Genomic DNA, 54,064 nt, shown 5'->3' with positions numbered 1-54,064 from the left:
GCGGCGCGAGTACAACGAAGAAAGACCGAAGGCGGCCCTCAGCGGGATGACGCCAGCGGCCTATGCACAACACCTGGCAAACACAGATACGATCAAACCCGGACTCTAAACCCGACCGCTACTGAAAGCGGGGGGACGTCGTTGCCATCTGACAAGGAGTAAGGCTTGTCGCCCGGATTGGCTCGGCGGGCCAAGCTCTGTCAGATAGCGAGGCGGGGCATGGCTTGAGACCTACTTGGGTACAAACGATGCAGATTGTACCCAAAAATGTACCCATAGCTCTTGGATGCCCCTGGACGACATTGGACAGCCCTGGACGAAAAGGGCAAAAAAAACCCCGCAAATCGCGGGGTTATTTGAAATTCCGAACAACTCTGGACGGTTCAGAATTTAGTGTTGGTGCCCAAGGGGGGACTCGAACCCCCACGACTTGCGTCGCTACCACCTCAAGGTAGTGCGTCTACCAATTCCGCCACCTGGGCAGGTGTGTTGCCTTTACTTCGACGAGCCCGCCGGGGCGGGAACATCCGACTTCGCGGGTGCGGCGGCAGCCGGCACGTCGCTGTTCGCCTTGGCCGGGGCCTGCGGCACGTCGGTGCCGGCGGGCGCCGCGGGCTGCGCATTTTGGGCGTGCGCGGGCTTGTTGGCAAGACCGGACATCACGCCCAGATCCGACTGCGCGCTTTGCGGCGCACCGTTGCGGCTCAGGTAGATACCCATGCCGAGGCTGAGCAGGAAGAACAGCGTCGCCAGCGCCGCCGTGGCGCGGGTGAGGAAGCTCGCCGAGCCGCGCGCGCCGAACACCGTCGCCGATGCACCGCCGCCGAAACCCGAGCCGGCGTCGGCGCCGGCGCCGCGCTGCATCAGGATCAGCACGATCATCGCCGCGGCGATCAGGATGTAAAACACGCTGAAGATGACAAACATGTTCTTAGGAGTCCGTAGGGCTTCAATGCGCCGCGGCGCAGATGCCGAGGAAATCGCCAGCGGTGAGCGAGGCACCACCGATCAGGCCCCCATCCACGTCCGGCTGCGCGAACAATGCCGCGGCATTCGCCGCCTTGACGCTGCCGCCGTAAAGCAGCCGGGTCAGACGGGCGATCATAGCATCTTCGGTTTCCAGTTGGCTACGAATGAACGCGTGCGCCTGCTGCGCCTGCTCGGGCGTGGCGGTGTGTCCGGTGCCGATCGCCCACACCGGTTCATAGGCCACGACAGCCGTGTAGAAGGGCGCGATGCCCGAGCGGGCGAGTACGGCGCCGAGCTGGCGGGCCAGCACCGTTTCGGTCTGCCCGGCCTGGCGCTCTTCCAGCGTCTCGCCAATGCACAGGATGGGCGTGAGCCCCGCGGCGCAGACGGCAGCGAACTTGCGCGCCACCAGTTCGTCGCTCTCGCGGTGGTACTGGCGGCGTTCGGAGTGGCCGACGAGAACCCATTGCGCACCCACGTCCGCCAGCATGGCCGCGGAAACTTCACCGGTATAGGCGCCCTGCCCCTCGTGCTCGCTGACGTCCTGGCCGCCGAAGCCGATGCCGCTGTTACCGGCGCGCGTGGCCAGTTCGGCCAGGTAGGGGAACGGCGGAAACACCAGCACGTCGGCATGCTGCGGACGCTGCGCGGCGATGCCGTCGACCAGGGCGGCGGCCATCGAGCGGCTGCCGTGCATCTTCCAGTTGCCGGCGACGAGTTTCCTGCGCATGCGAAGCCATCCGGTGAAAAGCCGCAAGGATAGCGATCGCCCCGCAGGGCGGCAAACGCGTGCTGGCCGGTAGGCGGACACTCGGCCATGATGGAACGGTTTCCCACCAGGACACCTGCCCGATGCCCGCCGAACGTCCATTGAGCCTGATCACCGGCGCCTCGGCTGGCATCGGCGCTGCCTTTGCGCAGGAGCTGGCCGTGCACGGCCACGACCTGGTGCTGGTGGCGCGGCGGGCCGAGCGCCTGCACGCCCTGGCCGACCGGCTGCGCGGCCAGTATGGCGCCTCCGTCCACGTGATGCCGGCCGACCTGGCCGATCCCGGCGCGCCGCAGCGACTGGCCGAGACACTGCAGCGCGAGGGCCTGGCCGTGGACTGGCTGGTCAACAACGCTGGCTACGGCGTGCCCGGCACCTTCGAGGCCAGCGACTGGTCCATGCATGCCGATTTCCTGCAGGTGATGCTCCACGCGCCGACTGAACTGGCATGGCGACTGCTGCCCGGCATGCGCAAGCGCGGCTATGGCCGCATCGTCAACGTGGCTTCGCTGGCAGGCCATGTGCCGGGTTCGGCCGGACACACGCTGTATGCGGCGAGCAAGGCCTACCTGATCAAGTTCTCCCAGTCGCTGGCGCTGGAGAACCGGCACCTGGGCGTGCACGTCTGTGCGCTCTGCCCGGGTTTCACCTGGTCCGAATTCCACGACGTCACCGGCACGCGCGCGCTGGTCGGGAAGCTGCCCCGCTTCATGTGGCAGGACGCCGGCGCGGTGGTTCGCGAGGGCATCGACGCCGTCGAGCGGGGCACCGTGGTGCAGGTGACCGGCCGGGTGAACCGCACGATCAAGGCGCTGGCCAAGCTGATGCCGGACCGCCTGGCGCTGTGGCTGACGGCGCGCGAGTCCAGGCGCTACCGCCAGCTCGATTGACACCGGCGATCACACCGCCTGCGCTACCGGCTCCGTCCGTCCGCGCTAGAACGCCCCGAGCCTGTCCCGGCCCAGATACGCCCGCTTTCCTGCCGCAAGCCCAAAGCCCAACGCCTTCGCCGCGGACGTGCGCGTGCCGCACCGGTTCATGCGGCGGCTGCTCTACAGGCCCATATCGTCCACAGCGCAAGCGCGTGCCGGGGATTGGAAGACATGGCCGGCAAGCGGATGACGGCCGTGTTCCGGATGGCGTAGGTGCTCCGGGCCACGACGGAAATCGCCTCACCCTTCGCGTGTACAGGTCAGTGTGTCGCCGACCGCGAATCCCTTGCCGTCGCGGTTGATCTCCCAGTCGACCCGATAGTGCTGCCCGTCCAGCCTGACATAGACGAAGCGCTGGGCCGGAACCACCTCGGTTGCCGAGTTCCACGCCAACCTGTCGTGTTGCCAGCCGGCCGACGCGAAACGGCGGGTGCCGCCGAAATTGTCCAGGGCCACCGCCTCGTAGCGTCCGCCCTTGGCGTCGTAGCCCCACGCTTCGAGGGCGCGGTAGCTGGCCGGAGCCATGTCCTCGTGGTGCTTGACCAGCGCGGCGCCCTGCAGGTCCCCGGCGTAACGCATACGCGAGGCGATGTGCCTGCCGCTGGCCGGGAACACGCCTTCGCAGCGCCAACTGCCCTGGAAGTAATCCAGGGCGCGCATGGGTGGCGACTCGACGGCGCCGGCCGATGTCGCAGCGAGCAAAAACAACAGGGGGAAGTAGCGCATGGCGTTGCCTGTTCATGGGAGCCCAGGCAACGCTAGGTGGCGAAGCGATCCGGCGCATCGTTCGGAAGTCATGCGCCTCAAGACATGCCGGGTCCGTCCCTTTTCGAGGAAGCGGGAGGAGGCGCTTCAGATCAACTTGATCTCGCGCAGCCGCTGCATCAGATACTCGTGCGAGGTGAGCGAGGTGTCGTAACGACTGGGGTTGTCCGCAGTGACGCACTCGGGCAGCGGATCGAGGACGACGTCGGGATTGGGATGCAGGAAGAACGGCACCGAGTAGCGGGGCTTGCGCGCGTTCTCGTTCTGCGGGTTGACCACGCGATGCGAGGTGGACGGGTACAGGTGGTTGGTCAGCCGCTGCAGCATGTCGCCGATGTTCACCACGATGGCGTCGCCCTCGGTGGTGATCGGCAGCCACTGGCCCTCGCTCAGCACTTCCAGGCCCTCGGCGCTGGCGCCGACCAGCAGGGTGATGAAGTTGATGTCTTCGTGGGCTCCCGCACGCACGTTCGGAATGCTCTCCTCGATGATCGGCGGGTAGTGGATCGGGCGCAGGATCGAATTGCCCTGCTCGGTCTTGTCATCGAAATAGTTCTCCGGCAAGCCGATGTGCAGCGCCAGCGCACGCAGCACGCGGGTGCCGAGCTGGTCCAGTGCCTCGTACAGGCCGTAGCCACAGGACTTGAACTGCGGCACTTCCTCCGGCCACAGGTTGGGCGGCATGACGTCGGCGAATTTCGAATCGCGCGGGATCTCGCGGCCGACGTGCCAGAACTCCTTGAGATCCGGATAGCGGCTGTCCTTGGCCGTTTCCACTTTGAACGGGGTATAGCCTCGCGCGCCGCCGGAGCCGGGCACGTGGTACTTCATCTTGGTTTCGGTCGGCAGAGCGAAGAACTGCTCGAAGGCCTGGTAGGCGCCGTCGATCAGCTCGCGCGGGATGCCGTGCCCGCTGATGCAGCAGAAACCGAACTGGCGGTAGGCGGCGCCGAGTTCGGAGACGAAAGCGTCGCGGTCGGAGTCATAGCGGCGGATGTCGAGCGTGGGGACTTGCTTCATGGATTTTCCGTCATGTGCACCTGCGCGGCGGATTTTACGGCGTCGGCCAGCCAGCCGGCCAACTGCTGCACCTCGCCCGCATCGGCGCCCTCGATGGTGACGCGCACCAACGGCTCGGTGCCCGACGCCCGCAACACCACCCGTCCCCGCCCCTGCAGCGTGCGCTCCACTTCCGTCAGTGCGTGGCGCACGGTGTTGCTGGCCAGCGCCTCGCGGGCGCCCTGGGCGCGCACATTGACCATCACCTGCGGCAGCTTCTGCAGGCCGCGGCGGGCCAGCGCCAGGTCCTGGCCGGAGGCGGACAGCGTTTCCAGCACCGCCAGCGCGGCGATGATGCCGTCGCCGGTGGTGGCGCGGTCCAGGCACAGGATATGGCCGGAGGTCTCGCCGCCGAGCATGCCGCCGTGGGCCTTGAGCTGCTGCATCACGTAGCGGTCGCCCACGTTGGCGCGGATCAGCGGCACCTCCAGTTCGGCCAGCGCCTGCTCCAGGCCGTAGTTGCTCATCAGCGTGCCGACCACCGGACCGCGCAGGCAGCCGCGAGCGAACAGGCTGCGTGCGAGCACGTAGAGGATATCGTCGCCGTCGGCGATGGTGCCGTTGCGGTCGACCAGGATCACCCGGTCGCCGTCGCCGTCGAAGGCGATGCCGATATCGGCGCTCTGCGCCAGCACCGCCTGCTGCAGCGTCTGCGGATGGGTCGAGCCCACGTCGCGGTTGATGTTGAAGCCATCGGGCGTGTTGCCGATCGCGGTGACGTCCGCGCCGAGCTCGGCGAACACCTTCGGAGCCACCTGGTAGGTCGCGCCGTGCGCGCAATCCAGCACGATCTTGGTGCCGCGCAGCGTGAACTCCTCCGGCACCGTCGCCTTGCAGTATTCGGCGTAGCGCGCCACCGCGTCGGCCACGCGGGTGGCCTTGCCGAGCTGCTCCGAGGGTACGGTGGCGAAAGCGGCGTCGATTTCCTCCTCGATCGCCTGCTCGATTTCGTCGGAAAGCTTCTCGCCGAGCGCGGAAAAGAACTTGATGCCGTTGTCGTGGTGGGGATTGTGCGAGGCGCTGATCACGATGCCGGCGGCGGCGCGCATCGAGCGCGTCAGGAACGCCACGGCGGGCGTCGGCATCGGTCCGAGCAGACCTACGTCCACGCCGGCAGCGACCAGGCCAGCCTCCAGCGCCGACTCGAACATGTAGCCGGAGACACGGGTGTCCTTGCCGATCAGCACCAATGGCTTGCGCTGCGTGTCGCGCGCCAGCACGGCGCCCGCGGCACGGCCCAGCCGCAACATGAAGTCGGCGCTGATCGGCCATTGCCCGACCAGGCCGCGGATGCCGTCGGTACCGAAGTATTTGCGTGTGCTCATCATCGTTCCTTGTGGTGACGCCGCGGGGCGGACGACACCTTAAGTAGCTCAGTCTTCGTCGGGCCAGCGTGGAGCCGGTGGCCGCGCGTCGCGGCGCGGCAGGGTGTCGCCTTCGCGCACCGCACGCCAGACGGCGAGCGCGTCGACAGTCGCGGCGACGTCGTGGACACGCACCATGCGCGCGCCTCGCTGTACGGCGATCAACGCCGCCGCCGCCGAGCCGACCGCGCGCGCCGCGCCGGCCGGCCGGCCGGTCAAGGCGCCGATCATCGATTTGCGCGACAGGCCCACGTAGGCGCCCACGCCCAGGTCGGCGAAGCGCTCCAGCGCACGCAGCAGCGCCAGGTTGTGCTCCAGCGTCTTGCCGAAGCCGAAGCCGGGGTCGACCAGTACGCGCCGCCGGTCGATGCCGGCCAGTTCGCAGGCGAACAGGCGGTCGGTGAGGAATCGGTGCACCTCGCCCACCACGTCGTCGTAGCGCGGATCGTCCTGCATGCCGCGCGGTTCGCCCTGCATGTGCATCAGGCACACCGGCACGCGCAATTCGGCCGCCGCGTCGAGCGCGCCCTCGCGGCGCAGCGCGTACACGTCGTTGATCATGCCGGCGCCGGCAGCCACCGCGGCGCGCATGACTTCGGGCTTGGAGGTATCGATCGCGATCGGCAGCGTGATGCGCGCGGCCAGCTGCTCGATGACGGGGATGACGCGCCGCAGCTCCTCCTCCACCGAGACGTCGGCCGCGCCCGGGCGGGTCGACTCGCCGCCCACGTCGAGCATGTCGGCGCCCTGCTCCGCCATCGCCAGGCCGTGCGCCACGGCGGCGTCGGTATCGGCGAAGGCACCGCCGTCGGAGAACGAATCGGGCGTAACGTTGAGGATGCCGACCACGCGCGGGCGGTCGAGCGCCAGCGGACGGCCGGCGCAATCGAGCACGGTGGCAAAGGGATCGGCGAACATAGGCCAGTCAGTCCTGCCCGCCCAGCGCACCCATGTGCAGGCGGTAATAACGCAGCTCGTCGATCGAATCGCGGATGTCCGACAGCGCCGTGTGCGCCGACTCCTTGCTCAGGCCCCGCGCGACGGCCGGCGCCCAGCGCCGGGCCAGTTCCTTGAGCGTGGAGACGTCCAGGTTGCGGTAGTGGAAATGGCGCTCCAGCCGCGGCATCTGCCGGTGCAGGAAGCGCCGGTCCTGGCAGATCGAGTTGCCGCACATGGGCGACTTGCCGGGCGGCGTCCAGTCCTTGAGAAATTCCAGCGTGGCCTGCTCGGCCTGGGCATGGTCGGTGGTCGATTCGAGCACCTGCTGCCACAGGCCCGACTTGCGATGCTGGTTGCGGTTCCAGCTGTCCATCGATTCCAGCCGGTCGACCTCGTGGCGGATCGCGAACACGGGGCCTTCGGCCAGCACGTTCAAGTCCTTGTCGGTCACGATCGTGGCGATCTCGAGGATCGAATCGTTGTCCGTATCCAGGCCGGTCATCTCCAGATCGATCCAGATCAGGTTGTCTTCGTTCGAATGGCTCATGCATCCTCCTTGGAGCGCGCAGTCTAGCGCAGCCCGGCCTGGCGCCATGCGATCATCGGGCGATGCAGACCTTCCTGTGGCACGACTACGAGACCTTCGGTGCCGATACCCGCCGCGACCGTCCGTCGCAATTCGCCGGCATCCGCACCAGCGCCGACCTTACGATCGTCGGCGAGCCGGTGATGTTCTTCGCCCGTCCGCCGCGGGACATGGCGCCGGACCCGGATGCCTGCCTGATCACCGGCATCACGCCGCAGCAGGCCGAGCGCGAGGGCGTCGGCGAAGCGGAGTTCGCCGCCCGCGTCCACGAGCAGCTCGCGCAGGCGGGCACCTGCGGCGTGGGCTACAACTCGTTGCGCTTCGACGACGAGTTCACCCGTCAACTGCTTTATCGGAATTTCTACGATCCGTACGCGCGCGAGTGGGAGAACGGCAACTCGCGCTGGGACCTGATCGACCTGGTGCGCATGTGCGAGGCGCTGCGGCCCGAGGGCATCGTCTGGCCGACCCGCGAGGACGGCACGCCCAGCTTCAGGCTCGAGCACCTGGCCGCCGCCAACCACCTGAAGCAGGAACGCGCGCACGACGCGCTGTCGGACGTGTACGCGCTGATCGACCTGGCGCGGCTGATCCGCGTGCGCCAGCCCCGGCTGTGGGACTGGCATTTCGAGCTGCGCCGCAAGCAGAAGGTGTTCGGCCTGCTCGACGTGGCCGGCATGACGCCGCTGGTGCACGTCTCTTCGCGCTACCCGGCCAGCCGCCATTGCCTGGCGGTGATCGCGCCGCTGGCGCCACACCCCTCCCGGCCGGGCGAAGTGATCGTCTACGACCTGGACAGCGACCCCGCTCTGTGGCTGGAGCTGGACGAGGACGACATCGCCGATCGCATCTTCACCGCGCGCGCCGACCTGCCCGAGGGCATCGAGCGCATCCCGCTGCGCACCGTGCGCGCCAACCGTGCACCGGCGCTGGCGCCACTGTCGGTGCTGAGGGACGTCGACCATGGCCGGCTCAAGCTGGACCTGGAGCGCTGCCTGCGTCACCACGCCCTGCTGCGCGCCGCCGAGGGCCTGGTCGACAAGCTGCGCCGCGTGTTCGCCCGCGCCGCCGATCTGGCGCCGCCGGACGACCCGGAGCTGGCGCTCTACGGCGGCTTCCTGCCCGATGCGGACAAGCGCCTGCTGGCCCAGGTGCGCGCCACGCCACCCGGCCAGCTGGGCCAGCAGAGTTTCCCGTTCCGCGACCCGCGTTACGCCGAACTGCTGTTCCGCTACCGCGCCCGCAACTGGCCCGACACCCTGGACGCGGACGAGCGCGCCCGCTGGGAAGCCTTCAGGATCTCGCGCCTGACCCGCCCCACCCCGCTCACGGCGCGCACGCTGGATGAGTACTTCGCGCGCATCGCCCTGCTGCGCCAGGAACGGCCCGAGCAAACCGCGCTGCTCGATTCGCTGGAGGCCTGGGGCCGCGAACTGGCGCCCCTGCCCGCGCTGGCCCTGGGCTGACGCAAGGATAGGGGCGCGATTCCGCAATCACCGATAATGGGCGCATGTCCGACATCTACTTCACCCCCGCCACCTTTCGCTTCCTGCGCGCGCTCGGCCGCAACAACAGCCGCGAATGGTTCAGTGCGCACAAGGCCGACTACGAGCGCCACGTGCGCGAGCCCTTCCTCGCGCTGATCGCCGACATGGGCGCGCCGCTCGCCGGGATCAGCGCGCACTACCGCGCCGATGCGCGCAGGAACGGCAGTTCGCTGTTCCGCATCCACCGCGACACGCGCTTCTCCAACAACAAGCTGCCCTACAAGACCTGGCAGGGCTCGCGCTTCTTCCACGCGCGGCGGCACGAGATCCCGGCGCCTTCGTTCTATCTGCACATCGAGCCGGGCGACTGCTTCGCCGGCGGCGGCATGTGGCACCCGGAGTCGGGTACGCTGAAGAACATCCGCGCCTTCCTCGCGGACAACCCGGGCGCATGGAAGCGCGCCACCCAGGGCAAGGCCTTCCGTGAGCGGCTGAGCTTCTGGGGCGAATCGCTGAGCCGTCCGCCGCGCGGTTTCGACCCGGAACACGAGCTGATCGAAGACCTCAAGCGCAAGGACTTCGCCGCCGGCGAGAACTTCGACGAGGCCTTGGCCTGCTCGTCCGAATTGCTGCCGTGGGTGGTCGAAAGCTTCCGGCGCGTGGCGCCGATGGTCGACTACCTGTGTGCCGCGCAGGAGCTGGAGTTCTAGCGTCGCCTAGCGGGCCGCCCGCTGGCGCCTGAGCAGCACCAGCGCCACCGCCATGCCGAGCACGGCGGTGGCCGCCACGTAGTGCGCCGGCGCGAGCACCCCGAACCGCTGCACCAGGAGCCCGATCAACGGCGGCGTCAATCCGCCGAACAGCGCATAGGCGACGTTGTACGACGCCGACAGTCCCGAGAAGCGCACCGCCGGCGGGAACGCCAGCACCATCAGCACCGGAACCACGCTGGTCACGCCCACCGCGAAGCCGGCCAGCGCATACAGCGCCACGAAATGCGCGCCGCCGGCGGCGAGATCGAAGTACAGCGCGTAGTCGGCCAGCAGCAGCGCGGCCGCGCCGAACAGCAGTGCCCGTGCCGGCCCGATGCGGTCGGACAGCGCGCCGTAGCACAGGCAGCCGAGCGCCAGCGCGAGGGAGGCCACGTTGTTGCCCAGGAAGGCCCGCGCCGGCGCCACATGGAACACCGTCTGCACCAGCGAGGGCGTCATCAGGATCAGCACCACGATCGCCGCGGTGAGCATCCAGGTCACCAGCATCGACAGCACGACCGCGGGCCGGTGGCTTGCCGCCACCCGCGCCAGCGGCAGGCCGGCGACCAACTCGCGCCGCGCGTGCATCGCCTCGAACACCGGCGTTTCGCTGAGCCAGCGTCGCAGCCACACGGCGAAAAAGCCGAACACGCCCCCGACCAGGAACGGCAGCCGCCAGCCGTAGTCCAGCAAGGCCGCCGGCGACAGCGAACGGTTGATCCCCGCCGCCACCAGCGAGCCGAGCACGATGCCCACGGTCAGCCCCGAAGTGAGGCTCGCGCAGGCGAAACCGATGCGCCGCGGCGGCACATGCTCTGCCACGAACACCCACGCCCCCGGCACCTCGCCACCCACCGCGACGCCCTGCACGACCCGCAGCAGCAATAGCAGCAGCGGCGCCAGCATGCCGACCTGCGCATACACCGGCAGCAGGCCGATGCCCAGCGTCGGCACGGCCATCAGGAACACGCTCAGGGTGAACATGCGCTTGCGCCCGAGCGTGTCGCCATAGTGCGCCATCACGATGCCGCCCAGCGGACGGGCCAGGTAGCCGGCGGCGAAGATGCCGTAGACCTTGAGCTGCGCCAGCCACGGCACGCTGTCCGGCGGGAAGAACAACCGGCTCAACGGCACCGCGAAGAACACGAAGACGACGAAGTCGTAGAACTCCAGCGCGCCGCCCAGCGCAGCCAGCGCCAGGGTGCGCGCGTCAGCCCGGCCCAGCGGGCGGCCGGCGTCCAGGGGAAGGGTCGTGGCGTCCATCTGCCGAGGCCGCCTTCAGTACCGCTTGTTCTTGAACAGCATGCTCACGCCCACGGCGATCACCACCAGCGGCCACCAGGTGGCCAGCAACTGCCCCAGGTGCAGGTCGAAGCCGAAATTGCGCAACAGGAACAGCAGGCCGATCACGATCAGGAGAATGCCGGGCACGTTCGGGCGCATGGGTTGCTTCTCGTGACGGAAGGCGGCCACTGTGCGCAGGCGCGGACCCGGCGTCAATGCCGGCTCAGGCCTCGGCGAAGGGAAACGCCAGGACGTCGGCGATGGCGTCGGTGCCAGCCAAGCACATCAGCAACCGTTCGATGCCGAGCGCGACGCCGGCGCAGGCCGGCATCGCATCCAGCACGGCCAGCAGCCGCTCGTCGATCGGCACCTCGCGCAGGCCACGGACGCGGCGCATTGCGTTGTCGCGTTCGAAGCGGGAGCGCTGCTCGGCCGCGTCGTTGAGTTCGTGGTAACCGTTGGCCACTTCGTAAGGCCCCAGGTAGAGCTCGAAGCGCTCGGCCACGGGTGGTTCGTCGTGGCGGATGCGGGCAAGCGCGCACTGGCTGGCCGGGTGATCGCGGATCACCGTGATGCGGTCGCGTGGAAAGGCCGGTTGCAGGCGGTGCGTGATCAAGAGGTCCAGCCAGTCGTCGCGGGTGAGCCCCTGCGGATCGATGTTGGACTGCGCCAGCGGCTGTTGCAGCGCGTCCAGCGGCGCGCTCAGCGGGTCCAGTCCAAGCCGGTCCAGGAACAGCTCCCGGTAACTCAAGGCCTGCACCTCAGCCCGGCGGCCGACGATGCCGAGCGCCGCCTGCACCAGGTCCACGACCTCGTCCGCCAGCCGCCGATGGTCCCAGCCGACCCGGTACCACTCGAGCATAGTGAACTCGGGATTGTGCCGCCCGCCCGCCTCGCCGTTGCGGAATACCCGGCCCAGTTCGTAGCAGTCGCCCACGCCGGCGGCGAGCAGGCGCTTGAGCGGGAACTCCGGCGAGGTGCGCATCCAGCGTTCGCGCGCCCCCGCGTCGACGTGGCCGCTGAAGGTGGTGGTGAAGCTTTCGATATTCGGATCGGTGTTGCCGGCGGCGGAGAGGATGGGGGTTTCCACTTCCAGCACGTGGCGATCGGCGAAGAAGTTGCGGACCAGGCGATACAGGTGGGCGCGCAGGTGCAGGGCGGAAGTCAGGGCCTCCCCCTCTCCCCGACCCTCTCCCCCGGCGTCGCCGGGGGAGAGGGAGCAGGATCGTTGAGGCACCAAGGGTGGGAAAAGAGAGCTGGAGGGCTGAGGCGCCACTGAGGAGAGGGAGTTGGAGGGTTGAGGCACTGCTGCGCGCGAAGAGGGAAAGCTGGGGGCGGCGAGCTCTTGGCCCCCTCTCCCCCGGCGACGCCGGGGGAGAGGGTTGGGGAGAGGGGGAGGCCTTTCGCCCAGGGTCTGGACAATCGCCTCCAACACGTCATCCGTCCGCAACAACACCTCATCGTTCCAAAAGCGCAGCACCTTGAAGCCGGCTTGCTCGAGCATGCGCGTACGACGGGCGTCATACGCCTGCTTTTCGCCATGCTGCCCGCCATCGAGCTCCACGATCAGCCCGTGCTCCACGCAGCAGAAATCGGCGTAGTAACCGGCGACCGGGTGTTGACGGCGGAACTTGGCGCCGAGTTGGGCGGCGCGCAGGCAAGACCAGAGTTTGGCTTCGGCGTCGGTCTGTGCCCTGCGTAGTTGTTTGGCGCGGTCCATCGCGTCTTCTCCCTGGTTTAAAGGCTTCCCCCTCTCCCCAGCCCTCTCCCCCGGCTGCGCCGGGGGAGAGGGAGCTAGGGCGTGCTGGCTCGTGGTGCTCTCTCTCCCGGCCCGGCCGGGGGAGAGGGCTGGGGAGAGGGGGAGGCCTTGGCTTCTCACCCGCCATGCTCCGCCAGCAAGGTGAGCAGCTGCGCCTCGTCCCAGACCGGCACGCCCAGCTCCTGCGCCTTGTCCAGCTTGGAGCCGGCCGCTTCGCCCGCCACCACGAACGAGGTTTTCTTGGAGACCGAACCGGCCACCTTGGCACCGAGCGCCTCCAGCCGCTGCTTGGCCTCGTCGCGGCTCAGCGTCGGCAGCGTGCCGGTGAGTACCACCGTCTGGCCCTCCAGAGGTGCACCGCCCGCATCGGCCTGCGGCACGGCGGCGAGCAGCCGCTCGACGGCCGCTTCGGCCTCGCGCAGCGGCGCAAGCTGGGCCTCGTCGGCCAGGAAGGCTTCGAGGTGGGTGGCCGCCGCCTGCGGCAGGCCGGCGGTGATCCAGTGCGCGGGGCCGGCGGCGAGCAGGCGCTCCAGCGTCGGAAAGTGCTCGACCAGCTGACGCGTGCGCTTGGGGCCGAGATCGCGCACCTTGGCGTGGTCCAGCAGCGCGGCCAGGCCCAGTCTCTCGCGCAGGCGCGGCGAAGGCGGCGTCTCGTCGCTGAAAGTGATGCCGGCGGCCAGCAGCGCGTCGACCACGCGCTGGTTGCCTTCCTGCGCGAAGAAGCCCGCGATCGAAGAAGCGACCTCCTCGCCGATGTCCGGCAGCACGCGCAGCACGGCCGCAGGCATGCTGCGCACCAGGTCAAGGCTGCCCAGCCAGGTGGCCAGCGTCTTGGCGGTGCTCTCCCCGATGTGCATGATGCCCAGCGCAAACAGGAAGCGCGGCAAGGTGGTGCGGCGGCTGGCGTCGATCCCGGCGACCAGGTTCTCGGCCCACTTGGTTGCGATCTTGCCGGCCTTGACCGTTTCGGGCGTGGTGCCCTCGCGTTCGTCGATCGCCTGCTTCATCGCCACGAAGCGCTCGACGGTCAGAGCGTAGATGTCGGCCGGCGTGCGCACGTAGTCCAGCTCGACCAGCGCGTCGACGAAGCGGGTGCCGAGGCCCTCGATGTCCATCGCGCGGCGCGAGGCGAAGTGGATCAGCGCCTCCTTGCGCTGCGCCGGGCATACCAGACCGCCGCTGCAGCGCCAGGCGGCCTCGCCCTCCTCGCGCATCAGCGCCGAGCCGCAGACCGGACATCGCGCCGGCATGCGCCAGGGCCGCGTGCCGGCCGGACGGAATTCGGCCTGCACGCGTGCCACTTCGGGAATCACGTCGCCGGCGCGGCGCACGATCACCGTGTCGCCTACGCGCACGTCCAGCCGCGCGATCTGGTCGGCATTGTGCAGCGTGGCGTTGGTGACGGTGACGCCGGCCACCTGCACGGGCTTGAGCCGCGCCACCGGCGTGGCCGCGCCGGTGCGGCCGATCTGGATCTCGATCGCCTCGACCTGCGTGCTCTGCTCCTGCGCGGGGAACTTGTGCGCGATGGCCCAGCGCGGCGCGCGCGAGACGAAACCCATCTCGCGCTGGCCGGCGTAGTCATCGAGTTTGTAGACCACGCCGTCGATGTCGTAGGGCAAGGCATTGCGCCGGTCGCCGATGCGCGTGTAGTAGGCGATCAGCCCTTCGAAGCCGCGTGCGACGTCGGCCTCCGGCGAGATCGGGAAGCCCCATTCGCGCAGCTTCGCCAGCGTCTGCGAATGCGTAGGCGGCAGCTCTCCGCCCTCGACCACGCCGACCGCATAGGCGAAGAAGCTCAGCCGGCGCCGTGCGGTCACCGCCGGGTCGAGCTGGCGCAGCGAACCGGCGGCGCCATTGCGCGGGTTGGCGAGCGGCTTCTCGCCGTGTGTGCGGGCGTAGTCGTTGAAGGCCTCGAAATCCCTGCGCAGCATGATCACCTCGCCGCGCACTTCGAGCACGCCGGGCCAGCCGCTGCCGCGCAACCTGAGCGGGATCGCGCGCACCGTGCGCAGGTTGGCGGTGACGTCCTCGCCCGTCTCGCCATCGCCGCGCGTGGCGCCTTGCACGAACACGCCCTGCTCGTAGCGCAGGCTGATCGCCAGGCCATCGAGCTTGGGTTCGACCGAGAAGGTCGGCTCGCGCCGGTCCAGCGCCTGCTCGATGCGTCGCTCGAATTCGGCGATCTCGCGGAAGCGCTCGCGTTCGCTGTCGCCTTCCTGCTCGAAGGCGTTGGCCAGCGACAGCATGGGCAGCGCGTGCCGCACCTCGGCGAAGCCGCCATGCGCGCGCGCGCCGACACGGCGCGTCGGCGAGTCGGCGCCGGCCAGTTCCGGGTAGGCGTCCTCCAGGGCTTCCAGTTCGCGCATCAGGCGGTCGTACTCGGCATCGGTGATGTCCGGGTCGTCGAGCACGTGGTAGCGGTAGTTGGCCTGCTCGATGCGCTCGCGCAGTTCGGCGGCGCGGGTCTGCCATGCGGAAGTTTTTGGGTGCATGGCCGGAAGTTTAGCGACACGCCCATCACGCCGGCATGTGGACGCTAAGGGAACCGAAAGGCCGCCGAGCTAGCGTGCCGTGAGGCGGGCGGCGGGGGCTCGTTCCGTGGGAGGTGTGCCATGCGCGCTTTGCGATTGTTCCTTTGCCTGCTCACCCTGGCTGTTTCAGGCACCGCCACAGCCGGGGGCGGTCCATTCGGTATCGACCATCGCCTGCACTACGACAACAGCGGCATCTGGAAGCGTGGCAACCAGACCGCGTTGATGTACGGCACGATCGTCACGGTCGGCGTGGGTGCGCTGGCGTTCGGCGACCAGGACAAGCTGGGCGATACCTTCTGGCGCTCGGTCGATGCCATGGTGGTCACCGGCGTCAGTACCGAGGCGCTCAAGTACACCTTCCGCCGGGAGCGACCCTCGCAGACCGACGACCCCAACCGCTTCTTCAAGGGCCACTCCCAGAGCTTCCCCAGCGGCGAAGTCGCGGCCATCTCGGCCGCGGTCACTCCCTTCATCGCCAACTATGGCCAGGATCACCCGGCCGTCTATGCGCTGGCCCTGCTGCCGGCCTATGACGCAGTGGCGCGCATGAAGGTGCGCGGCCACTGGCAAAGCGACGTGCTGGTAGGCGCTGCGATCGGCACCGGCATCGGCATCTGGGCCTCGCGCCGCGACTCGCCGCTGATCGTGGGCTGGTTACCGGGCGGCTTCAGCGTGGGTTTCGTGCACCACTTTAAGCCCTGAACGACAAGGCGATCGACCTCAGCGGTGCAGGTCGCCCGCCGCTTCGGGCTGGTAGGCGATATCGAGCACACGCAGCCGGCGCGGCTGGCCGCCGGGCATCGGCCAGTCGATCTCCTGGCCGCTGGCCAGCCCGAGCAGCGCACTGCCTACGGGCGCCAGGACAGAGACGGTGCCCGGCTTGCCGGCCGCCGCCGGATACACCAGCGTCACGGTAAGCCGGTCATCGGCCTGCTCGTCGCCGAAGGTGACGGTGGAATTCATCGTCACCACATCCGACGGCATCGCCTCAGGCTCGCACAGCTCGGCCCTGTCCAGCTCGTCGCGCAGGGCTGCGTGCTGCTGGGCCTGCTCGGGTGGCAGCCGGTCGAGAAGATTCTCGATGCGCTCCACATCCAGGCGGGACAAGGTGATGGCGGGCCGACTCATGGCGAAAATCTCCTGGAGATGAGCACGCGCGCCGGAGCGCGCACGTTCCAGCGCGTGTGATGGGTTCGTGAGTGGTTCCGGAATGAAACGTCGTCTGACTTTGGTGTCGCAACCCAGGAAAAGCAAGCCATCCCACCGGGTAACATGGCCGTCATGCCCGATGCCGCCGCTCCCTTTCCTCTCCCCGCAGCGACTGAAGAGCCATCGGACATCCCCACAAGCGAGCGCTATCGCGGCCTGATCTGGCTGGTCTCGGCGGCGTTCTTCATGCAGGCGCTGGACTCGACCATCGTCAACACGGCCGTACCTGCCATGGCCGACGCGCTTGCGGTCACCCCGCTGGGCATGCGCAGCGCGCTGACCAGCTATGTGCTGACCCTGGCGATCCTGATCCCCGCCAGCCCCTGGCTGTGCGACCGCTTCGGCACCCGCCGCGTGTTCGGCGCCGCGATCGCCGTGTTCGGCTTGGGCTCGCTGTTCTGCGGCATTTCCCGGACGCTGCCCGAACTGGTCGCCGCGCGCGTGATGCAGGGCGTCGGCGGTGCGGCGCTGATGCCAGTGGGTCGCTACGTGCTGGTGCGCAGCATCCCCAAACACGAGTTCGTGCACGTGATGAGCACGGTGGCCACCTTCGGCCTGCTCGGCTCGGTGCTCGGGCCGTTGCTGGGCGGTGCGCTGGTGGAGTTCACCAGCTGGCGACTGATCTTCCTTCTCAACGTGCCGGTCGGCGTCGCCGGCCTGTGGATGAACAAGCAGGACATGCCCGACTACCGGCTGCGCCACGCCAACCGCTTCGACCTGCCCGGCTTTCTGCTGTTCGGCGCCGCGTCCGCGCTGCTGCTGACGGCCTCCGAATTGCTCGGCGCCGAACACGTGGCGTGGGGACGGATCGGCGAGTACACCTCGCTGGCGCTGCTGATCGGCCTGATCTACGTCTGGCACAGCCGACGCACCGCGTTCCCGGTGGCTGACCTGTCGCTGCTGAAGGTGCGCAGCGTGTGGGTGGCGCTGGCAGGCAACCTGTTCACGCGGCTGGGCATCTCGGGCATGTTCTTGTTGCTGGTGCTGTTCCTGCAGGTCGGCTGCGGCTGGTCGCCCTTGCTGGCGGGCCTGATGATGGTGCCGCAGGCGCTCGGCTCGATCAGCGCCAAGTGGCTGGTAAACCGCGCACTGGCAAGGCTGGGCTACCGTCGGCTGCTGCTGGGCAATACCTTGCTGGTCGCGCTGCTGCTGGCCTCGTTCGCGCTGTTCGGCCGCGCCACGCCGATGTGGCTGATCGCGGTGATGGTGTTCCTCTACGGCGGCTTCGCCGGCATGCAGTACACGGCGATGAACACGCTGATCTACCATGACCTGGACATCAAGCACGCCTCGATGGCCTCTTCGATGGCATCCACCGCGCAGTACCTGTCGATGAGCTTCGGCATCGCGCTGGCCACGCTGCTGATGGAGTCGCTGCTGCAGGGGCACGCGCATAGCGACTACGTGGGGGCGTTCCGCTGGACCGTGCTGATCCTCGCCGCGGTCACCGCCTCGGCCAGCCGCGTGTTCAGCCGGCTGGGCGCCGACCGCCCTGCCCGCCAGCCGACCGCTGCCGAGGCCTGAGCCGGGATGGCGCGGTTGCGCCTGCTAACCTTGGGGGCGTCTTCCGGGAAGCCATCCATGCGTTCGTTCCCCCTGCTGGCCACGCTGGCTGGCCTGTCCCCCGTGCCGGCTGCCGCCGCCGAAGCCGGTGCCAATTTCCACCTGACCGACCATCCGGTCGGTTGGATCTCCTTGGCGTTGTTCGTTCTTGCCTACATGGCGGTGATGCTCGAGGAGCACATCCGCATCGCCAAGTCCAAGCCGGTGATGCTGGCTGCAGCGGTGATCTGGGGGCTGATCGCCTGGCAGACGCGCGGCGAGGACTCGGCCGCTGCGCGCGGGGCGTTCGAGGCGATGTTCCTCGAGTACTCGGAAATCTTCTTCTTCCTGGTGGTGGCGATGACCTACGTCACCGCACTGGGCGAGCGCAACGTGTTCGAGGCCTTGCGTGCGCAGTTGACGCAGCGGCGGCTGGGCTACCGTGCGCTGTTCTGGATCACCGGCGCCCTTGCCTTCTTCCTATCGCCGGTGCTGGACAACCTCACCACCGCGCTGGTGATGTCGGCGGTGGTGCTGGCGGTGGGCGGCAGCCAGCCACGCTTCGCCACGCTGGCGCTGATCAACCTGGTGGTGGCGGCCAACGCCGGCGGCGCCTGGAGCGCGTTCGGCGACATCACCACGCTGATGGTGTGGCAGGCGCACAAGGCCGAGTTCTTCGATTTCTTCCGGCTGTTTCCGTCCGCCCTCGTCAACTGGCTGGTGCCTGCCCTCGCCATGCACTTTGCGCTGCCCGGCGGATGGCCCGAACACGTGCCCGGGCAGATGCGCGTCAAACCCGGGGGCATCGGCATCTGCCTCGCCTTCGCAGTGACCATCGCCCTCACCGTGATCGGCAAGCAGTGGCTGGGCATGCCGGCGGCCTACGGCATGCTCACCGGCCTGGCATTGCTCAATCTATTGGCCTCGCGCATCGACCGTCGCCAGCGCAGCTACGCGTTGGCGCAAGGCATCGAGGAGGAGCCCTATTCGATCTTCCGCATCATCGCCAACGCCGAGTGGGACACCCTGCTGTTCTTCTACGGCGTATTCGGCTGCGTGGGCGGGCTGGCGGCACTGGGTTATCTGGATCTCGCCTCGCACACGTTCTACGGCGCGTCCGGCGCCACCCTCGCCAACGCCGGCATGGGGGTGCTCTCGGCAGTGGTCGACAATATCCCGATCATGTACGCGGTGCTGCAGATGAACCCGCCCATGGATGGGGCGCAGTGGCTGCTGATAACGCTCACCGCCGGTGTCGGCGGCAGCCTGCTGTCGGTCGGCTCGGCGGCGGGCGTGGCGCTGATGGGCGCCTCCGGCGGGCGCTACACCTTCATGACCCACCTGCGCTGGAGCTGGGCGATCGCACTCGGCTATGTGGCGAGCATCGCCCTGCACCTGGCCCTCAACGGCGCCTGAGGGGCGGCAGGCACCAGCCTCTGGCGCCCGGGCAGGCCCTCGCGCGCAGGCTGCCGGCCAGGCTGACGCGGGCGCTGAAGGACCTGAAGAAGCTCCGAGCGAGCGCGGTGAAGCCACCGTCTTGCCCGCACCTTGACGCCCGTTTCAGGCGTGATCGGCCAAGGTTCCATTCCCTCCTGGCAGGAGCACAGGCCATGAAAGCGACCCTCGTTCCCTTGGCAGCCGCGCTTGCGCTCGCTACCGCGCCGATGGCCCAGGCGCAATCGTCCTATGCACGCAGCGGCGTGCTGGTGCGCTCCGACGGCATCTACGTGCGCTGCGACCAGTGCGGCACCGTGCAGAGCATCGAACACACCGTCAACCAGGGCAGCGGCCACGGCACGGCCGGCGCCGTCATCGGCGCGATCGCCGGCGGCGTGCTCGGCAACCAGATCGGCAGGGGCAAGGGCCGCGAACTCGCCACCGTCGGCGGCGCGGTCGGCGGCGGCTTCGCCGGTCATGCCATCGGCAATCGGACCGGCAACGGCAAGGATGCCTGGATAGTCCACCTGAAGATGGGCAACGGCACGACGACGTCGGTGCAGGTCGCCGACGCCACCGGCATCCGCGAGGGCGACATCGTCCAGGTGGACGCGCAAGGCAATATCACGCGGGTGCGGTAACACCCGCCGCCGTGCACCGGCGCGGATCAACCGGCCCGCAAATGGACGGTCGGATGGCGCCGCGCCAGCACCCGCTGCATCCGTTCGATACCCGCCTGTCGCAAGCGCACCGCCTTCTCGGCGTCCGAATCGTCCAGGCGTTCGGCGCGAACGCGCTCCCGATGCTCCATCTCCAGCGCCAGCAAACGGTGGGCCAGCGCCAACCTCGCCTGGATCTGCTCGTCATGTGCCATGGTCATTGCATCCAGCGACCGCGGGAGATCCATCCTACGCCTAATTCGTGACAGCAAGCGGTCACGGTGGGAAAGGCAGGCGGCGTGAACTTCGCTGCAGAGCGAGTGACCTGCCATGGCTTGGGCCGTCGGCCCATGGTTGGCGGAGAGAGTGGGATTCGAACCCACGGAAGGTTTGACCCTTCGCCGGTTTTCAAGACCGGTGCCTTAAACCGCTCGGCCATCTCTCCGATGGACAGCTCCGCCGGCCTGCTGGCCGGCGATGGATCGGGGCATTGTACGGTCGACGGGGATCTTGTCCATCGCGGCGGCACGCGCGATCAACGGTTTGGTTGACGGCCGCGAAGGCGTGCAGGTTCTTGCGTTTAGCGGCTCGCCGGATAGCTGAGCGGCGGCCGTATGCGAACGCTCGAGCCATCTTGCGGGGAACCCTGGCTCGCCTAGGATGCGTCCCACGGCCAGCGGCGGTCGCTTGCCGACATCCACCACTCGGGGGTTCCCATGAACATGAAGCCGATCCTGTGCACCGTTGCCCTGCTCGCTGCCGGCGCCATCCTTTCGCCCGCCCACGCCGACGGCCACTGGGCCAAGACCCACCCGCGCCGCGACCAGGTCAACGATCGCCTGCAGCACCAGAACAAGCGCATCCACGAGGAGCGCAAGGAGGGCGATCTCACCAAGAGCCAGGCGGCTGCCATGCACAAGGACGATCGGCAGATCCGCCAGGAGGAGCGCGACATGGCCAGGCAGAACGGAGGCCACCTCACCAAGCAGGAGCAGCGCACGCTGAACCAGCAGGAGAACCAGGTCAGCAAGGACATCGGCCACTGAGGCCACGCCGACCGGATCGGACCCGCGGGGCGCTTCGGCGCCCCGCGTGTTTTCAGGCCAGCCGTTCCAGGCCGCGCAGGTAGGGCCGCAGCGCCTCCGGCACGGTGATCGAACCGTCGGCGTTCTGGTAGTTCTCCATCACCGCGATCAGGGTGCGGCCGACGGCGAGGCCGGAGCCGTTCAAGGTGTGCACCAGTTCGGGCCTGCCGGTTTCCGGGTTGCGCCAGCGGGCCTGCAGGCGGCGCGCCTGGAAGTCCTCGAAGTTGGAGCAGCTGGAGATTTCGCGGTACGTGTTCTGGCTGGGCAGCCAAACTTCCAGGTCGTAGGTCTTGGCGGCGCCGAAGCCCATGTCGCCCGTGCACAGCAGCACCTTGCGGTACGGCAGGCCGAGCAGCTGCAGCACCCTCTCGGCGTGGCCCACCATCTCCTCCAGCTGCGCGTAGGAGTCGGACGGCCGGGCGATCTGCACCATCTCGATCTTCTCGAACTGGTGCTGGCGGATCATGCCGCGCACATCGCGGCCATAGCTGCCTGCTTCGGCGCGGAAGCACAGCGTGTGCGCCGTGAAGCGCTCCGGCAGCGCATCGGCATCCAGGATGGTGTCGCGCACCAGGTTGGTCAGCGGCACTTCGGCGGTGGGCACCAGGTAGCGCTTGGACTCGCCCACCTGGGTGGCGAACAGGTCGTCTTCGAACTTGGGCAGCTGGCCGGTGCCCTGCATGCTGTCGGCATTGACCAGCACCGGCACGTTGCACTCGAGGTAGCCGTGTTCGGCGGTGTGCAGATCGATCATGAACTGCGCCAGCGCGCGGTGCAGGTGCGCGAGCTGGCCGCGCAGCACGGTGAAGCGCGCGCCGGAAAGCCGCGCGCCGGCGTCGCCGTCGAGCCAGCCGTGGCGCTCGCCGAGTTCGACGTGATCCTTCACCGGGAAATCGAACGTGCGCACCACGCCCCAGCGGGTGATCTCCTGGTTGTCGTGCTCGTCCCGGCCCAGCGGCACGGTCTCGTGCGGCAGGTTGGGAATGCCGAGCGCGATGCCGGCGAGCTTGCACTGCACCTCGCCCAGCGCCTGCTCGTTGGCCTTGAGCTTGTCGCCGATGCCGGCGACCTCGGCCATCAGCGGCGCCACGTCCTCGCCCTTGGCCTTGGCCTGGCCGATCGCCTTGGAGCGGGTGTTGCGCAGGTTCTGCAGGTCCTGCGTCTCGGTGGCCAGCCGCTTGCGCTCGCCCTCCAGCGCCTCGACGGCGACGACGTCCAGCTCGAAACCGCGGGTTTGCTTGAGGCGCGCGGCGGTTTCGGCCAGGCGGGAGCGCAGCAGGGTCGGGTCCAGCATGAGGGCGATCCGTTGGAGGATTGAACCTCGGATTATCGCCGCGGGTGATGTGGAGGAGCAAACGCGGAACGTCTTTCTGGCGGGGTGCAGTGGGTGGAAACCCTTACTCTCCCCGACCCTTTCTCCCGATGCGATTGGTAGGAGTGAGCTTATTTCTCGCGGGCCTGGCGGCGGGCTTCGCGCAGGGAAAGCAGCTTTTCGCGCAGCTTCTGCTCCAAGCCGCGGTCGACTGGTTCGTAGAACACGGTGCCGTCCAGCGCGTCCGGCAGGCATTGCTGGCCGAGGGCGACACCGCCGGCGGCATCGTGGTCGTACTGGTAGCCCTTGCCGTAGCCCAGGCCTTTCATGAGTTTGGTCGGCGCGTTGCGCAGGTGCATTGGCACCTCGAGCGTGCCGGTTTCGCGCACGGCGGCGCGGGCCCTGTTGTAGGCCATGTAGGCGGCGTTGCTCTTGGGCGCGATGGCCAGCCAGATGGCGAGCTGCGCCAGCCCCAGTTCGCCCTCGGGGCTGCCGAGGCGTTCGTAGGTATCCCAGGCGTCCAGCGCCATGCGCCAGGCACGTGGCTCGGCCAGGCCGACGTCCTCCACCGCCATGCGGGTCATGCGACGCGCCAGATAGAGCGGATCGCAGCCGCCGTCGAGCATGCGGCAGAGCCAGTACACGGCGGCGTCCGGGTCCGAGGAGCGCACCGATTTGTGCAGCGCCGAGATCTGGTCGTAGAACTGCTCGCCGCCCTTGTCGAAGCGGCGCGTGCGGTCGGCCAGCACCTGGGTCAGGGTGGCCTCGTCGATGCGGCCTTCGTCGGCAAGTTCGGCGGCGATCTCCAGCAGGGTCAACGCGCGGCGCACGTCGTCGTCGGCAGCCCGGGCGATCAGCTGCAGCGATTCGGGCTCGACCTTCAGATTCAAGCGGCCCAGGCCACGTTCCTCATCGACCAGCGCGCGCTCCAGCGCGGCGACGATGGCCTCGGCGGACACCGCCTCCAGCACGTGCACGCGACAGCGCGAGAGCAGCGCCGAGTTGAGCTCGAACGAAGGGTTTTCGGTGGTGGCGCCAACGAAGACGATCACACCCTTTTCGATGTGCGGCAGGAAAGCATCCTGCTGCGCCTTGTTGAAGCGGTGCACCTCATCGACGAACAGCACGGTGCGTCGGCCCTGGGCGAAATTGGCCTCGGCCTCGGCCAGCGCCTTGCGTACATCAGGCAGGCCCGAAAGCACGGCGGAAATGGCGCGGAAATCGGCGTCGGCATAGCGCGCCACCAGCAGCGCGAAGGTGGTCTTGCCGCAGCCGGGCGGCCCCCACAGCACCATCGAATGCACCCTGCCCGCCTCCAGCGCGCGGCGCAGCGGCGAATCGGCGGCGGTCAGGCGCGGCTGTCCGACGATCTCGTCGAAGCTGCGCGGCCGCATGCGCTCGGCCAGCGGCTTGAGTGCGTCGGATTCGGGGAACAGAGAAGCGGTATCGGGCATCCCGGGATGATATAGCGGCCCGGCTGCGCACAAGATGTCACCCTGGAACGAGGTTTCCTAGGAGCTTTCGCTGCGCTGGCTATAGAAGCTGTAGAGCGCGCCGCACAGGCCGGTCAGTACCGCCGGGATCAGCAGGCTGCGTTCGCGCAGGCGCTCGAACAGCAGCGCGCCGACGAGGCCGCCGAGCATGAAACTGCCGATCACCAGCACGCATACGCGCACGCGCAGGGCATCCACCTCCAGCCCGCGCAGGCGATGGCCCAAGTAGATGCCAAGGTCGGTGAACATGCCCGAGACGTGGGTGGTGCGGAACACCGCGCCGCTATAGGCGCTGACCATGCCGTTCTGCAGGCCGCAAGCCATCGCGGCAAGCCATAGCCCCGCGGACCATTCCCGGTCCAGCAGCGGCACGGCGGCGAACAGCAGCAGCGATTCGAACAGCAGCGCGACCCCGTACGGGCGGCCCAGCTTGAGCGTGCTTTTCTGCACGATGGCGCCGCTGGCCATGGCGCCGAGCATGAAGGCCAGCAGCGACAGCGCCCAATGCAGCGCCTCGCCGCCGTTACCCGTGCCCAACGAGATGCCCAGCAGCGTGGTCGAACCGGTGAGGTTGCTGATCGACTGGTGCCGGAAGCCCATGTAGCCGGCGGCGTTGATCAGGCCGGCGACGAAGGCGAGCGCGCCGCCGCCGATCCACGCCCAGCGCGGCAGCTGGCGCAGCACGGGCATGGTCGGTCAGTCCTTGAGCGGCTGGGTAGTCATCACCGGCAGGTCGCCGATCACGTCGGCGCCGGACGGCGGGGTGAAGTTGAAGGTCGAGGGCGGCAGTTCGACGTTGCGTTGCCAATCGGAAAAACGGATGTCGGTGATCGCGCCGAGCTGGTCGCGGAACACCATGCGCTTGAGGCCCTGCGCGTCGAAGCCGAGGTCGGCATAGTCGAACTGCGGATCCTTGGCCCTGGAGGTCATGCGCAGCCAGGTCAGGCCGTCGCGCTCGCCCTGCTCGGTCACCTTGAAGTCGCGGTCCAGCTGCTTGAGATCGGTGACCACGGTGAGAGGGCTGTGTGCCTCCTCGGTGCTCTGCACGCGCACGGTAACCTGCTCCAGCTCCGGGTCGTACAGCCACACGCGGCTGCCGTCGGCGACGATGGTCTGCTTGTAGGGCGCCACGGTGTCCCAGCGGAATTCGCGCGGCGCCTCCAGCGCGAGCGTGCCGGAACTGGTCTTGGCGCCCTGCCCGCTGGCGTCGGTGAGGGTCTGCGTGAAGTGGCCCTTGAGCGAGTGCAGGCCATTGGCGAAGGCGTCCAGCCGTTGGCGTGCAGGACCCGTGGCGGCATGGGCCAGGCTCGCCAGGGATAGCGCGAACGTAGCGAGAAAGGTAACGGCGAGGCGGTTCATGGGGCCCTGTTCCTTGAGAACGTGCGGCGAGTTTGGGTGGCAGTTGCTTAATCGGGGCTCAAGGTGATTTTAGGGGGCGGACGCATGCGCGTGGCTTGCCCGCGAGAGTCGCTCACGACAAGCCGTCAACCTTCGCTCCGGATTTCCCCACCCGCCCTTCGGGCACCTTCCCCTGCGGGCGGGGGAACGATGAAGCATCACTTCGGCGGCGGCGGCGCGAGTACTTCGCGGTTGCCGTTGTGTTGTGGGGCGCTGACCACGCCATCGGCTTCCATCTGCTCGATCAGGCGCGCGGCGCGGTTGTAGCCGATGCGCAGGTGGCGCTGCACGCCGGAGATCGAGGCACGGCGGGTCTGCGTGACCACGGCCACGGCCTTGTCGTAGAGCTGCGCGTCGGCGTCGCCGCCTTCCTCGCCGTCCTGCGGCAGACCCGAGTCATTGATGAACTTGCCGTCGGCGGTGGCCTGCACTTCCTCCAGCACGCCCTCGATGTACTGCGGCGCGCCCTGCGCCTTGAGCCAGGCGACCACGCCGTGCACCTCGTGGTCGTCGACGAAGGCGCCGTGCACGCGCTCGGGCGTGGCGGTGCCGGGCGGCAGGTAGAGCATGTCGCCGTGGCCGAGCAGTGCTTCGGCGCCGGATTGGTCCAGGATCGTGCGCGAGTCGATCTTGCTCGACACCTGGAAGGCGATGCGGGTCGGGATGTTGGCCTTGATCAGGCCGGTGATCACGTCCACCGACGGACGCTGCGTGGCAAGCACCAGATGCACGCCGGCGGCGCGCGCCTTCTGCGCCAGGCGGGCGATGAGTTCTTCCACCTTCTTGCCGACGATCATCATCATGTCGGCGAATTCGTCGATGATGATGACGATATAGGGCAGAGGTTCCAGCGGCTCGGCCGCCAGGTTGGGCATCTCCGGGTTGGGCCGGAACAGCGGGTCCAGCAACGGCTGGCCGGCCGCCTCGGCATCCTTGACCTTCTTGTTGAAGCCGCCCAGGTTGCGCACGCCCACCGCGGCCATCAGTCGGTAGCGGCGCTCCATCTCGGCCACGCACCAGCGCAGCGCATTGGCCGCTTCCTTCATGTCGGTCACGACCGGCGCGAGCAGGTGCGGGATGCCCTCGTAGACCGAAAGCTCCAGCATCTTCGGGTCGATCATGATCATGCGCACGTCTTTCGGGCTCGCCTTGTAGAGCAGCGAGAGCACCATCGCATTGACCGCGACGGACTTGCCCGAACCGGTGGTGCCGGCGACCAGCAGATGCGGCATCTTGGCGAGGTCCGCCACCACCGGACGGCCGCCGATGTCCTTGCCCAGCGCCAGCGCCAGCGGCGACTTCATCTGGTCGTACTTGTCCGAGCGCAGGCTTTCGGACAGGTACACGATCTGCTTCTTGGCGTTGGGGATCTCCAGGCCGATCACGTTCTTGCCGGGGATCACGTCGACTACGCGCACGCTCACCACGGACAAGCCGCGGGCGATGTCCTTGTCCAGGCTGGACACCTGTGAGCCGCGCACGCCGGCGGCGGGCTCCAGCTCGAAGCGGGTGATCACCGGGCCCGGATAGACGCCGACGACCTTGGCTTCGATGCGGAAGTCCTTGAGCTTGAGCTCCACCTGGCGCGAGAGCACTTCGAGCGTTTCTTCCGAATAGCCCGGGCCCTGCTCCGGAGCCTCGTCCAGCAGCGACAGCGGAGGCAGCTCGCCTGGCTGCGAGGCGCCGACGAACAGCGGAATTTGAGTTTCCAGCTTCGCACGCTCGCTCTTGGCCACCGGCGCCGGTGGCGTCTCGATGCGCACCGGCTCGCGCTTGGCTTGCTTGACCGCCTCGGCCTTCTTGACCACCTCGCGTTCGGCGCGCGCCTGCTGCGCCTTGGCCGCTTCCGGCGCCTGCTTGAGCTTGCCGCGCAGCCAGCCGACCAGCGCCAGCGTGCCCTGTCCGGTCCAGTCCATCACCTTGAACCATGACAGCCCGGTGGCGAGCGTCACCGCGATCAGGAACAGCGCCAGCAGCAGGAGCGGAGCGCCCTTTTCGCCGAAGGCTTGCAACAGGCCATGGCCGACCCACTGACCGATGATGCCGCCCACGCCCTGCGGCAGCACCGCCTCGGTGAAGTTGAGATACAACAGCGCCGGCGCCGTGATGAAGAAAAACACGAAACCGATCAGGCGCAGCGAAGACTCCCATGGGTGCTCGGCCTGTTCGCCGCGCTGGCGCAGGACCTGCACGCCCAGCAGCAGGAGCAGCAACGGGAAGCAGTAGGAAACCAGCCCGAAGATGTAGCGCAGCAGGTTGGCGATGTTGGCGCCCACGGCGCCACCGAAATTGCGGGCGTGATCGACCGTGCCGACATGGCCCCAGCTGGGGTCCTGGTCGTTGTAGCTGGCCAGGCATACCAGCAGGTACACCGCCAGCGGCAGCAGCAGCAAGGCGCCCGCTTCGCGCAGACGGCGCTTGGCTTCTTCGCTCAGGCCAGTGGATTGAGTCGCTTTCTTTACGTTTGCTGCGCTTCGCGCCACCGGAGTGGATTCCCCTCGAGACTTCGCCCCAAGTCTACACAGGGCGCTGAGGGGGTAGAAGCTTGATTTTTCTGGAAAGGCGCAGGTTTTGGAAAGCCCTCTCCCGGCGGGGGGAATCGGCGGTGGGTCCGGGCGGAGCGCGATATCACGCTCCGCCCGGACCCTCGCCCGCCTGTGGGCACCCTCTCCCGCGGGGAGAGGGATTCAACCTAGACCATGCCCTGCAACGCCGGATGCACCAGCTTGCCGCCGTCGACGTTGATGCCACCGGCCAGCGGAGCGTGCTCGCGCCACTGGTTGCCGGCCGCCAGGCGCTGCACGTACGGCAGGATCGCGGCGGAGATGGCCACCGACGAGGTCTGCGGCACCGCGCCCGGCATGTTGGTCACGCAGAAATGCGTCACGCCGTGCACCTCGTAGGTCGGCTCCTTCCAGGTGGTCGGCTTGGAGGTCTCGAAGCAGCCGCCCTGGTCGATCGAGATGTCGACCAGCACCGAGCCCTTCTCCATGGTCTTGACCATGTCCTCGGTGACCACGCGCGGCGCCTTGGCGCTGGGGATCAGCACGGCGCCGACTACCAGGTCCGCATCGCGCACTTCCTGCGCCACCGAGGATTCGTAGGCGTACAGCGCCGTCACGTTGGGACCCATCGCCATCATCTCGGCGAGGCGGTCCTGGCGCTTGTCGAACACCACCACGTTGGCGCCCGCGGCGGCGGCCAGCGCGGCGGCGTTGCCGCCGGCGGCACCGGCGCCCAGCACCACCACCTTGCCGCGTGGCGTGGAGGCCATGCCGCCCAGCAGCTTGCCCTTGCCGCCCTGCGGACGATGAAGCAGGGTCGTACCGATCTGCGTGGCGATGCGACCGGCGATCACCGACATCGGCAGCAGCAGCGGCAGGCCGCCGTTCTCCTCGACCGACTCGAATGCGACGCCGGTCAGGCCGATCTCGAGCAGGCGCTTGGTGAGTTCCGGCTCGGCCGCCAGGTGCAGATAGCAGAACAGCAGGTGGTGCTTCTTCAGCAGGGCCAGGTCGCCGGCGATCGGCTCCTTGACCTTGACGATCAGCTCGCCCTTTTCGTACAGCGCGGCAGCATCGGGAACGACTTTGATGCCTTCCTTGGTGTAGGCCTCGTCGGAGAAGCCGCTCTTCTCGCCCGCGCCGGACTGGATGAACACTTCATGGCCGCGGCGGACCAGATCGGCGGCGGCGGCAGGAACGAGGGCGACGCGACCTTCGAGGGTCTTGGTTTCGGAAGGAATACCGATACGCATGGTTTGGCTTGTCCTGTGGAATTGGGCCGGCGCAAGGCGTCGACGATGGGGGGAAACACAAGCGGCAAGCCTTGAATCGCGACGCGCCCTTCCCCATCCTTGCGGGTTCCAAGCGCCAGCCCTCGGTACGGCGGGTAACGCCGCGACCGCCGGGAGCGAACTTTCGATCAAAGCCGCCAGCAAACCGAAGGATTATAGCGATGACCACCCCCAAGCACAGCCGCCTGCTGATCCTCGGCTCCGGCCCCGCGGGCTATACGGCCGCGGTGTATGCGGCGCGTGCCAACCTCAAGCCGACGCTGGTCACCGGCCTGCAGCAAGGCGGCCAACTGATGACCACTACGGAAGTGGACAACTGGCCGGGTGACGTCGAAGGCCTGCAGGGCCCGGCGCTGATGCAGCGCATGGCCGAGCACGCCGAACGCTTCCATACCGAGATGATCTTCGACCACATCCACCAGGTGGACCTCAACCAACGCCCATTCCGCCTCAAGGGCGACTCGGGGGAGTACACCGCCGACGCGCTGATCATCGCCACCGGCGCCACCGCCAAGTACCTCGGCATCGCCAGCGAAGAAAAATTCAAGGGCCGCGGCGTGTCCGCCTGTGCCACCTGCGACGGCTTCTTCTTCCGCGAGCAGGACGTCGTCGTGGTCGGCGGGGGCAACACTGCCGTGGAAGAGGCGCTGTACCTGGCCAACATCGTGCGCAAGGTCACCCTGGTGCACCGCCGCGACAAGCTGCGCGCCGAGAAGATCATGCAGGACAAGCTGTTCGAGAAGGCTGCCGCCGGCAAGATCGAGCTGGTCTGGAACAGCACCATCGACGAGGTGCTGGGCGACGCCTCCGGCGTGACCGGCGTGCGGGTGAAGGACGTCAATTCCGGCGCCACCCGCGACATCGAGGCGACAGGCTTCTTCGTCGCCATCGGCCACACACCCAATACCGGCATCTTCGAAGGCCAACTGGAGATGCACGACGGCTACATCAAGATCAGGAGCGGCACCAGCGGCATGGCCACGATGACGTCGGTGCCGGGCGTGTTCGCAGCCGGCGACGTGGCCGACCACGTCTACCGCCAAGCCATCACGTCGGCCGGCTTCGGCTGCATGGCAGCGCTGGACGCGGAGCGCTGGCTGGACCAGCAGAACCTGACGGGCTGAATCCCCGACTCATGCGGTAGCGAGCCTCGCTACCGCAAGGGCCCGCGAGCAAAAAAAAAGCCCCATGCCGAAGCATGGGGCTTTTCTACATCAGGACGCTCACAACGCAATCAGGCAGCGATTTCCACGCCCGAAGCCTGGGCACCCTTGGGGCCCGTGGTGACCTCGAACTTCACGCGCTGGCCTTCCTGCAGGCTACGGAAGCCCTTGGAGTTGATGGCCGAGAAATGGACGAACACGTCCTCCCCACCGTCCTCAGGCGCGATGAAACCGAAACCCTTGGCGTCGTTGAACCATTTGACCGTACCGAAACGCATTGCGTGAACCTCTGACTAGGACTGGATGCACCAAGGCTTTGCGCTGGACCGCCGTTTCCCCTTGGTCAGCCGCCCCTGGCACGGGCGAAAGTATCAACATGTTTATGGGCAAAGCGCAATATGCGGGTTTAATTTCGATGTCGGCCGATCGCATGGCGCGGGGCGGCGGTAATAAAAACCTCCCCGCGAACGCATGGTTTGAGCCAAATGCCAGGAAATGCCTGCTCAGGACAGCATCGCTTTGAGCAATACCGGGACTTGCGCCGTGGCGGCCGCCAGGTGGGCAAAGATTTCCTCGATGCTGATTTCGGCCTCGTCGCCGCAACCGGCGGCGAAGTTGGCGACCAGGGCCAGGCAGGCATATTGGAGATCCAGTTCGCGCGCCAGGGCCGCTTCCGGCATCCCGGTCATGCCCACCAGGTCGCAACCGTCGCGCTTCATGCGGGCGATCTCGGCACGGGTTTCCAGCCGGGGACCCTGGGTGGCGCCGTAGCAGCCCCCGTCGATCACCGGGATGCCTGCCCTCACGGCAGCCGCCAGCAGGTCCTGGCGCAACGAGGCGGTATAGGGTTCGCTGAAGTCGATATGCCTGACCTCGACACCCTCGCTATCGCAGAAACTGGTGACGCGGCCATGGGTGTAGTCGATCAGCTGGTCGGGCACCACCACGGTGCGCGGCCCCATGTCCGCCCGGATGCCGCCAACCGCGTTGATGCCAACCACCCGGCGTGCGCCGAGGGCATGCAAGGCCCACAGGTTGGCGCGGTAGTTCACCCGGTGTGGCGCCAGGGTATGGCTCTCGCCGTGGCGCGCCAGGAAGGCCAGCCGCTTGCCGGCGAAATCGCCCAGCACCACTTCGCCCGATGCCGGGCCATAGGGGGTTTCCAGCGCACGCCGGCTGATGTTTTCCAGCCCCGGGAACCGGTAAAGGCCGCTGCCGCCGATGACTGCAAGGTCGATGTTCGCTTCGGTCATGCCCGCTCCCGTGCTCATTCGGATCTCAGCGCATAGATCGCCGGCAGGTTGCGGCCCTGCTCGTGGTAATCCATGCCGTAGCCGAACACGTAACGGTCAGGCAGCTCCACGCCGTTGAAGTCCGAGGCGATGCCGGCCACGCAGCGATCGTGCAGCTTGCGGCAGAGGCTGGCGATCAGCACGCGCCTGGCGCCGCGCTTCATGCAGTCGTCGCGCACCGCCTTGAGCGTGTGCCCCTCGTCCAGGATGTCGTCGACCAGCAGTACCGTGCGTCCGGCCAGCGCCGCCTGCGGCTCGCGCAGCCAGCACAGGTCGCTGCCGGCCGTGGCGCCGCGGTAGCGGGTGGCGTGCACGTAGTCGAACTCCAGGTCCGTGCGGATAGCCAGCGCCAGTTGCCCGGCGAACATCAGGGCGCCGTTCATCACGGTCAGGAACACCGCCCGCTCGCCGCCCAGGGCGGCGTCGATGCGCCGGCCCAGGTCGGCGATCACGGTTTCCAGTTCGGCGCGCTCGAACAGCACGTCGGCGTTGGCCAGCGCTTGCGCCAGTGTGGGGGGCGGATTGCTCATGCGTTTCCTTCGGATTCGTCCAGCGCGCCGATGCGCGCGATGAAGCGGTCGCGTTGCGGGTTGTCCAGCAGGCCTTCCCAGGTCGCACCGATGGCGCCGCGCAGCGGCGCGAGCCGTTCCATGGCCTCGTCGGAGGGCGGGGGCAGGGCGGCGATCGCCTCCTCCACCACGTCCGGGAAACAGGCCAGCACCAGATCGCAGCCAGCGGCCAGATGAGAGCGCACGCGCGCGTGCACGCCCCCGGCGGCGCCCGCGGCCGCCATGCTGATGTCGTCGCTGATGACCACGCCGGCGAATCCCAGCTCGCCGCGCAGGATGTCCTGGATCCACACCCGCGAGTAGCCCGCAGGCCGGGCGTCGACGGCCGGATAGATCACGTGCGCCATCATGACTGCCTCCGCGTGCGCCTCGATCGCTTCGGCGAACGGATGCATGTCGACCGCACGGATCACCTCGAGCGGACGCGGGTCGATCGCCTGTGCCTTGTGCGTGTCGGCCGCCACCGAGCCGTGGCCGGGGAAATGCTTGAGCACCGCTGCCATGCCGCCCAGGTGCATGCCGCGCACGTAGGCCTGGGCCAGTTCGCCGGCGATGGCCGGGTCTTCGTGGAAGGCGCGCGTGCCGATCGCGGCGCTGCCTCGCGCCAGGTCCACTACGGGGGCGAAGCTGAAGTCCACGCCGCAGGCACGCAGTTCGCTCGCCATCACCCAGGCGTGCTCCTCGGCCAGGCGCACCGCATCCTCCGGGTCGCGGGCGTAGGCCGCGCCGATTCTCGCGAGGGCCGGCAGCCTGGTGAACCCGTCACGAAAGCGCTGCACCGGGCCGCCTTCCTGGTCGACCGCCACCAGCAGCTGTTCGCCGCCCGCCTCCCGGATGGATTCGACCAGCGCCATCAGCTGTTCGCGGTCGGCATAGTTGCGCGCGAACAGGATCACACCAGCTACGCCGGGCGCGACCAGCCAGCCGCGCTCGCGCGGTTCGAGCTCGAGCCCGGCCAGGCCTATCAGCAACATGTGGGTTCTCCGTCGGCGCCGGCGCGTTCCGCGTCCGACCAGCGGGCGAACGGGTGCGCGACCAGATTGACGTTGTAATAGCGCGCCAGCGCGCTGACCTCGCGGCCGAGCCAGGCCGGACGCGGGAATGCGGCATCCGCTGCGGGAAGCTCGATCTCGGCGACCACCAGGCCCGCGTTGTCGCCCAGGAATTCATCGACCTCGAACAAGCTGCCTTCGACCTCGACGTAGTGGCGGACTTTCTCGAGCACGCCGTCGCAAAGCGACGCCAGCATGGCCTGGGCATCCTCCAGCGGCACCGGATACTCGAATTCGGCGCGCTCGATGCCGAGCGTCGCACTCTTGACGTTCAGCCATGCCCGCTCGCCCGCTCGCCGCACGCGCACCGAAGCGAGGGCCTGGCCTTCCTGCAATGCCCTTGCGCCGACCAGGTAACCCTGCGCGATTCGCTCGCTGCGCACGACGCCCTGGCGCCAGCGCTCGTCAGCCAACAGGAATTTGCGTTCGATCTCGGTAGCCATCGCAGCCGCAAGCCAAGGGGGTCGACAAGGATAGGCGCTGCGGCGCGTCATGGCGAGCGACCATACCCTTCGTTTCCGGCCCTTCACCCACGACGTGGGGAGATGACGACGGGCCGATGGAGCGCTCTTGGGCGCGAGGTCGGGGCAAGCCTCTGGCCCTTACTCGCGCTTCCCATCGGCGCTCGCCCCTTCGGCGCTAGCTACGCCATTTCGCCACTCTGCGCCGGTGGGCCGGGCGCGCCTTCCCCGGAGGAAGGATCGGCACTAGCGCCGCTCGAACAGCGCGATGGATTCCACGTGCGCGGTGTGCGGGAACATGTCCATCACGCCGGCGGCGGCGAGCTTGAACCCGTGGCGGTGCACCAGCAGGCCGGCGTCGCGCGCCAGCGAGGCCGGGTGGCAGGACACGTAGACGATGCGGTCGGTGCCCTTGCGCGGCAGGTAGTCCAGCACCTGTTCGGCACCGGCACGCGGCGGATCGAGCAGGATCTTGTCCCAGGACGCGCGCGCCCAGGCGCTGCCGCGCTGATCCTCGAACAGATTGGCGACATGGAAGTGCGCGTTGGCGATGCCGTTGCGCGCGGCGTTGGCGGCGGCGCGTTCGACCAGCCCGTGCTCGCCTTCCACGCCGGCGACCTCGGCCACCCGGCGCGCGATCGGCAGCGTGAAATTTCCCAGGCCGCAGAACAGGTCCAGCACGCGGTCGGCCGGCTGCGGATCGAGCAGCTCCATGGTGCGGGCGAGCATGCGCCGGTTCATGCCGGCGTTGACCTGCACGAAATCCAGCGGCTCGAATTCCAGCTCGACGTCGGCCACGCCCGCGCCCGCCGGCAACCGGAACGTCAGCCGCGGCTGCTCGGGCCACAACGGATGCACGCTGCTGATGCCGCCCGGCTGCAGGTAGATCGCGAAGCCGTGTGCCTGGGCGAAGGCGACCAGCGCCTGCGCGTCACGCTCGCTCAGCGGCTCGAGGTGGCGCACCACCAGGGCGATGGTGTCGTCCCCCGCGGCGAACTCGATCTGCGGGATGCCGTTGGCGCCGTCCAACGCCCCGATCAGCTCGGCGAGCAGACCGATCTTGTCCCCGAGCGACGGGTGCACGACGTCGCAGTGGGCGATGTCCGCCACGAAGCGCGGGTTGGATTCCTCGCGGAAGCCGACCAGCACACGACCCTTCTTCGCCACGGCGCGTACCGAAAGGCGCCCCTTGCGGCGATAGCCCCAGGGCGCGTCGTTGAGCGGCTCCAGCCAGCCTGCAGGCTCGACCTTGCCGATGCGCGCGAAGTTGTCCGAGAGCACGCGCTGCTTGGCCTGGATCTGCGCCGGCGCATCCAGGTGCTGCAGCGAGCAGCCGCCGCACTGGCCGAAGTGGGCGCAACGCGGCTCGACGCGGTGCGGCGAGCGCTCGAGCACCTCCAGCGTCTGCGCCTCATCGAAGTTGCGATGGCGCTTGCGGATCCCCAAGCGGACCTGTTCGCCCAGCAGCGCGCCGCTGACGAATACCGTCTTGCCGTCGATGCGGGTGACGCCGCGGCCGTCATGGGCCAGGTCGGTGATGGTGGCTTCGAACTCTTTCATGGGACTCGTGAAAATACCTGCGCCCGGATCGGGCGACCCGGGCGCAGTATCGGCAAAGGGAAGGACGGGCGTGGGGGGGCTACTTCTGCTTCCAGGCGCCCGAGGCGTCCTGATAATACCAGCCGGCATGCGCCCGCTCGATCCAGCCCTTGGCGAAGGTGTCGCGGATCTTCGGCTCCCACTCCGGGTGGCCGTTGGCTCGCGCGACCTCGCGGTACAGCGCATTGCGGTCGTTGTTCTCGTCGGCCACCGCGGCGGAGGCCTGCGCGCGCTGGCTCAGCGGGATCTTGCCGGCATCGCGGACGGCGACCAGCCCGTCGCGGCTGAAGCCCACCGCACCGGCATCGAGCAGCGACTTGAGCGTCGCCGAGAAGCGCGCCTGCATGCGTCCACGGATCGCCTCGGCCGCGGGCGTCTGCACGCGGATGTCCGGCGTTTCGGCTGCCTGGGCGGCGGGCACCAACAGGTCCAGTAGCATGGCCGAGGGCTGCGCGGGCGGCTGCGCCGGCTGCGCGGGCTTGGCGTCCTTGGCCGGTGCCGCGCCCTGGTCGATCACCGTGCCGATGAAGCGGTCGGCGGCCTTCTGCGCGGCGGCCTCGGGAAAATACACGTTGATCGTGACGCAGCCGACCAAGGCGACCGCCATGGCGGTGAGCAGGGTGCAGGCGAGCTTGCGCATGGGGGACTCCCGTAGGTCAGCGAATTTGCGGCCCGCCACCTTCGGTGGCTGCCTTCAGTCGGTTCACCAGGGTCGGCCAGTCGACCTCGTGCTGGTGGCCGATGACTTCGAGGTGCGGCAGGCCGCTGCCATCGACGATAGTGTAACCGTCGCCGGTATTTTCCAGCCCGCTCATGTGACATACCGTGCCGGCCAGCGTGCAGTTGAGGCCGATGCGCTTGTAGCCGAAGGTCTTGAACAGCTTCAGCACCGCGCCCTGCAGGCCGGCTGCGATGCCGCCGCCGCCCACCGAGGTGAGGTTGTTGACCGCGCGCTGGCTGATCCGCCCGCCCTGGTCGGCGAGCAGGCGCGCATCGAACGCCACCGGTTTCCAGTCGACCAGGCGCAGGTTGTCGATGCTGCCCTGCAGCGGCCCGGTGATGCCACCGAAGTCGAACACGCTGGTGACCGCGGCCAGGTCGAGCTGGCGCAGGCTGATGTCCGCGGCGAGCACGGGGCTGGGGCCGAGCGGCTGCGCGAGTGCGAGCCGGGTGATGTCGACAAAGCCGTTGAACACGTTGACCGACAGGCCGCCGGCCAGCTCCACGGTGTCGTCCACCCAGCGCAGCGACGGGATCGCGCCGCCCAGCGTGCCGGGGAACTGCGGCCAGCCCATGGCCTTGCTGAAGCCGGCCATGTCCACGCCGGTGACCGCCAGCGACGTCTCCAGCCGCTGACCCTTGGCGGCAGCCGGCCGCCAGTCAAGTTCGCCCACGCGCACCGTGCCGCCGAACAGTGCCATGGTCAGCGGCTCGGCCAAGGAAAGCGCGCCACCCTGGCTGCGCCATTGCGACTGCGCCGGGCCGAACGGCAGTCGGTACAGCTGCAGCCCGCGCCAGCCCAGCACGGTGGCCGGGCGATCCGCTTGTGCGGACCAGTCCAACCCGCCGTTGAGGTCGTCGACCGCCACGCGGCCATCGGCGGTAGCCAGGCCCAGGTGGTCGGCGGTAAAGGCGAACCCGTGCGGGCCGTCGGCGCGCAGGTCCAGGTTGCCGCTCAGCGCACCGGTCATCCGGACGTCGTGCATGCCCAGCGTGTCCAGCCAGGCCGAGCCGTAGCGTTCGTAGGCCGCCGGAAAACGCGCCTGGAAGCGTTCCAGGCGCAGCTTGGCCAGGTTGCCCTTGGCGTCGAAGGCCAGCGCGCCGTCCAGTTGCAGCGCATCCGGGTCGTTGACGCGCAGCCGGCCGATGTCCAGCGTGCCGCTGCCGGCGGTCGCCGCGACATTCAGCTGGACCGGATGTCCCGGCAACTTCGCGTAGAGCGGACCGAGCAACAGCTCGCCGCCATGCAACGTGGCATCCACGGTCATCCGCGCCGGGCCGCCCTGCGTGTCGATGCCCAGCCGCCCGCTGCCGCTCACGCCCTGCCCGGCCAGCTTGCCCGCCGGCGTATCGAAGCCCACCCCTGCCAGCCCGAACTCACCCGAGGACTGGATGCCGTCGGCATGCACGTCCAGCGCCAGTTCCGCGTCCAGCCGGCCGCCGGTGGGCCGGCCCGACCAGACCGTGCTCAGCAGTCCGGCCAGCCAGTTGGCCGGAAGGTTCTTGAGGGTGATCTGGGCATGGCTGGTCTGGTCCAGCGGCACCCAGGCACTGGCGCGCGCCTTCGCCTGGGTAAGGTCGGCCTGCAGCGTGTTGGCGCGGGCATCGACGACCAGGCGCACCTGCGCGTTGCCCAGGGCATTGCCCGGCGCCCCGCGCAGCGCGAGGGTGCCGTCGAGCAGCCAGCGCATCTGCATGTCGCGCGAGAGCGATCCTTCCAGATCCAGTCCGACGCGGCGCCAGCCCATCGCCTGGACGTCCGCCCGCGCCGCGTGGAGCTTGAGCGACAACCCGCCCTTGCCGTTCTGGCCGACGTGCAACGTCACCTGCTGCAGCTCGACGCCGGGCACGGCGATCGCCCTGGCGGTCAGCTCGACGTCCGCGCGGGCCGGCACGACCCACGCCGCGGCGAACAGCAGGCCTATGCACAGCAGCAGGCGGCGGACAAAGGGGAGCATGTGCCATCATTTTGCCAAAGACAGCTGAACGACATGGATCGTGTCATGCCCACCGCCGCTCCCCTGAGCCACGCGCCCGCAGTGCGCCTCCCCCTTCCCTACGTGCTGGTGGCCGATGACGATGCGGCCAGCCGCCGCTTTCTCGGCGACGGCCTGCGCGCGCTGGGCGCACAGGTGCGCGAATGCGCCGACGGGCAGGTGGCGCTGGCGCAGGCGGCCATCGAAACCTTCGATCTGTTGCTGCTCGATTGCCGGATGCCGGGCGCCGGGGCGCGCGAGGTGCTCGTCGCATTGCGCGCCGATGGCCTGGCCCGCTCGGCCGATGCGCTGGCAGTGGCCACCAGCGCCGAGCTTTCGCCCGAGGACCGCAGGCAACTGCTGGCCGCCGGCTTCAGCGACGTGTTGCTCAAGCCCTGCCGGCTGGATGCCCTGCGTCCGCTGATGGCGCTGGCGCGCAGCAGCGGGCGCCACGCGCCGCTGCTGGACGACGCCGCCGGGCTCGCCAGCAGCGGCGACGGCGGCACCATGCAGGCCCTGCGCGGTCTGTTGCGGGAGGAGTTGGCCGCACTGCTGCAGGAACTCGACCGCCTCTGCACCGAGCCGGCACGGCTGGTGGAGCGGCTGCACCGCCTGCGTTCGGCCTGCGGATTCTGCGGCGCGCCGGCCTTGTCGGCGCAGGCGATGCACCTGCAGCGCCAGGTAGAGGCCGACGGATCGGTCGCGCAGGGCGCGCAAGAACGGTTCCGGCGGGCGCTGGCTGCGACCCTGGCGGCGCTCGACCGCTGAATGACCTGCACTAGCGGCGCGACATCGCCGCGGCCAGCACGCGCCAGGCGTGCAGCTCGCCGCCGCCCAGGTGAAAGCGGATCACCTCGCGCATAAGACGGCGCAGCGCTGCCAGGCCGGCGGCATCCGGGCACCGGTCTGCCGCCAGCGCCAGCAGGTGGGCGCCGCGCAGCGCCCGGGTGGCACCTGCCGCACAGGCGACCGGGCCATGTTCGACCTGGTAGTGGTACCAGCCTTCCGCCACGAGTGGCTCGCCGCTGTCCGCCTCGTACTCCAGTTGCAGCGCATAGCCGATGGCCCCGAGCAGGTCGCGCTCGAACCGGCGCAGTTGCCAGGCGAGCGCATCGGGCACGGCCAGCCGCGCAAGCGTACAGGCATAGGCGTCGAACAATTCAGGCTGCGGGTCCTGGCGGCCGGTCAGGCGCACCACCAGCTCATTGAGGTAGAGCCCCGCCAGGCCGGCATCGCCAACCAGCCGCAGAGGTCTGCCGGCAGGTTCGGCACCGCGCAGGGTCGCCAACTCGCCGCGCACCAGCAGGTCCAGCGCCATGGGCTGGAACGGCTCGAGCTGGGCCCGCTGCAGCCGCGCGCGCTCGCGCCGCACGCCACGCGCGACCACTCCGAGGCGGCCATGGTCGCGTGTCAGGCATTCGAGCAGCAGCGAGGTTTCGCGGTAGGGCCGCGAATGCAGAACGTAGGCGGACTGCTGGGAGATGAGCATGGCCGGCGGTAACGGGGAACGATGGAATCTTCAGCCGCCGACGCTCGGCGCGCCAGCCCACGCCTCGGCATCCCTATTCACGCGGCCTGCCACGTGCCGCGCTTCAATCCGTGTACCCCAGCTTCTTCAACATCGCCTCGTCGTCTACCCAGCCCTCGCGCACCTTCACCCAGAGCTTGAGAAAGACCTTGCGCTCGAACAGCCGTTCCATGTGGCGGCGCGCGGCGCTGCCGATGGCCTTCAACTGCGCGCCGCCCTGCCCGATCACGATCGCCTTCTGGCCCTCGCGCTCGACCCAGATCACCGCGTGGATTTCGGCCACGCCGTCGTCGCGGTCCCTGAACTGCTCGATCTCGACCGTGGTGGCGTAGGGCAGCTCCTGATCCAGCCGCAGCATCAGCTGCTCGCGCACCATCTCCGCGGCGAGGAAGCGCTCGCTGCGGTCGGTGATCTCGTCGGGTCCGAATACCGGCGGACGCACCGGCAGGCGTTGGAGGATCGCCCGCTCCAGCTCCTGCAGGCCCTTCTGCTTGAGCGCGCTGACGTAGTGGATATCCTCGAACTGGTGATGCGCGGTGAGCTCGGCGACGAACGGCAGCAGCGCGCCCTTGTCCTTGGCCAGGTCGACCTTGTTGATGGCGAGCAGGCGCGGCACGTTCTGCTCGACGAGCGCGGCGTAGAGCGCCTCGTCCTCGTCGGTCCAGCGGCCGGCCTCGATCAACTGCACGGCAAGGTCCACTTCGGCCATCGCGGTGCGTGCGGCACGGTTCAGGCTGCGGTTCATGGCGCGCTTGGCGCCGCGGTGCAGGCCGGGCGTGTCCACGTACATCACCTGCCCTGCCTCGCCGGTGGCGATGCCCAGGATGCGGTGGCGGGTCGTCTGCGGACGAGGGCTGACGATGGACAGGCGAAAACCGATCAGCGCATTGAGCAGGGTCGACTTGCCTACGTTGGGGCGGCCGACCAGCGCGACCGCGCCGCAACGGAAATCCTGATGCGGCAGCTCGCCGGCTTCGATGGGGTCATTCATGGGGGATGGAGCCTGGCTGGCGGGTAACGAAGCATGGCGCCGCCGGGCCTTCGGCGCCAGCGGCAGGGAATGTATGGTTCAGGCGGGCGGCTGCAGCTCGTCCAAATGGGCGAGCACCATCTCGGCGGCTTCCTGCTCGGCCGCGCGGCGGCTAGGACCGCTCGCATGGACCCGCAGCGACGACGGCTCGGCGATGCTGCAGGCGACCTCGAAGGTCTTCGCGTGGTCGTCGCCCTGGCTGCCGATCAGTTCGTAGAGCGGCAGCGGTAGACCCCGCGCCTGCAGCCACTCCTGCAAGCGCGTCTTGGCATCCTTGGACGACCTGGGCAGGTCCGCCACGCGCTGGGTGAACAGGGCGCGGACGATGTCGCGGCAGCTCTGGAATCCGCCATCGAGGTAGACCGCCGCGATCGATGCCTCGAAGGCGTCGGCAAGTATCGAATCGCGCCGATAGCCGCCGCTCTTGAGCTCACCGGGGCCGAGCTTGAGCCGCTCGCCCAATTCCAGCTCCCGCGCCAGCACCGCCAGCGCCTGTCCGTTGACCAGCTGCGCGCGCAACCTGGAAAGCTCGCCCTCGCTGGCCCGCGGGTGCGCCTCGTAGAGCATCTCCGCGACGATCGCGCCGAGCAGCGCATCGCCGAGGAACTCCAGCCGCTCGTTGTTCGGCCGGCCCACGCTTCGGTGCGTGAGAGCCAGCTCGGCCAATGCGGGATCGCGGAAACGGTAGTCCAGCTTCACGTGCGGTCAGAGCGCCACATTGCCCCGCAGCGGCACGCTCTTGTCGAAGTGCAGCAGGAAATCGATGTTGTAGACGAACGGGATCTGCTTCTCGTAGCTCACGTGCAGCACGCTCGCGCCGTTGGAGCGGTCGATGGTGATGTCCTGCGGACGGATGGTGGCGTCGTCGACGTACTGGAAGCCCATCTTGAACATCAGGTCGCGGCGGATGTCGTCCAGCGACTTGCCTTCCGTGCCGCTGGTGGCGATCTGGTTCATCGCCTTGGATACGCCCATGAACTCGGTGTAGGCCGGCACCAGCTTCATCGCCATGTAGCCGAAGAACGCCACCACGGCCAGCACGACCAGGAACCCGATCAGGGTGATGCCCGCTTGCTTGCTCTTCATAGTCCCCTCGCTATGCCGCCCGGGCGGCTTGCCTCGTTCTGTGGGTGATTCTCGCGCGCCGCGCCGGCGGCCGTCATGGGCCCCAAAGCGGCGCCCGTCACGCCCTGCGTCAGTGGATGATCTTGCCGATGCGGGGAAAGTCGATCCAGCCGTTGCCGGCGCCCTTCCAGCTCAGCCAGATCAGGAACGCCTTGCCGGCCAGGTTCTGCTCCGGCAGGCAGCCCCACCAGCGACTGTCGGTACTGTTGTAGCGGTTGTCGCCCATCACGATGTAGCAACCGGCCGGCACCTTGGCGGGCACCTTGTCGTTGGGAATCGAGAACGGCATCGAATAGGCCGGCATGCGGGCGATCATGTGGTCGATGTTGCCCGCGCCGGTGGAACGTGGCAGGTGCTCGGTCCACACGGTGGCGCCGTAGTCGCGCATCAGCCGCGATTCGTCTCCGTTGGGGCGCCCCTGGAACGGCCCGATCAGGTCGGCGGCCACCGGCTTGCCGTTGATGAGCAGCTGGTCGCCGTGCGACTCGATGGTATCGCCCGGCAGGCCGATCACCCGCTTGATCCAGTTCTGGTTGGGCACCGGCGCGTGCGGATCGGAGCAACTGATGTCGCCGCTGCGCGTCCATTTGCCGTTGTCGTCCTGGCAGAGATAGCCCGGGAAGCGGAACACCACGACGTCGCCGCGCTTGGGCTCGCCCAGGCTGAGGAACTTGTTGTTGAACGCCGGCATGCGCAGGCCGTAGGCGAACTTGTTGACCAGGATGAAATCGCCCACGTCCAGGGTCGGCATCATCGAGCCGGAGGGAATCCGGAAAGGCTCGGCCACGAAGGAACGCAGCACCAGCACCACAAAGACCACCGGGAACAGCGAGCGCGCCCAGTCCACCGGCGCGGGGTCGCGATAGGCCTCGCCGGCCGCATCCAGGCGCGCCCTGCGCTTCTTGTAGAGAAACAGCCGGTCCAGTCCCCACACCACGCCGAACAGCACGGTGAGGGCGAGCAGGATGGCGGAGAAATCGAATTCCATGGGGGTTCCTTGAAGATCCGCGAATGGTCAATCGTCAATGCTCAATCGCTGGCGCCCGCCCTGCGATTCCCGATTCCCGATCGACGATTCCCGGCAAAAGCTATTTATCCACTTTCAGCACGGCAAGGAAGGCCTCCTGCGGAATTTCCACGCGGCCGACCTGCTTCATGCGCTTCTTGCCTTCCTTCTGCTTTTCCAGAAGCTTCTTCTTGCGGCTGACATCGCCGCCGTAGCACTTGGCCAACACGTTCTTGCGCAGCGCCTTGACCGTGGAGCGGGCGATGATCTGCGCGCCGATGGCGGCCTGGATGGCCACGTCGAACTGCTGGCGCGGGATCAGGTCCTTCATGCGCTCGACCAGTTCGCGGCCGCGGCGATCGGCGTGGCTGCGGTGCACGATCAGGCTGAGTGCGTCCACGCGGTCGCCGTTGATCAGCACGTCCACGCGCACGAACGGGCCCGCCTCGAAGCGTTCGTGGTGGTAGTCCATCGAGGCGTAGCCGCGCGAGACCGACTTCAGGCGGTCGAAGAAGTCCAGCACTACCTCGGCCAGCGGCATCTCGTAGCTGATCTGCACCTGCGTGGCCAGGTACTGGATGGAGCGCTGCACGCCGCGCTTTTCCTCGCACAGGGTGATGATGTTGCCGATGTAGTCGGGGGGCGTGAGGATGTTCGCCAGGATGATGGGCTCGCGGATCTCTTCGATCTGCGGCACCGGCGGCAGTTTGGCGGGATTGTCCAGCGCCAGCACCGAACCGTCGGTCTTGAGCACCTCGTAGACCACCGTCGGCGCCGTGGTGATGAGGTTCAGATCGTACTCGCGCTCCAGCCGCTCCTGCACGATCTCCATGTGCAGCATCCCCAGGAAGCCGCAGCGGAAACCAAAGCCCATCGCCTCGGAGGATTCTGGCTCGAAGAACAGCGCCGCGTCGTTCAGGCGCAGCTTGTCCAGCGCTTCGCGCATGGCCGGGTAATCGTCGGCAGAGACCGGAAACAGGCCAGCGAACACGCGCGGCTGCATGGTCTGGAAGCCCGGCAACGGCTTCTCGGCGGGCTTGGCGGCCAGCGTCAACGTGTCGCCGACCGGCGCGCCGTGCACGTCCTTGATCGAGGCATTGATCCAGCCCACCTCGCCGGCGCCGAGCTTGTCCAGCTTCTTGCGCTTGGGAGTGAACACGCCGACGTCGTCGACCTCGTGCACGCGGCCGGTGGACATCACCAGCAGCTTGTCGCCAGGCCTGATCTCGCCCTGCATCACGCGCACCAGCGAGATCACGCCCAGATAGTTGTCGAACCACGAGTCGATGATCAGCGCCTGCAGGCGGTCGGTATCGCGCGGCTTGGGCGGCGGGATGCGCGCGACGATCGCCTCGAGCACCTCGGTGACGTTCTGCCCGGTCTTGGCGCTGATCGCCACCGCATCGGTGGCGTCGATGCCGATCACCGCCTCGATCTCGCCCTTGACCTTTTCCGGGTCGGCGGTGGGCAGGTCGATCTTGTTGAGCACCGGCACCACTTCCAGGCCCTGCTCCACCGCGGTGTAACAGTTGGCGACCGATTGGGCTTCCACGCCCTGGGCGGCATCCACCACCAGCAGCGCGCCTTCGCAGGCAGCCAGCGAGCGGGAGACCTCGTAGGAGAAGTCCACGTGCCCGGGTGTGTCGATGAAGTTGAGCTGATAGGTCTTGCCGTCGCGCGCCTTGTACGGCAGCGACACCGATTGGGCCTTGATGGTGATGCCGCGCTCGCGCTCGATCGGGTTGTTGTCGAGCACCTGCGCTTCCATCTCGCGTTCGCTCAAGCCACCGCAGATCTGGATGATGCGGTCGGCCAAGGTCGACTTGCCGTGGTCGATATGCGCGATGATGGAGAAGTTTCGGATCAGTTCCATGGAATACGCTGGTCGGGCTTTCGCAGGCTGCTCGGTGGCAGGCCGCGGACCGCCGGGATGGCGATACGAACCCGGTATTGTCGCATGGAATGCCAGCCCGACGACCGTCGGTCGAGCCTGCCTGCGGGGGCTGCCCCGGAACCTCCCCCCGCCACGCGGGGGAAGGCTCGCCTACCGGACGTGCGGGACAGCGGTTACTTCCCCGACGGCAGCGTCAGTGCCACGAATTGCGTCTGGTCGCCGCGCCGCACCAGCAACAGCACGGTATCGCCGGCCTTGAGGCCACGGGTGGCCGCCTGGAACGCGGACACGCTGCCGATCGCCTGCTGGTTCACCCGCAGGATCACGTCGCCCGGCTGCAGCCCGGCGCGAGCCGCCACCGGGCCGGTGACGTCGCCGATGACCACACCCTCGCCCGCAGGCAGGCCGAGCTGCTGGCGGGTGTCCGCGTCCAGCTCGCGCACGGAGAGGCCCAGGGCGGCCGAACCGGACTGGGCCGGCGACTGGTCGCTGACGTTCGGTCCGTTCTTGCCGTGCGGCGCCTCGCCGACGGCCACCTGCAGCGTCTGCTTCTTGCCGTTGCGCAGGATCTCCACTGGCACCTTGGTGCCCGGCTTGGTCATGCCGACCAGCGGCGGCAGGTCGGCGGCCGAATCGATCGGCTGGCCGTTGTAGCCCAGGATGACGTCACCGGCCTGGATCCCGGCCTTGGCTGCACCGCTGCCATCCTGCACATTGGTCACCGCCGCGCCCTGGCCGCGATCGAGCCCGAACGCCTTGACCATGTCGGGCGTCAGTTGCTGCACGGTCACGCCCAACTGGCCGCGGGTGACGTAGCCGTGCTGCTTGATCTGCTGCACGGCGTTCATCGCCACATCGATCGGGATCGAGAACGACACGCCCAGGTAGCCGCCGGTATTGGAATAGATCTGCGAGTTGATGCCCACCACCTGTCCCTGAAGGTTGAACAGCGGGCCGCCGGAGTTGCCGCGGTTGATCGGCACGTCGGTCTGGATGAAGGAGGTGTAGGGCTGATCGCCGGAACCCAGATTGCGGCCGATCGCGCTGACGATGCCCTGAGTCACGGTGTAGTCCAGGCCGAACGGCGAGCCGATCGCCAGCACCCACTGGCCCGGTTTGAGCGTGCGGGAGTCGCCGATGGCGACCGCCGGCAGGCCCTTGGCGTCGACCTTGAGCAGCGCGATGTCGTAGTTCGGGTCGGTGCCGACCACCTTGGCGGTAAGCGTGCGGCGGTCCTGCAGGCGGATGCTGACCGAGTCGGCGCCGTCGACCACGTGGTTGTTGGTCAGGATGTAGCCATCGCTGGAGAGGATGAAACCCGATCCCAGCGAGGTGTGCTCCTGCTCTTCGGGCGAGGGCATCATGGGCATGCCGAAGAAGCGGCGGAACAAGTCAAGCTGCGGATCGTCCGGCATGCCTGCCTGCATGCGCGGCTGGCGGCGCTGGCCGTTGTACTTGGCCTCGACATGCACCACGGCCGGCGCATTCCTCTGCACGATGCCGGTGAAGTCGGGCAGGCTCGCGCCCATTACAGCTGCCGCCGGCATCGACTTGGCGGCCGGAGCGCTCGCCTGTGCGTCCGGCGGCTGCGCCTGCGCACAGCCGGTGGCCGCCAGGCCCATGAGCACGCAGCAGGCCAGGGTACGCAACGGAATTCGATTCATGGACATTCCTCCTTCATGGCATCAATACGGGCGCGACCATGCACGACCCGAAAAGCGGGCCGGCCGGAAGCTAGAGGGATAATGGGCCGCGGCGGGAGCAACGCGGGCCGGGTCATCGGGCGCCGGCAGCCGCCTGGCGCTGGACGCGGGCGGCGGCCGCCTGCTGGGGATCGACCAACAGTAGGTAGCCGTTCTGGTTGTCGAACGAGCGCGCCGATTGCAGGCGGTAGGGTGACAGGCTGCGCGCATAAGGCAGCATCGCCGCCTCGCCGTAGCTTTCGCCCAACGTCGCTGCAGCCTGCTGGCTGTAGCGCGATGCATTGTCGGCGCTGAGCCACGGCGGCACCGCGGCCGGCGCGGCGGGCTCGGAGGGCAGCGCCATCCCGATGGCCGGGCTGGTTTGGGCCACGCTGGCCGCGACATGATCCTCGTCGCTCACCGGCCGGGCGATCATCAGCGCGGCCACTGCGACGCCCGCAGCGATCGCGCCTCCGGCCGACCAGCGCAGCCAGTGCGGCGCGCGGCGCGCGGCGCGGCCTGTCGTCTCCTGCGCGATCGCCCGTTCCACCCGTTCCGCAAAACCCGCCGATGCCACCGCCGGCAACTGCCGGCGCAGGCCATCGCGCGCCAAGTGATAGCGCGTCCACGCCTGCCGCAGTTCGCCGTCGTGCTCGAACCGACGAAGCAGGAAACGCATTTCGTCGCGGGCGAGCTCGCCGTCGATGCCGGCGGATAGGTCTTCACGTTGGGCTTGCGTCATGTCGAATGATCCTCGCGGTCCGACAAGAGCGGCCGCAGTTGCTGATCGATCGCCTCGCGCGCGCGGAAGATCCGCGAACGCACCGTACCGATGGGGCAGCCCATCTTTTCGGCGATTTCCTCGTAGCTCAGGCCGTCCACCTCGCGCAGCGTGATGGCGGTGCGGAGCTCCTCTGGCAGCGCTTGGACAGTGCCGAAGACGGTTTGTTCAATTTCCTGCCGCAGCAGCTCGCGCTCGGGTGTGGCGCTTTCCTGCATGCGCTCGGTGCCGGTGAGGAAAACCGCGTCTTCTGCCGCGATGTCGTCGGTGGGTGGCCGCCGGCCCATCGCGACCAGGTGGTTCTTCGCCGTGTTGACCGCGATCTTGTACATCCACGTATAGAAAGCGCTGTCGCCGCGAAACGAGCCGATCGCGCGCCAGGCGCGCACGAACGCCTCCTGCGCCACGTCCTCGCACTCGGCGTAGTTGTTGACGTAGCGGGAGATCAAGCCGATCACCTTGTGCTGGTACTTGCGCACCAGCAGGTCGAAGGCGCGCCGGTCGCCGTTTTGGACACGCTCGACCAGGACGCTATCCAGTTCGTTTTCGCCCATCCGGGCCGTTCTCCTTAAGATCGTGATCGCTCGTGGCGCCAGCCGGATGGTAACGCGCCGCCTACAGACAAGCCGCGGCGGTGCAAGTTCACACAGGTGTCACGGCCCGCCGGACCGAACCGTCATGGGGCCGGCAGGCGCCCGGCTCAAGCCACGATGGCCTGGGGCTCGACCAGCAGGCGCTGGCGCTCGGCCAACAGGCGCTCGAAGCTGGCGTGTGGCAACGGGCGGCAGAACAGATAGCCCTGCAACTCGTCGCAATGGTTGGCGCGCAGGAACTTCAGATGCTGCTCGATCTCCACGCCCTCGGCCACCACGCCGCGCTTGAGGCGGTGGGCCATCTCGATGGTGGCGCGCACGATCGCCTCGTCGTCCGGGTCGATGCCGATGTTGCGCACGAAGCTCTGGTCGATCTTGATGCGATCGGCGGGCAGCTTTCGCAGGTAATCCAGCGAAGCGGCGCCGGTGCCGAAGTCGTCGATGGCGATGCGACAGCCCAGGCGGTGCAGGCCGTGCAGGTTCTCCACCAGGTTGGGCACCGCCTTGATGCTGATGCTCTCGGTGACTTCCAGCTCCAGCAGGCGTGGATCCAGGCCGGTTTCCTCCAGCGCGGCGGACACCGTGTCCAAGAGGTCCGGCTCCATCAGCTGCACCGCCGAGAGGTTCACGCCCAAGCGCAGGCCGAGGCCGTACTTGTTTTCCCATTCGCACGCCTGGCGGCAAGCGGTGCGCAGCACCCAGGCGCCGAGCGAGACGATCAGGCCGGTCTCCTCCGCCAGCGGAATGAACACGCCCGGGCTGATCGGCCCGAGCTCCGGATGCTCCCAGCGCACCAGCGCTTCCATGCCGACGATGTCCTCGCTCTCGGCATCGACCTGCGGCTGGTAGAACACGCGCAGTTCCCCATTGCCCTCGGCGTGGCGCAGGCGGGTCTTGAGCAGCACGTCGTGCTGCTGCGCCTGCTCGGGGCTGATCTCGTAGATGTGGAAGTTGTTGCGGCCCTGGCGCTTGGCCGAGTACATCGCTTCGTCGGCGTGCTTGAGCAGGGTTTCGGCGTCGCTGGCGTCGTCGGGAAAGAAGCTCACGCCGATCGATGCGGTGACCTTGAGCGGATCCTCATCGCCGCCGAGCTTCAACGGCGCTTCCATCACCTGCACGATCTTCTCGGCTACCCGCAGCACGTCATCGTTCTTGATGATGTGACGCAGCACCACGATGAACTCGTCGCCGGCATAGCGCGCCACCGTGTCGGAAGCGCGCACGCTGGAACACAGGCGATGGGTGACCGTCTTGAGCACCTGGTCGCCGGCGGCGTGGCCGAGCGTGTCGTTGATGTCCTTGAACCGGTCCAGGTCGACGAACAACACCGCGAAGGTTTCGCCGGTGCGGTGCGCCTCGCGGATGATCGTGTCCAGGCGGTCGGCGAACAGGAGCCGGTTGGGCAGGCCGGTGAGCGCATCGATGAGGCCTTCGGCGCGGCCCTGCTCGCGGGTCTGGCGCAGCTCCAGCGCATGAGCGAAGCGCGCCGCTGCGCAGCGCAGTACCGGTTCGAGCAGGCTCACGTCGCCGAAGGGCGTGCGGCTGCCGACCAGCAATGCACCCAGCACGGCGCGCCGCTCGTCGAACAGCGGCAGCCCGGCGAAGCCGGATACGCCCAGCAGATCCACCAACGGGTCGTCCGCGACCAGCCGGCGCGCATCGGCCGGATGAAGCACCGCCTTGCCGTCCAGCACCTGGCGCAACGCGCCCTGCTGGGCGGGCGCCGGCCAGGGCTGGTCGTCGCCACGCCACAGCTGGATCAGCAGGTGGGGCGAGGAGGCCCCCTCCTCCGGCCGCGCCGACCACAACGCCAGGTAGTCGAGCCCCAGTTCGTCGACCAGCAGGCGCGCGGCGACCTTCTGCGTGTCGATGCCGCTGGCCGAGGCGAACATGCGCGAAAGCAGGCTGAGCGCTGCCTCCGCGCGGACGTCGGCGCGGTCGCTGCGGAACATCAGCGCGATGGCTTCGCCGCCGCCGTAGCGGATCCTGCGTGCGCTGGCCTGACCGGTATCGGCACCGCGGCTGGAACGTCGCTGGCAGGCGTACCAGCGACGGTCGGCCTGCTGCAGCACGTGTTCGGGGGCGATGCCCTCGAAAGCCAGCAATTCGCGCAGGCCGCGGCCGACCAGTTGCTCGATCTCCATGTGGCTGTGCCGCGCCACGGCGGAACTGGCCTCCAGCACTCGCTCCGTCTGCGGGTCGACGATCAGCCACTCGCTCGCGTCCTCCTCGAACGCAAAGCGGTACTGGTCCGGCCGCGCCGGCGACGGCAACGAGGCCGGCGGCCGCGCACGACGCCAGCGGACGACCAGTTCCAACTCGACTTGCGAGGCGCACAGCCAGTCGGCGATCCCATCGGGCAGTTCCGCCGGCTTGATCGTCGCGCCGTCGGCCAGGACGGCGATCATTGGTGCCTCGGTGCAGGCCGGGATGCGCCGCAGTTGCTCGCAGCAGGTTCGTGCGTCGATGGCGTCGCCGTCGAAAGCCACCACCATCAGCGCCAGCGGCGGCCTTCCATCGAGCAGCAACTCGGCATGCGGCACGCCGCGTGCGGTATGGATGTTGGGATGGCCGGCGCCATCCAGGGCGTCGAAGACGTTCCGGCGCAAGTCCCGCTGGGCGGCGACCACCAGGATGCCGGCGCTCACGCGGGCCTCGTCAGGCGACAAGCCAGCGGCCGTCGCGCAGGCGCGGCCGCAGCGGCGCGTCCGGCTGGCCCTTCAGCGCGAAGGCCATGTCGCCCAGGTGGTCGACCAGCGCGGGCGAGGCATCCAGCAGCACGACCCGGCGCACGTGCCCCGCCGGAGGCTTGGCCAACTGGCGAAGCAGGGTGCTGTCCATCGCCGACAGGGGAGGCTCCAGCCCCATCAGAAGGTAGACTCCGAAATGCATGCTCTGCTGCATGTAGCGCAAAGCCGCGCCGAGGCGCTGGCTGCCCGGCACGCGCGCATGGGCATCGACCAGGTTGCCCAGCCCGAGGTCCGGCTGCCACAGGTACACGGCCTGCCCGCTACGCCGCACGATCGCCCTGAATTGCTCGATCAGCGCCTGGCTGTCGCAGCCCTCGAGCAGGATCAATCCGGCCGGTGCGGCCAGGATGCGCTCGAAGATCTCGATGCCGGGCGGTGGCGGGGCGGAGGCCAGCAAGGGGTTCATCGGGCGTACGTTACGCAGTCCCGGGCGAAGCGCAATAGTGCCAGGTCACCGTTCGGAAAAATGCCCGGCGGGCGCTGCCCGGGGATCAACTCGCATTCATCCGCACGCAGCGGTATGGTGCGGAACCCACCGGCTGGATTCGCTAAAGCCAATGTTCGAAGGACTGCGCTTCAATCACTGGAAGACGGGCGTGGACGACGGCGGCATCGTCACCCTTACGCTCGACCGCGCCGACAGCAGCGTCAACGCCCTGTCCCGGGCGGTACTGGACGAGCTGGAACAGATTGTCGAGCGACTGGGGATCGAGAAGCCGGCCGGGGTGATCGTCCATTCAGGCAAGCCCTCGGGTTTCGCCGTCGGCGCCGACATCAAGGAATTCGTGCGCTACGCCGAGCAGGACAGCGTGCTGGAGAACATCCGCCATGGCCAGCAGGTGTTCGAGTCGCTGGCCCGGCTACCCTGCCCGACCGTCGCCGCCGTGCATGGCGCCTGCATGGGCGGCGGCACGGAGCTCATCCTGTCCTGCCGCCAGCGCATCGCGGCGGACGACGAAAACACCCGGATCGGCCTGCCCGAGGTGATGCTGGGCATCCACCCGGGCTGGGGCGGCACCGCCCGCCTGCCCCGGCTGATCGGCGCCACCGACGCCTTGCCGGTGATGCTCACCGGCAAGGCACTGTCGGCCCGGCGGGCGCTGGCGCTGGGCGTGGTCGACCGCCTGGCGCCGCCGGCCGAACTCTTGGCCGAGGCGCGCGCCCTGCTGCGCCGGCCGCACGTCCGCCCCGTGGCGCAGCGCGCCAAGGCGTGGGCCACCAATTGGTGGCCGGTGCGCCAGATCCTGGCGCCGATGATCACCAAGCAGACCGCAGCGAAGGTCCGCAAGGAACACTATCCCGCCCCGTTCGCGCTGATCGACGTATGGCAGCGCGGCGGCCCGAGCATCCAGCAGCGGCTCAAGCTGGAAGCGCGTTCGGTGGCCAAGCTGGCGCAAACGTCCACCGCGCGCAACCTGATTCGCGTGTTCCTGCTGCAGGAGCGCCTGAAAGGTGCCGGCGGCGGGATCGACCCCGGCATCCGACGCGTGCACGTGGTGGGCGCGGGCGTGATGGGCGGCGACATCGCCGCCTGGGCCGCCTACAAGGGTTACGAGGTGACCCTGCAGGACCGCGAGATGAAGTTCATCCAGCCTGCGCTGGACCGTGCCCGCGGCTTCTATGAGAAAAAGCTCAAGAGCCCGGACAAGGTCGATGCCGCGATGGCCCGCCTGCGCGCGGACGTCGAAGGCGCGGGAGCCGCCGCGGCGGACCTCGCCATCGAGGCGATCTACGAGAACGCGCAGGCCAAGCGAGATCTGTACGCGAAGATCGAGCCGCAGTTCAAGGCGCAGGAGATACTGGCCAGCAACACCTCCAGCATTCCGCTGGACGAGTTGCGCCGGGGTCTGGCCGCGCCTCAGCGCTTCCTCGGCCTGCACTTCTTCAATCCCGTGGCGCAGATGCCGCTGGTGGAGGTGGTGCGTCACGACCAGCTCGACCCGGCGATCGAGAAACGCGCGCTGGCTTTCTGCAAGGCGTTGGGCAAAGTGCCGGTGGCGGTCAAGGGCACGCCAGGCTTCCTGGTCAACCGCATCCTGATGCCCTATCTGCTGGAAGCCTTGCGCCTTTACAGCGAGGGTGTGCCCGGCCCGGTGCTCGACCGCGAGGCAAAAAAATTCGGCATGCCGATGGGTCCGATCGAACTGGCCGACACCGTGGGCCTGGACGTGTGCGCCTCGGTGGGCAAGGAACTGGCACCCTTCCTCGGACTGGAGTTGCCGCCAGGCATCGAGGACAAGCTCGAAACCGGCAAGCGCGGCAAGAAGGACGGCCAGGGCCTGTACGTGTGGCAGGAGGGGAAGCCGGTCAAGCCGGAGGTCGATCCGGATTACGCCCTTCCGCCGGACATACAGGACCGCATGATCCTGCCCATGGTCAACGAGGCGGTCGCCTGTCTGGCCGACGGCGTGGTGGAGGACGCCGACCTGCTCGACGCGGGGGTGATCTTCGGCACCGGCTTCGCGCCGTTCCGTGGCGGCCCCATCCAGTACGTACGAAGCGAAGGCGCCAGCGTGGTGCGGGGCCGCCTCGAACAGCTGGCGCAGCGCCACGGCGAACGCTTCCTGCCCAAGCAGGGCTGGGATTCACCCGCGCTCCGCGCGCCGCCTGCCGCCTGATCGCGGGATGCCCGGCTGCCAGGCGATGCCCCGCAGTCGCCCGCAAGCCCCGACCCGGGCTAGTCGTGGGTCACCACATCAGATCGTCCGGCACGCCGTCGTCGTCGGTCGCTGTCTGCGGATCGACCAGCAACGCAAGCTGGTGTGGATCGATGGCACGCACCTGCTCGGCGATCGCCTGGCCGACCAAGAGGTAGCGGCCGTTCTGCTGCACGACGCCCAGCCTGCCCTCGTTCAGCGCCGCTAGCTGATCTGCATCGACGTGGACACGGCGGATCTTGCCGCCGTATTCGAAATGCCGCACGTGGTCGGCGTCGGCCTTGTTGAGTACCTGGCCTTCGAGCAGCTTCTGGATCTTCGCCTTGCGCTCGCGCTTGATGCGCGCCAGTTCGGCGGCCTCCTGCTCGGCGCGCTTGCGCTCGCTGGCCTCGGCCTGCGCGCGGATCGCGTAGGCCGAGGCCAGGTCCATTTCGCTGCTGTCGCGGCGCGCTGGCGACGCGTGCGGTTTGGCCTTGCCCTGCGGCGGACGGGCGCCGCGGGACGGCTGCGGGGGCTTGGGACGCTGTTCCTCGCGCACCTGCTTGACGATGCCGCTCTTGAGCAGCTGATCACGGAGGGAGTCGGCCATGATCGATCTTCCAGTCGATTGCATTGACAGCCGGCACGCCGCGAGCGGCCGGCAACGAGAACATCAATAGTGCGGCGGCGGTGGCTCGCTGTGCGGGTCGCTGCCCTGCGCCGTTCGCAACGAAGCCAGTTCGGCGCGAAGGTCGTGCAACACGCGCTCGAGCGCAACCAGCCGCATCGCCTGTTCGGCGTCGGCCGCGGCCAGCGCGCTCACCGTGTCGTCGAGGAAGGTGAGGCGAACCTCCAGTTCCTCCAGTCGGCGGTTCAATTCGGACATGCGCAAGTCGGACATGGGCAGGTCAGACACGGGCCGTCCTCAGCGAACGCCCGCGCCCGATCCCGTAGTACGCCAACCCCGCCTCCTCCACCTGCGCCGGGTCGTACAGGTTGCGCCCGTCGAACACCGCCGGCTCCTTGAGCGTGGTGCGGATACGCGCAAAGTCCGGCGCACGGAACGCCTTCCAC

The 54,064-nt window shown here is 68.3% G+C and carries 51 protein-coding genes, 2 tRNA genes and 2 pseudogenes; 11 read left to right on the top strand and 44 right to left on the bottom strand.

Features of this window, described 5'->3' with window-relative positions:
* Positions 1-397: 397 nt before the first annotated feature.
* From VGU65_RS04770 to tpiA, 3 genes are all read right to left on the bottom strand, one after another.
* Positions 398-482: transfer RNA gene (locus VGU65_RS04770), tRNA-Leu, on the bottom strand.
* A 13-nt stretch (positions 483-495) separates the two neighbouring features.
* The gene (gene secG, locus VGU65_RS04765) at positions 496-927 is read right to left on the bottom strand and encodes a preprotein translocase subunit SecG (protein WP_327473361.1); all 432 of its coding nucleotides are present in this window, start codon (positions 925-927) and stop codon (positions 496-498) included.
* A 22-nt stretch (positions 928-949) separates the two neighbouring features.
* The gene (gene tpiA / locus VGU65_RS04760) at positions 950-1,699 is read right to left on the bottom strand and encodes a triose-phosphate isomerase (RefSeq protein ID WP_327473360.1); all 750 of its coding nucleotides are present in this window, start codon (positions 1,697-1,699) and stop codon (positions 950-952) included.
* A gap of 122 nt (positions 1,700-1,821) precedes the next feature.
* Between tpiA and VGU65_RS04755 the strand changes: the two genes are divergently transcribed.
* Positions 1,822-2,628: an SDR family NAD(P)-dependent oxidoreductase gene (locus tag VGU65_RS04755; protein WP_327473359.1), complete on the top strand. Its 807-nt coding sequence runs from the start codon at positions 1,822-1,824 to the stop codon at positions 2,626-2,628.
* A gap of 282 nt (positions 2,629-2,910) precedes the next feature.
* On the opposite strand, the gene VGU65_RS04750 is transcribed toward VGU65_RS04755, so the two are convergent.
* The 5 genes from VGU65_RS04750 to orn form a co-directional block, all read right to left on the bottom strand.
* The gene (locus VGU65_RS04750) at positions 2,911-3,396 is read right to left on the bottom strand and encodes a hypothetical protein (RefSeq protein WP_327473358.1); all 486 of its coding nucleotides are present in this window, start codon (positions 3,394-3,396) and stop codon (positions 2,911-2,913) included.
* 126 nt (positions 3,397-3,522) lie between these two features.
* Positions 3,523-4,455 carry an isopenicillin N synthase family dioxygenase gene (locus VGU65_RS04745; protein ID WP_327473356.1) on the bottom strand — a complete coding sequence of 311 codons (933 nt, stop codon included), beginning with the start codon at positions 4,453-4,455 and terminating at the stop codon, positions 3,523-3,525.
* Positions 4,452-5,819, bottom strand: a complete 1,368-nt coding sequence (gene glmM / locus VGU65_RS04740) for a phosphoglucosamine mutase (RefSeq protein ID WP_327473354.1) — start codon at positions 5,817-5,819, stop codon at positions 4,452-4,454. Before glmM ends, VGU65_RS04745 begins: the two co-directional genes overlap by 4 nt.
* A 48-nt stretch (positions 5,820-5,867) precedes the next feature.
* Positions 5,868-6,776 carry a dihydropteroate synthase gene (folP, locus tag VGU65_RS04735; protein WP_327473352.1) on the bottom strand — a complete coding sequence of 303 codons (909 nt, stop codon included), beginning with the start codon at positions 6,774-6,776 and terminating at the stop codon, positions 5,868-5,870.
* Between the two features lie 7 nt (positions 6,777-6,783).
* On the bottom strand, positions 6,784-7,344 hold the full coding sequence (gene orn / locus VGU65_RS04730; protein WP_327473350.1) for an oligoribonuclease: 561 nt from the start codon (positions 7,342-7,344) through the stop codon (positions 6,784-6,786).
* Between the two features lie 62 nt (positions 7,345-7,406).
* Between orn and sbcB the strand changes: the two genes are divergently transcribed.
* Together sbcB and VGU65_RS04720 are read left to right on the top strand one after the other, a co-directional pair.
* On the top strand, positions 7,407-8,849 hold the full coding sequence (gene sbcB, locus VGU65_RS04725; protein WP_327473348.1) for an exodeoxyribonuclease I: 1,443 nt from the start codon (positions 7,407-7,409) through the stop codon (positions 8,847-8,849).
* A gap of 44 nt (positions 8,850-8,893) precedes the next feature.
* Positions 8,894-9,580, top strand: a complete 687-nt coding sequence (locus tag VGU65_RS04720; RefSeq protein ID WP_327473346.1) for a DUF2461 domain-containing protein — start codon at positions 8,894-8,896, stop codon at positions 9,578-9,580.
* Positions 9,581-9,586: 6 nt separating this feature from the next.
* Here the strand turns inward: VGU65_RS04720 and VGU65_RS04715 are convergent, their stop codons facing one another.
* From VGU65_RS04715 to ligA, 5 genes and pseudogenes are all read right to left on the bottom strand, one after another.
* Positions 9,587-10,885: an MFS transporter gene (locus tag VGU65_RS04715; RefSeq protein WP_327473344.1), complete on the bottom strand. Its 1,299-nt coding sequence runs from the start codon at positions 10,883-10,885 to the stop codon at positions 9,587-9,589.
* Between the two features lie 15 nt (positions 10,886-10,900).
* The gene (locus tag VGU65_RS04710; protein WP_327473342.1) at positions 10,901-11,065 is read right to left on the bottom strand and encodes a LiaI-LiaF-like domain-containing protein; all 165 of its coding nucleotides are present in this window, start codon (positions 11,063-11,065) and stop codon (positions 10,901-10,903) included.
* Positions 11,066-11,129: 64 nt separating this feature from the next.
* Positions 11,130-12,074 carry an EF-P lysine aminoacylase EpmA gene (gene epmA / locus VGU65_RS04705; protein WP_327473365.1) on the bottom strand — a complete coding sequence of 315 codons (945 nt, stop codon included), beginning with the start codon at positions 12,072-12,074 and terminating at the stop codon, positions 11,130-11,132.
* A gap of 252 nt (positions 12,075-12,326) precedes the next feature.
* A pseudogene (locus VGU65_RS04700) lies at positions 12,327-12,626 on the bottom strand (endonuclease domain-containing protein); the annotation flags it as partial.
* Between the two features lie 155 nt (positions 12,627-12,781).
* Positions 12,782-15,160, bottom strand: a complete 2,379-nt coding sequence (gene ligA / locus VGU65_RS04695) for an NAD-dependent DNA ligase LigA (protein WP_327473340.1) — start codon at positions 15,158-15,160, stop codon at positions 12,782-12,784.
* Positions 15,161-15,280: 120 nt separating this feature from the next.
* On the opposite strand from ligA, the gene VGU65_RS04690 reads away from it, so the two are divergent.
* Positions 15,281-15,904: a phosphatase PAP2 family protein gene (locus tag VGU65_RS04690; RefSeq protein ID WP_327473338.1), complete on the top strand. Its 624-nt coding sequence runs from the start codon at positions 15,281-15,283 to the stop codon at positions 15,902-15,904.
* A gap of 18 nt (positions 15,905-15,922) precedes the next feature.
* Here the strand turns inward: VGU65_RS04690 and rnk are convergent, their stop codons facing one another.
* Positions 15,923-16,330, bottom strand: a complete 408-nt coding sequence (gene rnk, locus VGU65_RS04685) for a nucleoside diphosphate kinase regulator (protein ID WP_327473337.1) — start codon at positions 16,328-16,330, stop codon at positions 15,923-15,925.
* A 153-nt stretch (positions 16,331-16,483) separates the two neighbouring features.
* Here rnk and VGU65_RS04680 point away from each other — a divergent pair, with 153 nt between their 5' ends.
* The 3 genes from VGU65_RS04680 (at position 16,484) to VGU65_RS04670 (ending at position 20,031) form a co-directional block, all read left to right on the top strand.
* Positions 16,484-17,935, top strand: a complete 1,452-nt coding sequence (locus VGU65_RS04680) for an MFS transporter (RefSeq protein ID WP_327473335.1) — start codon at positions 16,484-16,486, stop codon at positions 17,933-17,935.
* Between the two features lie 57 nt (positions 17,936-17,992).
* A complete protein-coding gene (nhaD, locus tag VGU65_RS04675; protein WP_327473333.1) occupies positions 17,993-19,369 on the top strand; it encodes a sodium:proton antiporter NhaD in 1,377 nt (458 codons plus the stop codon).
* A gap of 194 nt (positions 19,370-19,563) precedes the next feature.
* Positions 19,564-20,031, top strand: a complete 468-nt coding sequence (locus VGU65_RS04670; protein ID WP_327473331.1) for a glycine zipper 2TM domain-containing protein — start codon at positions 19,564-19,566, stop codon at positions 20,029-20,031.
* Between the two features lie 26 nt (positions 20,032-20,057).
* On the opposite strand, the gene VGU65_RS04665 is transcribed toward VGU65_RS04670, so the two are convergent.
* On the bottom strand, positions 20,058-20,297 hold the full coding sequence (locus tag VGU65_RS04665) for a hypothetical protein (RefSeq protein ID WP_327473329.1): 240 nt from the start codon (positions 20,295-20,297) through the stop codon (positions 20,058-20,060).
* 107 nt (positions 20,298-20,404) lie between these two features.
* A tRNA-Ser gene (locus VGU65_RS04660) sits at positions 20,405-20,494 on the bottom strand.
* 271 nt (positions 20,495-20,765) lie between these two features.
* Here VGU65_RS04660 and VGU65_RS04655 point away from each other — a divergent pair.
* Positions 20,766-21,095, top strand: coding sequence for a hypothetical protein (locus VGU65_RS04655; protein WP_327473327.1), 330 nt, complete (start codon positions 20,766-20,768; stop codon positions 21,093-21,095).
* Between the two features lie 52 nt (positions 21,096-21,147).
* On the opposite strand, the gene serS is transcribed toward VGU65_RS04655, so the two are convergent.
* The 6 genes from serS to ald form a co-directional block, all read right to left on the bottom strand.
* Positions 21,148-22,428: a serine--tRNA ligase gene (gene serS / locus VGU65_RS04650; RefSeq protein ID WP_327473325.1), complete on the bottom strand. Its 1,281-nt coding sequence runs from the start codon at positions 22,426-22,428 to the stop codon at positions 21,148-21,150.
* Positions 22,429-22,577: 149 nt separating this feature from the next.
* Entirely contained in the window at positions 22,578-23,900 is a 1,323-nt protein-coding gene (locus tag VGU65_RS04645) for a replication-associated recombination protein A (protein ID WP_327473323.1), read from the bottom strand.
* A 57-nt stretch (positions 23,901-23,957) separates the two neighbouring features.
* Positions 23,958-24,629: a YoaK family protein gene (locus VGU65_RS04640; protein WP_327473322.1), complete on the bottom strand. Its 672-nt coding sequence runs from the start codon at positions 24,627-24,629 to the stop codon at positions 23,958-23,960.
* Positions 24,630-24,635: 6 nt separating this feature from the next.
* Positions 24,636-25,298 (bottom strand): outer membrane lipoprotein periplasmic chaperone LolA, encoded by a 663-nt coding sequence (gene lolA / locus VGU65_RS04635; RefSeq protein WP_327473321.1) that lies wholly within the window; start codon positions 25,296-25,298, stop codon positions 24,636-24,638.
* 197 nt (positions 25,299-25,495) lie between these two features.
* The gene (locus VGU65_RS04630; RefSeq protein ID WP_327473319.1) at positions 25,496-27,820 is read right to left on the bottom strand and encodes a DNA translocase FtsK; all 2,325 of its coding nucleotides are present in this window, start codon (positions 27,818-27,820) and stop codon (positions 25,496-25,498) included.
* Between the two features lie 209 nt (positions 27,821-28,029).
* Positions 28,030-29,094 carry an alanine dehydrogenase gene (gene ald, locus VGU65_RS04625; protein WP_327473316.1) on the bottom strand — a complete coding sequence of 355 codons (1,065 nt, stop codon included), beginning with the start codon at positions 29,092-29,094 and terminating at the stop codon, positions 28,030-28,032.
* Between the two features lie 200 nt (positions 29,095-29,294).
* Between ald and trxB the strand changes: the two genes are divergently transcribed.
* On the top strand, positions 29,295-30,257 hold the full coding sequence (trxB, locus tag VGU65_RS04620; protein ID WP_327473314.1) for a thioredoxin-disulfide reductase: 963 nt from the start codon (positions 29,295-29,297) through the stop codon (positions 30,255-30,257).
* A 110-nt stretch (positions 30,258-30,367) separates the two neighbouring features.
* Here trxB and VGU65_RS04615 read toward each other — a convergent pair whose 3' ends face one another.
* The 8 genes from VGU65_RS04615 to VGU65_RS04580 form a co-directional block, all read right to left on the bottom strand.
* Complete coding sequence (locus VGU65_RS04615) at positions 30,368-30,574, bottom strand: cold-shock protein (protein ID WP_036117760.1); 207 nt, start codon at positions 30,572-30,574, stop codon at positions 30,368-30,370.
* Positions 30,575-30,799: 225 nt separating this feature from the next.
* Positions 30,800-31,549, bottom strand: coding sequence for an S-methyl-5'-thioinosine phosphorylase (locus VGU65_RS04610; RefSeq protein ID WP_327473313.1), 750 nt, complete (start codon positions 31,547-31,549; stop codon positions 30,800-30,802).
* Between the two features lie 14 nt (positions 31,550-31,563).
* Complete coding sequence (locus VGU65_RS04605) at positions 31,564-32,118, bottom strand: hypoxanthine-guanine phosphoribosyltransferase (RefSeq protein ID WP_327473312.1); 555 nt, start codon at positions 32,116-32,118, stop codon at positions 31,564-31,566.
* Positions 32,115-33,131, bottom strand: a complete 1,017-nt coding sequence (gene nagZ / locus VGU65_RS04600) for a beta-N-acetylhexosaminidase (protein ID WP_327473310.1) — start codon at positions 33,129-33,131, stop codon at positions 32,115-32,117. The genes VGU65_RS04605 and nagZ overlap by 4 nt, the downstream gene beginning before the upstream one ends.
* A complete protein-coding gene (locus VGU65_RS04595) occupies positions 33,122-33,652 on the bottom strand; it encodes a CYTH domain-containing protein (protein WP_327473308.1) in 531 nt (176 codons plus the stop codon). The genes nagZ and VGU65_RS04595 overlap by 10 nt, the downstream gene beginning before the upstream one ends.
* A gap of 264 nt (positions 33,653-33,916) precedes the next feature.
* The gene (gene rlmD / locus VGU65_RS04590) at positions 33,917-35,230 is read right to left on the bottom strand and encodes a 23S rRNA (uracil(1939)-C(5))-methyltransferase RlmD (protein WP_327473306.1); all 1,314 of its coding nucleotides are present in this window, start codon (positions 35,228-35,230) and stop codon (positions 33,917-33,919) included.
* A gap of 79 nt (positions 35,231-35,309) precedes the next feature.
* A complete protein-coding gene (locus VGU65_RS04585) occupies positions 35,310-35,909 on the bottom strand; it encodes a YdbL family probable chaperone protein (protein ID WP_327473304.1) in 600 nt (199 codons plus the stop codon).
* 16 nt (positions 35,910-35,925) lie between these two features.
* Positions 35,926-37,947, bottom strand: coding sequence for a hypothetical protein (locus VGU65_RS04580; RefSeq protein WP_327473302.1), 2,022 nt, complete (start codon positions 37,945-37,947; stop codon positions 35,926-35,928).
* 45 nt (positions 37,948-37,992) lie between these two features.
* Between VGU65_RS04580 and VGU65_RS04575 the strand changes: the two genes are divergently transcribed.
* Entirely contained in the window at positions 37,993-38,733 is a 741-nt protein-coding gene (locus VGU65_RS04575; protein WP_327473300.1) for a response regulator, read from the top strand.
* A 10-nt stretch (positions 38,734-38,743) separates the two neighbouring features.
* Here VGU65_RS04575 and recO read toward each other — a convergent pair whose 3' ends face one another.
* The 11 genes from recO to VGU65_RS04520 all read right to left on the bottom strand — a co-directional run bounded on the left by recO (position 38,744) and on the right by VGU65_RS04520 (position 50,760).
* Positions 38,744-39,454, bottom strand: a complete 711-nt coding sequence (recO, locus tag VGU65_RS04570) for a DNA repair protein RecO (RefSeq protein ID WP_327473299.1) — start codon at positions 39,452-39,454, stop codon at positions 38,744-38,746.
* Between the two features lie 103 nt (positions 39,455-39,557).
* On the bottom strand, positions 39,558-40,484 hold the full coding sequence (gene era, locus VGU65_RS04565; RefSeq protein ID WP_327473297.1) for a GTPase Era: 927 nt from the start codon (positions 40,482-40,484) through the stop codon (positions 39,558-39,560).
* Positions 40,485-40,562: 78 nt separating this feature from the next.
* Entirely contained in the window at positions 40,563-41,222 is a 660-nt protein-coding gene (gene rnc, locus VGU65_RS04560) for a ribonuclease III (RefSeq protein ID WP_327473295.1), read from the bottom strand.
* Positions 41,223-41,228: 6 nt separating this feature from the next.
* On the bottom strand, positions 41,229-41,609 hold the full coding sequence (locus VGU65_RS04555; protein WP_327473293.1) for a DUF4845 domain-containing protein: 381 nt from the start codon (positions 41,607-41,609) through the stop codon (positions 41,229-41,231).
* A gap of 109 nt (positions 41,610-41,718) precedes the next feature.
* Positions 41,719-42,636 carry a signal peptidase I gene (gene lepB, locus VGU65_RS04550; RefSeq protein ID WP_327473291.1) on the bottom strand — a complete coding sequence of 306 codons (918 nt, stop codon included), beginning with the start codon at positions 42,634-42,636 and terminating at the stop codon, positions 41,719-41,721.
* Between the two features lie 100 nt (positions 42,637-42,736).
* A complete protein-coding gene (gene lepA, locus VGU65_RS04545) occupies positions 42,737-44,527 on the bottom strand; it encodes a translation elongation factor 4 (RefSeq protein WP_327473290.1) in 1,791 nt (596 codons plus the stop codon).
* Positions 44,528-44,721: 194 nt separating this feature from the next.
* Positions 44,722-46,212: a DegQ family serine endoprotease gene (locus VGU65_RS04540; protein WP_327473288.1), complete on the bottom strand. Its 1,491-nt coding sequence runs from the start codon at positions 46,210-46,212 to the stop codon at positions 44,722-44,724.
* Positions 46,213-46,324: 112 nt separating this feature from the next.
* Positions 46,325-46,972: a sigma-E factor negative regulatory protein gene (locus tag VGU65_RS04535; RefSeq protein ID WP_327473286.1), complete on the bottom strand. Its 648-nt coding sequence runs from the start codon at positions 46,970-46,972 to the stop codon at positions 46,325-46,327.
* A complete protein-coding gene (gene rpoE, locus VGU65_RS04530; RefSeq protein WP_327473284.1) occupies positions 46,969-47,565 on the bottom strand; it encodes an RNA polymerase sigma factor RpoE in 597 nt (198 codons plus the stop codon). The genes VGU65_RS04535 and rpoE overlap by 4 nt, the downstream gene beginning before the upstream one ends.
* Positions 47,566-47,711: 146 nt before the next feature.
* A complete protein-coding gene (locus tag VGU65_RS04525) occupies positions 47,712-50,252 on the bottom strand; it encodes a putative bifunctional diguanylate cyclase/phosphodiesterase (RefSeq protein WP_327473282.1) in 2,541 nt (846 codons plus the stop codon).
* 10 nt (positions 50,253-50,262) lie between these two features.
* Positions 50,263-50,760, bottom strand: coding sequence for a Ycf46 family AAA ATPase (locus VGU65_RS04520; protein ID WP_327473280.1), 498 nt, complete (start codon positions 50,758-50,760; stop codon positions 50,263-50,265).
* Between the two features lie 151 nt (positions 50,761-50,911).
* On the opposite strand from VGU65_RS04520, the gene VGU65_RS04515 reads away from it, so the two are divergent.
* Positions 50,912-52,972 carry a 3-hydroxyacyl-CoA dehydrogenase NAD-binding domain-containing protein gene (locus VGU65_RS04515; protein ID WP_327473278.1) on the top strand — a complete coding sequence of 687 codons (2,061 nt, stop codon included), beginning with the start codon at positions 50,912-50,914 and terminating at the stop codon, positions 52,970-52,972.
* A gap of 70 nt (positions 52,973-53,042) precedes the next feature.
* Here the strand turns inward: VGU65_RS04515 and VGU65_RS04510 are convergent, their stop codons facing one another.
* From VGU65_RS04510 to VGU65_RS04500, 3 genes and pseudogenes are all read right to left on the bottom strand, one after another.
* Positions 53,043-53,600, bottom strand: coding sequence for a DUF2058 domain-containing protein (locus VGU65_RS04510; RefSeq protein WP_327473276.1), 558 nt, complete (start codon positions 53,598-53,600; stop codon positions 53,043-53,045).
* Between the two features lie 63 nt (positions 53,601-53,663).
* Positions 53,664-53,906: a SlyX family protein gene (locus tag VGU65_RS04505; protein ID WP_414655794.1), complete on the bottom strand. Its 243-nt coding sequence runs from the start codon at positions 53,904-53,906 to the stop codon at positions 53,664-53,666.
* Positions 53,899-54,064 (bottom strand): annotated as a pseudogene (locus tag VGU65_RS04500) (UDP-glucose 6-dehydrogenase); the annotation flags it as partial. The gene VGU65_RS04505 and the pseudogene VGU65_RS04500, both read right to left, overlap by 8 nt.

Origin of the sequence: Frateuria sp., from assembly GCF_035943815.1 — a bacterium.
GTDB lineage: Bacteria > Pseudomonadota > Gammaproteobacteria > Xanthomonadales > Rhodanobacteraceae > Frateuria_A.
This window is presented reverse-complemented; position numbering and strand designations above follow the sequence as displayed.

Coding starts and splice junctions, on each gene's coding strand:
- trxB (WP_327473314.1), top strand. CDS start 29,295: ATGACCACCCCCAAGCACAGCCGCCTGCTGATCCTCGGCTCCGGCCCC.
- VGU65_RS04555 (WP_327473293.1), bottom strand. CDS start 41,609: ATGAAGAGCAAGCAAGCGGGCATCACCCTGATCGGGTTCCTGGTCGTG.
- VGU65_RS04680 (WP_327473335.1), top strand. CDS start 16,484: ATGCCCGATGCCGCCGCTCCCTTTCCTCTCCCCGCAGCGACTGAAGAG.
- VGU65_RS04580 (WP_327473302.1), bottom strand. CDS start 37,947: ATGCTCCCCTTTGTCCGCCGCCTGCTGCTGTGCATAGGCCTGCTGTTC.
- VGU65_RS04645 (WP_327473323.1), bottom strand. CDS start 23,900: ATGCCCGATACCGCTTCTCTGTTCCCCGAATCCGACGCACTCAAGCCG.
- glmM (WP_327473354.1), bottom strand. CDS start 5,819: ATGAGCACACGCAAATACTTCGGTACCGACGGCATCCGCGGCCTGGTC.
- VGU65_RS04515 (WP_327473278.1), top strand. CDS start 50,912: ATGTTCGAAGGACTGCGCTTCAATCACTGGAAGACGGGCGTGGACGAC.
- lolA (WP_327473321.1), bottom strand. CDS start 25,298: ATGAACCGCCTCGCCGTTACCTTTCTCGCTACGTTCGCGCTATCCCTG.
- VGU65_RS04595 (WP_327473308.1), bottom strand. CDS start 33,652: ATGGCTACCGAGATCGAACGCAAATTCCTGTTGGCTGACGAGCGCTGG.
- nagZ (WP_327473310.1), bottom strand. CDS start 33,131: ATGTTGCTGATAGGCCTGGCCGGGCTCGAGCTCGAACCGCGCGAGCGC.
- VGU65_RS04690 (WP_327473338.1), top strand. CDS start 15,281: ATGCGCGCTTTGCGATTGTTCCTTTGCCTGCTCACCCTGGCTGTTTCA.
- VGU65_RS04715 (WP_327473344.1), bottom strand. CDS start 10,885: ATGGACGCCACGACCCTTCCCCTGGACGCCGGCCGCCCGCTGGGCCGG.
- VGU65_RS04755 (WP_327473359.1), top strand. CDS start 1,822: ATGCCCGCCGAACGTCCATTGAGCCTGATCACCGGCGCCTCGGCTGGC.
- VGU65_RS04670 (WP_327473331.1), top strand. CDS start 19,564: ATGAAAGCGACCCTCGTTCCCTTGGCAGCCGCGCTTGCGCTCGCTACC.
- VGU65_RS04745 (WP_327473356.1), bottom strand. CDS start 4,455: ATGAAGCAAGTCCCCACGCTCGACATCCGCCGCTATGACTCCGACCGC.
- VGU65_RS04655 (WP_327473327.1), top strand. CDS start 20,766: ATGAACATGAAGCCGATCCTGTGCACCGTTGCCCTGCTCGCTGCCGGC.
- VGU65_RS04615 (WP_036117760.1), bottom strand. CDS start 30,574: ATGCGTTTCGGTACGGTCAAATGGTTCAACGACGCCAAGGGTTTCGGT.
- VGU65_RS04665 (WP_327473329.1), bottom strand. CDS start 20,297: ATGGATCTCCCGCGGTCGCTGGATGCAATGACCATGGCACATGACGAG.
- VGU65_RS04520 (WP_327473280.1), bottom strand. CDS start 50,760: ATGAACCCCTTGCTGGCCTCCGCCCCGCCACCGCCCGGCATCGAGATC.
- ald (WP_327473316.1), bottom strand. CDS start 29,094: ATGCGTATCGGTATTCCTTCCGAAACCAAGACCCTCGAAGGTCGCGTC.
- VGU65_RS04720 (WP_327473346.1), top strand. CDS start 8,894: ATGTCCGACATCTACTTCACCCCCGCCACCTTTCGCTTCCTGCGCGCG.
- folP (WP_327473352.1), bottom strand. CDS start 6,776: ATGTTCGCCGATCCCTTTGCCACCGTGCTCGATTGCGCCGGCCGTCCG.
- rpoE (WP_327473284.1), bottom strand. CDS start 47,565: ATGGGCGAAAACGAACTGGATAGCGTCCTGGTCGAGCGTGTCCAAAAC.
- VGU65_RS04535 (WP_327473286.1), bottom strand. CDS start 46,972: ATGACGCAAGCCCAACGTGAAGACCTATCCGCCGGCATCGACGGCGAG.
- lepB (WP_327473291.1), bottom strand. CDS start 42,636: ATGGAATTCGATTTCTCCGCCATCCTGCTCGCCCTCACCGTGCTGTTC.
- ligA (WP_327473340.1), bottom strand. CDS start 15,160: ATGCACCCAAAAACTTCCGCATGGCAGACCCGCGCCGCCGAACTGCGC.
- lepA (WP_327473290.1), bottom strand. CDS start 44,527: ATGGAACTGATCCGAAACTTCTCCATCATCGCGCATATCGACCACGGC.
- VGU65_RS04640 (WP_327473322.1), bottom strand. CDS start 24,629: ATGCCCGTGCTGCGCCAGCTGCCGCGCTGGGCGTGGATCGGCGGCGGC.
- secG (WP_327473361.1), bottom strand. CDS start 927: ATGTTTGTCATCTTCAGCGTGTTTTACATCCTGATCGCCGCGGCGATG.
- VGU65_RS04510 (WP_327473276.1), bottom strand. CDS start 53,600: ATGGCCGACTCCCTCCGTGATCAGCTGCTCAAGAGCGGCATCGTCAAG.
- rnk (WP_327473337.1), bottom strand. CDS start 16,330: ATGAGTCGGCCCGCCATCACCTTGTCCCGCCTGGATGTGGAGCGCATC.
- VGU65_RS04710 (WP_327473342.1), bottom strand. CDS start 11,065: ATGCGCCCGAACGTGCCCGGCATTCTCCTGATCGTGATCGGCCTGCTG.
- era (WP_327473297.1), bottom strand. CDS start 40,484: ATGAATGACCCCATCGAAGCCGGCGAGCTGCCGCATCAGGATTTCCGT.
- VGU65_RS04750 (WP_327473358.1), bottom strand. CDS start 3,396: ATGCGCTACTTCCCCCTGTTGTTTTTGCTCGCTGCGACATCGGCCGGC.
- VGU65_RS04605 (WP_327473312.1), bottom strand. CDS start 32,118: ATGAGCAATCCGCCCCCCACACTGGCGCAAGCGCTGGCCAACGCCGAC.
- VGU65_RS04575 (WP_327473300.1), top strand. CDS start 37,993: ATGCCCACCGCCGCTCCCCTGAGCCACGCGCCCGCAGTGCGCCTCCCC.
- nhaD (WP_327473333.1), top strand. CDS start 17,993: ATGCGTTCGTTCCCCCTGCTGGCCACGCTGGCTGGCCTGTCCCCCGTG.
- VGU65_RS04610 (WP_327473313.1), bottom strand. CDS start 31,549: ATGACCGAAGCGAACATCGACCTTGCAGTCATCGGCGGCAGCGGCCTT.
- rlmD (WP_327473306.1), bottom strand. CDS start 35,230: ATGAAAGAGTTCGAAGCCACCATCACCGACCTGGCCCATGACGGCCGC.
- serS (WP_327473325.1), bottom strand. CDS start 22,428: ATGCTGGACCCGACCCTGCTGCGCTCCCGCCTGGCCGAAACCGCCGCG.
- VGU65_RS04585 (WP_327473304.1), bottom strand. CDS start 35,909: ATGCGCAAGCTCGCCTGCACCCTGCTCACCGCCATGGCGGTCGCCTTG.
- orn (WP_327473350.1), bottom strand. CDS start 7,344: ATGAGCCATTCGAACGAAGACAACCTGATCTGGATCGATCTGGAGATG.
- tpiA (WP_327473360.1), bottom strand. CDS start 1,699: ATGCGCAGGAAACTCGTCGCCGGCAACTGGAAGATGCACGGCAGCCGC.
- sbcB (WP_327473348.1), top strand. CDS start 7,407: ATGCAGACCTTCCTGTGGCACGACTACGAGACCTTCGGTGCCGATACC.
- VGU65_RS04540 (WP_327473288.1), bottom strand. CDS start 46,212: ATGAATCGAATTCCGTTGCGTACCCTGGCCTGCTGCGTGCTCATGGGC.
- recO (WP_327473299.1), bottom strand. CDS start 39,454: ATGCTCATCTCCCAGCAGTCCGCCTACGTTCTGCATTCGCGGCCCTAC.